Source organism: Streptomyces sp. NPDC030183, from assembly GCF_055573455.1.
This window is the reverse complement of sequence record NZ_JBVIBK010000001.1, coordinates 582,027-639,697: the sequence shown is the minus strand read 5'-3', so window position 1 is coordinate 639,697 and position 57,671 is coordinate 582,027. Positions and strand designations below refer to the sequence as shown.

At 72.1% G+C, this 57,671-nt stretch carries 30 protein-coding genes and 1 pseudogene (1 of these 31 only partly in view); 28 read left to right on the top strand and 3 right to left on the bottom strand.

Annotated elements, in window-relative coordinates; all coding sequences use genetic code 11:
• Positions 1 to 6: 6 nt before the first annotated feature.
• From ACZ4Z2_RS02700 to ACZ4Z2_RS02690, 3 genes are all read left to right on the top strand, one after another.
• Positions 7 to 684: a ScbR family autoregulator-binding transcription factor gene (locus ACZ4Z2_RS02700; protein WP_468071564.1), complete on the top strand. Its 678-nt coding sequence runs from the start codon at positions 7 to 9 to the stop codon at positions 682 to 684.
• Between the two features lie 96 nt (positions 685 to 780).
• A complete protein-coding gene (locus ACZ4Z2_RS02695; RefSeq protein ID WP_468071562.1) occupies positions 781 to 2,010 on the top strand; it encodes a cytochrome P450 family protein in 1,230 nt (409 codons plus the stop codon).
• Positions 2,011 to 2,417: 407 nt separating this feature from the next.
• Positions 2,418 to 3,023, top strand: coding sequence for a ScbR family autoregulator-binding transcription factor (locus tag ACZ4Z2_RS02690; RefSeq protein ID WP_468071560.1), 606 nt, complete (start codon positions 2,418 to 2,420; stop codon positions 3,021 to 3,023).
• Positions 3,024 to 3,121: 98 nt separating this feature from the next.
• Here the strand turns inward: ACZ4Z2_RS02690 and ACZ4Z2_RS02685 are convergent, their stop codons facing one another.
• Positions 3,122 to 3,640 carry a TetR family transcriptional regulator gene (locus ACZ4Z2_RS02685; protein ID WP_468071558.1) on the bottom strand — a complete coding sequence of 173 codons (519 nt, stop codon included), beginning with the start codon at positions 3,638 to 3,640 and terminating at the stop codon, positions 3,122 to 3,124.
• Between the two features lie 489 nt (positions 3,641 to 4,129).
• On the opposite strand from ACZ4Z2_RS02685, the gene ACZ4Z2_RS02680 reads away from it, so the two are divergent.
• The 16 genes and pseudogenes from ACZ4Z2_RS02680 to ACZ4Z2_RS02605 all read left to right on the top strand — a co-directional run bounded on the left by ACZ4Z2_RS02680 (position 4,130) and on the right by ACZ4Z2_RS02605 (position 41,920).
• A complete protein-coding gene (locus tag ACZ4Z2_RS02680; RefSeq protein WP_468071556.1) occupies positions 4,130 to 5,248 on the top strand; it encodes a ParB/RepB/Spo0J family partition protein in 1,119 nt (372 codons plus the stop codon).
• A 220-nt stretch (positions 5,249 to 5,468) separates the two neighbouring features.
• Positions 5,469 to 6,341, top strand: coding sequence for a thioesterase II family protein (locus tag ACZ4Z2_RS02675; protein WP_468071554.1), 873 nt, complete (start codon positions 5,469 to 5,471; stop codon positions 6,339 to 6,341).
• On the top strand, positions 6,338 to 10,357 hold the full coding sequence (locus ACZ4Z2_RS02670) for an SDR family NAD(P)-dependent oxidoreductase (protein WP_468071552.1): 4,020 nt from the start codon (positions 6,338 to 6,340) through the stop codon (positions 10,355 to 10,357). Before ACZ4Z2_RS02675 ends, ACZ4Z2_RS02670 begins: the two co-directional genes overlap by 4 nt.
• 122 nt (positions 10,358 to 10,479) lie before the next feature.
• The gene (locus ACZ4Z2_RS02665; protein ID WP_468071550.1) at positions 10,480 to 11,352 is read left to right on the top strand and encodes a condensation domain-containing protein; all 873 of its coding nucleotides are present in this window, start codon (positions 10,480 to 10,482) and stop codon (positions 11,350 to 11,352) included.
• Positions 11,353 to 11,558: 206 nt separating this feature from the next.
• Positions 11,559 to 15,197: pseudogene (locus tag ACZ4Z2_RS02660) on the top strand (amino acid adenylation domain-containing protein); the annotation flags it as partial.
• A 6-nt stretch (positions 15,198 to 15,203) separates the two neighbouring features.
• Positions 15,204 to 31,538, top strand: a complete 16,335-nt coding sequence (locus ACZ4Z2_RS02655; RefSeq protein WP_468071548.1) for an amino acid adenylation domain-containing protein — start codon at positions 15,204 to 15,206, stop codon at positions 31,536 to 31,538.
• Between the two features lie 123 nt (positions 31,539 to 31,661).
• Positions 31,662 to 32,357, top strand: coding sequence for an FMN-binding negative transcriptional regulator (locus ACZ4Z2_RS02650; protein WP_468071546.1), 696 nt, complete (start codon positions 31,662 to 31,664; stop codon positions 32,355 to 32,357).
• A gap of 83 nt (positions 32,358 to 32,440) precedes the next feature.
• Positions 32,441 to 33,754 (top strand): lysine N(6)-hydroxylase/L-ornithine N(5)-oxygenase family protein, encoded by a 1,314-nt coding sequence (locus ACZ4Z2_RS02645; RefSeq protein WP_468071544.1) that lies wholly within the window; start codon positions 32,441 to 32,443, stop codon positions 33,752 to 33,754.
• Between the two features lie 69 nt (positions 33,755 to 33,823).
• A complete protein-coding gene (locus ACZ4Z2_RS02640) occupies positions 33,824 to 34,039 on the top strand; it encodes an MbtH family protein (protein ID WP_468071542.1) in 216 nt (71 codons plus the stop codon).
• Positions 34,036 to 34,932: a dimethylarginine dimethylaminohydrolase family protein gene (locus ACZ4Z2_RS02635; RefSeq protein WP_468071540.1), complete on the top strand. Its 897-nt coding sequence runs from the start codon at positions 34,036 to 34,038 to the stop codon at positions 34,930 to 34,932. The genes ACZ4Z2_RS02640 and ACZ4Z2_RS02635 overlap by 4 nt, the downstream gene beginning before the upstream one ends.
• A gap of 419 nt (positions 34,933 to 35,351) precedes the next feature.
• Positions 35,352 to 36,581, top strand: coding sequence for a cytochrome P450 family protein (locus ACZ4Z2_RS02630; RefSeq protein ID WP_468071538.1), 1,230 nt, complete (start codon positions 35,352 to 35,354; stop codon positions 36,579 to 36,581).
• Between the two features lie 251 nt (positions 36,582 to 36,832).
• On the top strand, positions 36,833 to 37,330 hold the full coding sequence (locus ACZ4Z2_RS02625; protein WP_468071536.1) for an AAA family ATPase: 498 nt from the start codon (positions 36,833 to 36,835) through the stop codon (positions 37,328 to 37,330).
• Between the two features lie 195 nt (positions 37,331 to 37,525).
• Complete coding sequence (gene argC / locus ACZ4Z2_RS02620; RefSeq protein WP_468071534.1) at positions 37,526 to 38,554, top strand: N-acetyl-gamma-glutamyl-phosphate reductase; 1,029 nt, start codon at positions 37,526 to 37,528, stop codon at positions 38,552 to 38,554.
• The gene (gene argJ / locus ACZ4Z2_RS02615; RefSeq protein ID WP_468071532.1) at positions 38,551 to 39,702 is read left to right on the top strand and encodes a bifunctional glutamate N-acetyltransferase/amino-acid acetyltransferase ArgJ; all 1,152 of its coding nucleotides are present in this window, start codon (positions 38,551 to 38,553) and stop codon (positions 39,700 to 39,702) included. The genes argC and argJ overlap by 4 nt, the downstream gene beginning before the upstream one ends.
• A gap of 59 nt (positions 39,703 to 39,761) precedes the next feature.
• Complete coding sequence (gene argB, locus ACZ4Z2_RS02610; protein ID WP_468071692.1) at positions 39,762 to 40,709, top strand: acetylglutamate kinase; 948 nt, start codon at positions 39,762 to 39,764, stop codon at positions 40,707 to 40,709.
• Complete coding sequence (locus ACZ4Z2_RS02605; RefSeq protein WP_468071530.1) at positions 40,706 to 41,920, top strand: acetylornithine transaminase; 1,215 nt, start codon at positions 40,706 to 40,708, stop codon at positions 41,918 to 41,920. Before argB ends, ACZ4Z2_RS02605 begins: the two co-directional genes overlap by 4 nt.
• A 171-nt stretch (positions 41,921 to 42,091) precedes the next feature.
• Here ACZ4Z2_RS02605 and ACZ4Z2_RS02600 read toward each other — a convergent pair whose 3' ends face one another.
• The gene (locus tag ACZ4Z2_RS02600; protein ID WP_468071528.1) at positions 42,092 to 43,648 is read right to left on the bottom strand and encodes an MFS transporter; all 1,557 of its coding nucleotides are present in this window, start codon (positions 43,646 to 43,648) and stop codon (positions 42,092 to 42,094) included.
• A gap of 231 nt (positions 43,649 to 43,879) precedes the next feature.
• On the opposite strand from ACZ4Z2_RS02600, the gene ACZ4Z2_RS02595 reads away from it, so the two are divergent.
• Together ACZ4Z2_RS02595 and ACZ4Z2_RS02590 are read left to right on the top strand one after the other, a co-directional pair.
• Positions 43,880 to 44,632 carry a TetR/AcrR family transcriptional regulator gene (locus ACZ4Z2_RS02595; RefSeq protein WP_468071526.1) on the top strand — a complete coding sequence of 251 codons (753 nt, stop codon included), beginning with the start codon at positions 43,880 to 43,882 and terminating at the stop codon, positions 44,630 to 44,632.
• Positions 44,633 to 44,826: 194 nt separating this feature from the next.
• Entirely contained in the window at positions 44,827 to 46,485 is a 1,659-nt protein-coding gene (locus ACZ4Z2_RS02590; protein ID WP_468071524.1) for a serine hydrolase domain-containing protein, read from the top strand.
• A gap of 80 nt (positions 46,486 to 46,565) precedes the next feature.
• Here the strand turns inward: ACZ4Z2_RS02590 and ACZ4Z2_RS02585 are convergent, their stop codons facing one another.
• Positions 46,566 to 47,843: an acyltransferase family protein gene (locus tag ACZ4Z2_RS02585; protein ID WP_468071523.1), complete on the bottom strand. Its 1,278-nt coding sequence runs from the start codon at positions 47,841 to 47,843 to the stop codon at positions 46,566 to 46,568.
• Positions 47,844 to 48,158: 315 nt separating this feature from the next.
• On the opposite strand from ACZ4Z2_RS02585, the gene ACZ4Z2_RS02580 reads away from it, so the two are divergent.
• From ACZ4Z2_RS02580 to ACZ4Z2_RS02550, 7 genes are all read left to right on the top strand, one after another.
• On the top strand, positions 48,159 to 50,393 hold the full coding sequence (locus ACZ4Z2_RS02580) for an MMPL family transporter (RefSeq protein ID WP_468071521.1): 2,235 nt from the start codon (positions 48,159 to 48,161) through the stop codon (positions 50,391 to 50,393).
• 148 nt (positions 50,394 to 50,541) lie between these two features.
• Positions 50,542 to 52,290 carry a fatty acyl-AMP ligase gene (locus ACZ4Z2_RS02575; RefSeq protein WP_468071519.1) on the top strand — a complete coding sequence of 583 codons (1,749 nt, stop codon included), beginning with the start codon at positions 50,542 to 50,544 and terminating at the stop codon, positions 52,288 to 52,290.
• 185 nt (positions 52,291 to 52,475) lie between these two features.
• On the top strand, positions 52,476 to 53,858 hold the full coding sequence (locus tag ACZ4Z2_RS02570; protein WP_468071517.1) for a nitrate/nitrite transporter: 1,383 nt from the start codon (positions 52,476 to 52,478) through the stop codon (positions 53,856 to 53,858).
• A gap of 136 nt (positions 53,859 to 53,994) precedes the next feature.
• Positions 53,995 to 55,152, top strand: coding sequence for a uroporphyrinogen-III synthase (locus tag ACZ4Z2_RS02565; protein WP_468071515.1), 1,158 nt, complete (start codon positions 53,995 to 53,997; stop codon positions 55,150 to 55,152).
• A 302-nt stretch (positions 55,153 to 55,454) separates the two neighbouring features.
• The gene (locus tag ACZ4Z2_RS02560; protein WP_468071513.1) at positions 55,455 to 56,039 is read left to right on the top strand and encodes a CGNR zinc finger domain-containing protein; all 585 of its coding nucleotides are present in this window, start codon (positions 55,455 to 55,457) and stop codon (positions 56,037 to 56,039) included.
• Positions 56,040 to 56,360: 321 nt separating this feature from the next.
• Positions 56,361 to 56,936, top strand: coding sequence for a sigma-70 family RNA polymerase sigma factor (locus tag ACZ4Z2_RS02555; protein ID WP_079049401.1), 576 nt, complete (start codon positions 56,361 to 56,363; stop codon positions 56,934 to 56,936).
• Between the two features lie 29 nt (positions 56,937 to 56,965).
• A protein-coding gene (locus tag ACZ4Z2_RS02550) for a zf-HC2 domain-containing protein (RefSeq protein WP_468071511.1) crosses the window boundary here: on the top strand, positions 56,966 to 57,671 show its 5' portion. It continues 86 nt past the right edge of the window; the window shows 706 of its 792 coding nt (coding positions 1–706); it begins with the start codon at positions 56,966 to 56,968; its stop codon lies off the right edge, out of view.

The window sequence follows — 57,671 nt, the reverse complement described above, 5'->3', positions numbered from 1 at the left end:
TGTGTGGTGGCGCGGCAGGAACGAGCGATCCGGACGCGGGAGAAGATTGTCGTCGCGGCCGCCGCGGTGTTCGACGAAGTCGGATACGAGGCGGCGACCATCTCCCAGATCCTCAAGAAGGCAGAAGTCACGAAGGGCGCGCTGTACTTCCACTTCGCCTCGAAGGAGGAGCTCGCGCAGGAGGTCCTGGCCAAGCAGGTCAGTGCCGTGCCCGCCGTCCAGGAGCAGGACCTGCGACTCCAGTCGGCGATCGACGAGGCGCTGCTGCTGGCGTATCTGCTCAGCACCGGTGACCCGCTGGTGCGCGGCAGTGTCCGGCTCACGGTGGAGCAGGGGGCGCTGGACGGCCTCGACCGCCAGCTGCCCATGCGGGCCTGGGTGGAGCGCTCGGAAGCGGTGTTCGCCCGGGCCAAGGCCGACGGCGAACTGCTGCCCGACACGGACGTGGCCTCCCTCGCGAGGGTGTTCGTCGGCTGCTTCACCGGAGTCCAGGTGCTGTCGCACATCCTGACGCAGCACCAGGACATGGTGGAGCGGGTGTCCGACCTGTACCGGCACCTGATGGCCTCCATCGCGGTCCCCGGCGTCCTCGTACGCCTGGACTTCTCGCCCGCGAGGGCGGAACACGTGTGGAACACCGCGCGGGCCCGGGCCCGCGCGGGAGAGGAAGTCGCGCTCGGCTGAGCGCGCACGATTCACGGCGTGCCACGGGGCGCCGTTCAGCCGGACGCGGGAACTGCCCAGTGCGAAACCGACCGACCGAACGGAGAGCACCGTCTGATGGAAACGATCGCCTGCCCCTACGCCCTGGACCCCGCGGCGCGCGACCTGGCCGGTGAGACCGCCGCGCTGCGGGAACGGGGATCGGTCGCCCGGGTGAGCCTGCCGGGCGGAGTGCCGGCCTGGGCCGTCAACCGCCATCGGTACGTCAAGCAGCTGCTCGCCGATCCACGTGTCTCCCGGGACCCCCGGCAGCACTGGCCCGCCTTCCGCGACGGGCTGATCACCGAGGAATGGCCCCTCTACCCGTGGGTGTCCGCGACGACCATGCTCTTCTCCTACGGAGCCGAGCACACCCGGCTGCGCCGACTGATCGCCGGCGCGTTCACCGCCCGGCGGACCGAGCTGCTCAGACCGTGGGTCCGGGAGATCTCCGCCGGACTCACCGACGACCTGGCCGCCCTGCCCGCCGGGCAGGAGACCGATCTGCTCACCTCGTACGCGGCCCTGCTGCCCATGCGGGTGATCTGTGAACTCTTCGGCGTCCCCGACGAGTCCCGGCTGCCGCTGGCCACCGCCATCAGCACCTCGGTCAGCGCCTCGGCCACACCGCGGGAGATCAACGCCGCCCGCATACGCATCGGCGAGATGCTGGCCGAACTCGTCGCCGCCAAGCGGGCCCGGCCCGGCGACGACCTCACCTCCGCGCTGATCGCCGCACGGGACGACGACGACCAGCTCAGCGAGAAGGAACTGGTCGACAGCCTCTACCTCATGATCGCCGCCGGCCAGGAGACCACGACCGGCGTGATCTGCAACGCCGCTGCCGCGCTGCTCGACCACCCCGAGCAGCTCGCCCACGTCCGGTCCGGCCGCGCGAGCTGGACCGACGCCGTCGACGAGACCGTCCGCGCGCACAACCCCGCCGCCTACATCCCGTTGCGGTTCGCCGTCGACGACATCACGCTCGACGACGGCGTCACCATCGAGCGGGGCGACGCGATCATCGTCAACTTCGCCGCGCCCGGCCTCGACCCCGAGCGCTACGGGGACGACGCCGCGGCCTTCGACCTGCTGCGCGCCGACCGTGACTCCCTCGCCTTCGGGCACGGCGTCCACCGCTGCCTCGGCATGCCCCTCGGGCGGATGGAGGCGGCCATCGCCCTGGAGGCGCTCTTCGGCAGGTTCCCCGAGATGCGGCTCGCCCGGCCTGTGGCGGACCTCCGCCCCATGCCGACCTTCCTCTTCAACGGGTACGCCTCCCTGCCGGTGGTACTCCGTCCCGAGTGATCCGGTGCCCCGAGAGGGGCGTCGACGCGCGGAGCCGGCGATGCGCCCCGCGGCCGAATCCGGCCGCGGGGCGCTGCCGTGTGCGGTCGTCCGGCGTGCCGGCGTGTGCGGTCGTCCGGCGTGCCGGCGTGTGCGGTCGTCCGGTGTGCCGGCGTGTGGCTTTCCGGCGCTTCCTGGGGAGGGGTGACGAATCCGGTGCCGTTCCGGGTTCCGTATACATACCGTCATGGGTAGTGCACCTACAGTCGGCTTCTTTCAGGGGGCATATAGAAACCGCTGCGGCGGTTTGATAATCTCTTTACGCGCGGGAATGGGCGGCAGGCCCAGCGGGGGGCATCCCGGGCACAGGTCCGCACTGGTCCCCTGCCTAGTAACGGAGCGCCCCCATGGCCAAACAGGAGCGCGCGGTGCGCACACGTAACGCGCTCATCGAGTCCGCCGCCGAGCTGTTCGACCGGGAAGGCTTCGAAACGGCCTCCCTGTCCATGATCAGCGCCAGGGCCGGCGTCAGCAGCGGGGCGCTGCACTTCCACTTCGCCAGCAAAGCGGACCTCGCCGACGCGGTCGGTCAGGCGGCGGCCCTGCGGCTGAACCGGATCACCACCCAGGACGCCGGCGACACGTTGCAGTCCCTCATCGACGCCACCTACGCCCTCGTACGGGCGCTCGGCCATGACGCCGTCCTGCGCGCCGGGTTCGACCTCGGTGAAGGGTCCGGCCGGGTGCGGTCCGGCGCCGGGCTGCGCCGGGCCTGGCAGGAATGGGTGGAGGAAGTGCTGGCCAAGGCCGATATGGAGGGCGCCCTCGCCCGCGGGGTGTCCGCGGAGGACGCGGCCGCCGTGGTCGTCGCCGCGACCGCCGGGCTCGAATCCCTCGGCCGGCACGATCCCCGCTGGCTCACGCCCGAGGCGCTGTCCCGCTTCTGGCGGCTGCTGCTTCCTCGCGTGGCGTGCACGGCGACCCTGCGGAGGCTTCGGGCGACCGGAACGGGGGGAGGGGGGCGGGGCGCCTAGTGGGTCGGGGGTGCGGGTTCGTCGGCGGGTGCGGGTGGGTGGGGGCTGGTCGCGCCGTTCCCCGCGCCCCTGAAGGGAACGGGCCTGCGGCCCGCCCTTCATCGGAAAAGCGCGGGGCCGCAGGCCCCCGCTTTTCCAGGGGCGCGGGGAACTGCGCGAGAAACCACGACGAACCCACAGTCGCCGACGAACCCGCACCCCCGACCCACTAGGCACCCGGCCCGGTGGACGCAGGCCCGCCACTCCGCGCCCAGGTCCAGCTCCGTCCGGCACGCCTCGTCGCCGCTCAGCCGTGCGCCCGCCCGGGCCACCACGTCCTGGCGGAGCCGCTCCGCGAGGGCGGGCGAGGCGTCGGTGAGGCGTTGCAGGGGGTCGACGCCGGGCCGCCGGGTCGCGGTGCGGGCCGCCCGCCGCAGGTTCTCCGCGGCCACCGCCTGAACGGTCGCGGCCACGGCCGCCTTGTTCTCGAAGTGGAAGTGCAGCGCCCCGGGGCTCACGCCCGCGCCGGCGCTGATCTCCGCGAGCTTCGCCTGGACGTACCCGTACCGCTCGAAGACCTCCGCGGTCGAGCGTACGAGCGAGTGGCGGGTGTGCAGGGCGCGTTCCTGTTTCAGCACGGTGGGCTCCTCCCGGTGGCTCGCTGACTGGCCATCTGTAAAACCAACCGTGCGGTTCTTCTCCACTCCGTCCTATCGGTCCGATTCGGGCAACGTGGGCGCCGGGGGTGGGGCGTGGCCCGGCGGAAGCGTGCATTCAGTCATGGCGGGGGAGGTGTCGCGTTGAGGATGTTGCAAACCAGCGCGGCGGTATGTTTCTATCGATGGGAAGCGTGGGGCTCCGGGGTGAACGCCCTGGAGAAGTGCCCGTTTTCCCGCTGAAACAGACTCCCGCAGCCGTGCCCACATCCCCCGGGGTGCGGCTGCGGGCCTTTTTCATGCCTGTTTGTCAGCTTCTGGTCCGGCCGTGCGGTGCGAAGGTCGTGGCGAAACCGGCCAACGAGGGGGGCGAAAAAATCCGCGCGCCTGGTATGTTTCTGGGGACGGTTGAGAGGGCCACGGGGGAAAGCAGAGCTGTGGCCCGCCCGTACGGGGAGGAGCGAACACGTCATGAACGTCTCAGGCGCTCACGTCGAAACCACTGATCGCCGGGAAGGGTCCCGGCCGGGCCTGCGCCTGGCCGTCGCGGCGGGCGCCGAGGCGCCGCGGCCCGGTACCGCCACCGCCGGTGACCGCGGCGGACCGGCCGGGGACCGGGGCCGGGCGCGGCGGCGGGGCGTCGTGGACATCGACTCGCTCCGCGCGTCCGACTCCCCCCGGCTCGGCGGCGAGAACCGCGACCATGTGCGGAGCCTCGCCGAGCAGGAGGAACCGCTGCCGCCGATCCTGGTCCACCACCCGACGATGCGGGTCATCGACGGGATGCACCGGCTCGCGGCGGCCCGGCTGCGCGGTGCCACGACCATCGAGGTCGAGTACTTCGACGGCGGCGAGGACGAGGTCTTCGCGCTGTCCGTCGAGCTGAACATCACGCACGGCCTGCCCCTGTCCCAGGCCGACCGCGCGGCGGCAGCCGAGCGCATCCTCACGACCCACCCGTACTGGTCCGACCGCCGCATCGCCTCCAACGCGGGCCTCGCGCCGAGCACGGTCGCGGCGATCCGGCGCCGTTCAACGAGCCGAACCGACCAGTTGAACGCGCCCCGCGTCGGCCGGGACGGCCGGGTACGGCCCTTGCAGGCGACCGAGGGTCGGCTGCGGGCCAGCCAGGTCATCGCCGCGAACCCCACGGCGTCGCTCCGCGAGATCGCCGAGCGCGCCGGGATCGCCACGGCCACGGCGAAGGACGTACGGGACCGGATCCGCCGCGGGCAGGACCCGGTGCCGCAGGCGTCGCCCGCCAAGCGGGTCGTGCCGCGGGACGAGCCGGGGCGCGGGGCCGGCGGGGTCGGCGGGACCACCGGCGGCGGTCGCGGAACGGCGCATCTGTCGGCGGCGGCGATCGGGCTGATCCTGCCGAACATCTGCAAGGACCCGTCGCTGCGGACCGAGGCGGGGCGGATGCTGCTGCAGATGCTCAGCGTCCACTCGATCGGCGACGAGGCGAAGTGGCAGCGGCTGGCGCGGAGTGTGCCGGGGCATCGGGCGCCGGTGCTGGCGCAGGCGGCCCGGCGGTGTGCCGACCACTGGCTGCGGCTGGCCAATGAGTTGGAGATGCGGCGGGGTTGATTTTTCGCACGGCCGCAGCGGGGTGTTCTCGCGGTGGCGCGTGCGGGTTTTCCGCGGCTGGTCGCGCAGTTCCCCGCGCCCCTCAGGACCGGCTGCGGGTGGCGTGTCAGGACCGGCTGCGGGTGGCGTGTCAGGACCGTCTGCGGGCGGCGTGGAATTCCAGGCGCGCTCCTTTTCGGGCGAGCCCTTTTGAAGAGCACCTTCTTATGGAGGAAACCCCATGACTGATCATCCCGATCTTCTCGTCGAGACCCCTTGGATCTGGCGGGCCCGGCGGCCCCGGGCCCGGACGCGGCTCATCTGTTTTCCGCATGCCGGGGCCGGGGCCGGGGCGTACGGGGAGTGGGCGCGGTCGCTGCCGGCGGAGGTGGAGCTGGCGGCCGTGCAGCTGCCGGGGCGGCAGAACCGGATCGCCGAGGACCCGGTGACGGAGGTGGCGCCGCTGGTGAAGGTGCTCACGCAGGCGCTGCGGCCCTACCTCGACGGGGACTTCGCCTTCTTCGGGCACTCCGGCGGCGCGGCGCTCGCGTACGAGGTGGCCAAGGCGCTGCGGGAGAAGGGCGGGCCCCGGCCCAGCCGGCTGTTCCTGTCCGCGCAGCCCGCGCCCGGCACCGTCGGCCGCGTCCCCGTGATGCACACCCTCTCCGACGAGGAACTCGGCGCCGAGGTCGTCCGACTGGGCGGCATCGAGCCCGAGATCGCCGAGGACGAGGAGGTCATGGAGGGCCTGCTGCCCACGCTGCGCGCCGACTTCACCCTCTGGGAGCGGCACCGGGTCGAGCCGGGGGAGCCGCTGGACACCCCGATCACCGTGCTCAGCGGTGACGCCGACCCCCGGGCGCCCAAGGACACCCTCTACGGCTGGGCCGCCCACACCACCGGCGCCTTCCACACGCGGTTCTACCCGGGCGGTCACTTCTACTTCCTCCACGACCCGACCGAGCTGGTCGCCCACCTCGGCCAGGTCCTCACCGGCCGGACCCCCACCGGCCAGTCCCACGGCAGCCAGTCCCACGGCAGTCAGTCCCACGGCAGTCAGTCCCACGCCGGTTCCTCCCGGCCGGCACCCGAACTCGCGGGGAGCGCGCGATGACCCACACACCCGACCTCACCCCGGGCCTCGACTCCGCCGTCGCCGCCCGTCTCGCCGGCGCGACCCGGGCCGTACCGGGCGTGCGCGACGCCGCCGTGGTCGTACGGCAGGGGGCACGGACCGTCGACGGCGGAGGGGAGGCGGAGGGCACGTCTCAGACGGAGCTGACGCCGCCGACCTCACCGGCTCCGCCTACCTCACCGGCTCCGCAGGCGTCACCCGCATCACAGGCATCACCGGCACCGCAGGCGTCGCGGACTTCGCCCGCGTCGCTCCCCGACCGGCCCTCCTCCGAGACCTTCGGCGGTGAGCTGCGGGTTCCCGACGGGGCGCCCACCACCCTTCAGGAGGGGCTGCGTCAGGCCGCCGCACTCGCGCCCGAGCAGGGGACCCTGTATCTGCGCAAGGGCAGCGAGCCCGATCTCCAGACGTACGCCGACCTGCTGGCCGAGGCCGAGCGGGTGCTCGCCGGGCTGCGGGCGGCGGGGCTCGCCCCCGGCGACGCGGCGCTCTTCCAGTTCGGGGACCACCGGGCGTACATGACCGCCTTCTGGGCCTGTGTGCTCGGCGGGTTCGTACCGACGCCGGTGGCCGTGGCGACGACGTACGAGAGCCACAACGAGACCACCCGCAAGCTGCACAACGCCTGGCAGCTGCTCGACCGGCCCGTGATCCTCACGGACGAGGCCACCGCCCCGGCGCTCGGCGCGCTGCGCACCCTGTGGGGCGAGCCGGACCCGCGGATCCTCCGGGTCGGTGAACTGCTGGGCCACGAGCGGGACTTCGAGTGGTACGCGACCACCCCGGACTCCCCGGTGATCAACCTGCTCACCTCGGGCAGCACCGGCGTCCCCAAGTGCGTGCAGCACACGAACGCCTCCGTCGCCGCGCGGGAATGGGCGGTGATCCAGGCCCGCGGCTACACCAGTGAGGACGTCAGCCTCATCTGGATGCCGCTCGACCACGTGACGATGGTCTACTACAACGTCCGCGACATGTTCCTGCGGTGCCGGCACGTCAACGGGCGCATCGACGACGTTCTCGGCGACCCGCTGCTCTGGCTGGACTGGATCGACCGGTACGGCGTCACCAACACCTGGGCGCCGAACTTCGCGTACAACCTGGTCAACGAGTGCGCCGACGAGATCGCCCGGCGGAGCTGGGACCTGTCGCGGATGCGGGAGTTCGTCAACGCGGGCGAGCCCGTGGTCGCCGCCACCAGCCACCGCTTCCTCGAACTCCTCGCCCCGCACGGGCTGCGCGCGGACGCGATGGTGCCGTGCTGGGGGATGTCCGAGACGTGCTCCGGCGTCACCTACACCCGGCAGAGCCGCGACGACCGGGACCTGGGGACGGTCGTCGTCTCGCAGGCGTCCCTCGACGGGGACCTCGTCTACCAGTCGGTCGACGGCAAGGGTGCCGACGCGGTCGCCTTCACCGAGGTCGGCGGGCCCATCCCCGGCGTCACCGTCCGCGTCGTCGACGACCAGGGGCGGACGCTGCCGCAGGACCGGGTCGGCGAACTCCAGATCCGCGGCGTGACGATGCTGCGGCACTACCACGGCAACGCCGAGGCCAACCGGGACGCCTTCACCGACGACGGCTGGTTCAGGACCGGGGACCTCGCCTTCGTGCGGGACGGGTCGCTCGTCATCGCGGGGCGGAAGAAGGACCAGATCATCGTGCGGGGCGCCAACTTCGTCGCGCACGAACTGGAGAGCGTCGTCGAACAGGTCGAGGGCGTGCGCGTCACGTTCTCCGCGGCGGCCGGGGTCCGCGAGCCCGGCGAGGGCTCCGACCGGCTGGTGATCTTCTTCGTGCCGGTGCGCTGGGACGCCGAGTCCCTCGCCCGCACCTTCCAGGAGGTACGGGCCGCGCTGGTCCGGGAGGCGGGGATCGCCCCCGACGTGGTCGTGCCGGTCACGGACGCCGAGTTCCCGAAGACCGCGAGCGGCAAGATCCAGCGGGCCGCGCTCGTCGCCGACCTGCGTGCCGGACGGTTCGCCGACCGCATCGCCGACGAGGAGGAGGACACCGAGGACTCGGGGACGTGGTTCTTCCGCCGGCAGTGGTCCCGGCTGCCCGTTGCGCAGGCCCCCGCCGACAGCGGCTCCTCCCGGCTGGTGTTCTCCGCCGACTGCGGTACGCGCGTGGTGTTCGCCGAGGACGAGCAGCTCGCCGCGCTCGGCCTGGACGACGAACCCGCCGTGGTCGTCGGCCGGGGCCGCTCCTTCGCCGAGGTCGATCTGGACCGCTACCGGGTCGCGCCCGGCGACCCCGAGGACCTGCGCCGGGTGCTCACCGACGTCACCGCGCACTACGGGCCCATCGACTCGGTGGTGTTCGCCTGGCCGCTCGACGGCAAGGACGACGAGCCCGCCGCCCGGGTCACCGCCGTCAGCACCCAGCTCACCGCCCTCATGGGCGTGCTCGACGAGTTCGGCGCCCCGCTGCTGCTCGTCCTCACCGAGGGCGCCGCCCACGTACGGCCCGGCGACCGCGTCGACCTCGGCGTGTGCGCCCTGCCGGGGCTGATCCGCACGGCCGCCGCCGAGAACCCGCTGATCACCGTGCGGCAGCTCGACCTGCCCGCCGACCGCGCCGAGTGGGCCCGTGCCGTACGCACCGAACTCGCCGACCCCACCCACACCGGGGTGGTCGCCGTCCGCGAGGGCCTGCGCTGGCAGCCGCGGCTGCGCCCCGTCGACGACGAGACCGAGGCCGAGGTCGCGCCGCCGCTGGTGCCGGGCGGGCTGTACCTGGTCACCGGCGGGCTCGGCGGGATCGCGAGCGACCTCGCCGGATATCTGCTGGCCGCGTACGGTGCCCGGCTGCTGCTGGTGGGCCGGTCGCCCGCCGAGGGCGCGAAGGCGGCCCGGCTGCGGGACCTCACCGACCTCGGCGAGGTCACCTACCGCCAGGCCGACATCACCGACCCCGAGCAGCTCGACGCCGCGGTGACCGCCGCCGAGCAGCGCTGGGGGCGCCCGCTCGACGGCGTCCTGCACCTGGCCGCCGCCGATGTCTCCGACCAGTGGCAGCACCTCGAACGGCACACGCTGGCCCGGGAGACCGAGGACGGGTTCCGCGCCCAGTACGCGGCGAAGGTCGCCGGCACGCTCGCCCTCGCCGACGTGCTGGAGAGCCGCCCGGGTGCCTCCCTGGTCCTCTTCGGGTCGGTGAACGGCGAGTTCGGCGGCCACTCCTTCGGCGCGTACTCCGCCGCCAACGCCTTCCTCGTCGGCTTCGCCGACCACTGGCACCACGAGCGCGGCCGGGACGTGCGCTGCCTCGCCTGGAGCATGTGGGACGACGTCGGCATGAGCCGGGGGCAGTCCACGGCGCCCGCGCGCCGGCGCGGCTTCCGGGCGATCGACCCCGAGCGGGGCCTGCGCTGCTTCCTCACCGCGACGGCGCTGCCGTACCACTACCAGCTCATCGGGCTCGACGCGCGGAACCCCGTCGTCGTGGGCGAGCTGGCGCCCGACGAACTGAGCGTGCGCGAGGTGCTCGTGGCGTACACGACGGACACGGAGGACGGCGCCGACCCGGCCGCCGTGCACGCCGCGCTCGCGCCCGCGCTCGCCGAACTGCCCGTGCCGGTGCGTCTCCTGGAGGTCAGCCGCATCCCCAGGGACGGCAGCGGGGCCGTCGACACGACGCAGCTGCTGCTCGACATGGCGCCGCGCCGGGCGGCCCTCGGCCGGCGGACGCACACCCCGCCGGAGGGGGAGCTGGAGCAGCGGATCGCCGCGATCTGGTCCGATGTGCTCGGGCAGAAGACCGTCGGCCGCGACGACTCCTTCTTCGACCTCGGCGGAAACTCCCTGCGCGCGACCCGCCTGCTGGCCCGCGTCGACACCGAACTCGCCGTCCGCCTCAGCACCCACGAGCTGTACGAGAACCCGACGGTCGAGGGCATGGCGGCGAAGGTGGCGGCGACCACGGCGGCGACCGAAGCGGTCGCGGTGACGACCGCGGCGGTCACGCCCACAGCGTCGGGAGCCGCACGATGACCCCGCGCGGCCCGGCGCCCTTACGGGGGGCGGCCTCACCGGCCGCCCCGGCGCGGGCGGTTCCGCCGGCGCCCTCGCGTCGATCGGCGGCCCCGGCCCCGTCCCCGGTGGCGGCCTCCCCGGTGCCCCCGGCACCGGCGGGCGCCCCGCCCACCCTCCTCCCCGCCCCCGACACCGGTCCGTCGCAGCTCGTCGTGCATCTGGCCGGGTGGGTGGATCCCGTGCGGATGCGGGGTGCCGTCAAGGGGGTGCTCGACCGGGGCGGGCGCAAGCCGTTCTGGCGGGAGCTGGACCTCGGGGTACTGACCGTCGGGGAGCGGACCGACGCGCTCGACGGGCTGCTCGCCGCGGACCGGGGGAGCGTCGGTTGTCCCGGCCCGCCGGAGCGGGCCGCCCTCGTCCGGCTGGCGTGGGAGCGGCATCTGCTGGTGCTCACCGCCCGGCAGCCGCACCTCGACGAGGCCGGCCTGCGCGCGCTGCTGCGGGACCTGCTGCGGTCGTACGCCGCCCCCGGCGCCGCGCGGAACCGGGCGGGCGCCCGGGGCGGTGAGCCTCCGGTCGAGGAGACCGGGGTCCCGCTGACCGCCTCGGACGCCGGCCGGCTCACCCTGCGGGCCCTGGGGCTCGGCGTCGACCTGGAGACCGTCGTACGCGGCGCCTGGACGGTGGTCCTCGCGGGCGCCGCCGGACGCCAGGAGGTCGTGCTCGGCGGCGCCGACCTGTGCACCCCGGGCCCCGGCGCCGCCGGGCGGGTGACCGTCACCGGCGTCCGCGCCGTCCACCACGGGCCGCCGCCGCTGACCCTCGTCATGCGCGCCGACCCCGGCCCGCTGGAGCTGCGGCTGCGCGGCCGGCGCGGGCTCTTCGGGACCGAGGCCGCGCGGGACACCGCCGACCGGCTCGCGGGCGTCCTCCGGCGGCTCGCGAACGATTCCCGGGCGGGCGTCTCGCACGCCGGTGAATTCACCGTCCAAGCGGCTCAATTGGTCGGTTGAACAACCTTGTTGGCCAATTAAGCGGCCGATTAGGGTCGTCGCAATCCCCCTTTGTTCCGTCTTTCTTCCGCGCAATTCGCGGACGTGTGTTCCGTATTCGCGCAATTCCCGGGGTCCGGGAAAATCCAGTGAGAGAAGAGGTGTGGAAATTGACCGGCCAACAGCGCTCCGCGGAGGTGGAGTCGGCCCGTCAGGCAGTCGGTGCCGAACGCGCCCTGGTTCTGGAGGAGTTCAACGACACCGGCCGTGAGCTGCCGGTCACCACACTCGTCGCCCCCATCGAGGAGCAGGTCCGGCGCACCCCGGACGCGACGGCCCTGGTCTTCGGCTCCGAGTCCCTGACGTACGCCGAGTTCAACGCCCGCGCCAACCGGCTCGCCCACCATCTGGCCGCCCTGGGCGTCACCCCGGGCACCCCGGTCGCGGTGGCCGTGCCGCGCTCCCTGGAGCTGCTGGTCACCCTGGTCGCCGTGGTGAAGGCGGGCGGCGCTTATCTGCCGCTGGACCCCGACTACCCGGCCGACCGGCTCGCCTACATGCTGGAGCACACGGGCCCGGCCTGCGTCGTCGCGGACACCGCCGGGCGGGTGCCGGTGCCGGAGGGCATCACCGTCGTCGCCCTCGACGACACCGCCCTCGACGGCCGGCCGGACACCGATCCCACGCCGGCCGTCACGCCCGCCCACCCGGCGTACATCATCTTCACCTCGGGCTCCACCGGCCGCCCCAAGGGCGTCGTCGTCCCGCACGGCGCGATCGACAACCGGCTGCGGTGGATGCAGGCGGAGTACCCGCTCTCCGCCGCCGACCGGGTCCTGCAGAAGACACCGTCCGGATTCGACGTGTCCGTGTGGGAGTTCTTCTGGGCGCTGCGGGAGGGCGCGGCGATCGTCGTCGCGGAACCCGGCGGCCACAAGGACCCCGTCTATCTGGCCCGGACCATCCGCGAACAGTCCGTCACCACCTGCCACTTCGTGCCGTCGATGCTCCAGGTGTTCCTCGCCGGGCTCGCCGGGCCCGAGGCGTCCGGCTGTACGGGGCTGCGCCAGGTGTTCTGCTCCGGCGAGGCCCTGCCCCGCGAGGCGGTACGGGAGTTCGGCCGGCTGCTGCCGGGCGTGGAGCTGCACAACCTGTACGGGCCGACCGAGGCCGCCGTCGACGTCACGTACCACCCCTGCGACACCGCCGCCGACGGCCCCGTACCGATCGGGAAGCCGGTGTGGAACACCCGGCTGTACGTCCTCGACGCCGAGCTGCGGCCCGTCGCGGTCGGCGAGCCCGGCGAGCTGTACCTCGCGGGCGTCCAGCTGGCGAGCGCCTACCTGGGCCGCCCCGAGATCACCGCCGACCGCTTCCTCGCCGACCCGTACGGGCCCGCCGGGACGCGCATGTACCGCACGGGCGACCTCGCCCGGTGGACCGCGGACGGCGAGGTCGAGTACCTCGGACGCACCGACCACCAGGTCAAGCTGCGCGGACTGCGTATCGAACTCGGCGAGATCGAGTCCGTGCTGCTCGCCCACCCCGCCGTACGGCAGGCCGCGGTCGTCGCCCACGAGGGGCGCCAACTGGTCGCCTACCTGGTCGCGGACGGCGGAGCGCCGGGCACCGGCGGCGTCACCGCCGACGAGCTGAGGGCCCTGGCCGCCGAGCGGCTGCCCGAGTTCATGGTCCCGGCGTCCTTCATGTTCCTCGGCACGCTCCCGCTGTCGCCCAACGGCAAGCTCGACCGCAAGGCGCTGCCCGAGCCGGTGTTCACCAGCGGGGAGTACCGGGAGCCCGAGGGCGAGCGGGAGCGGATCCTCGCCGCGGTCTACGCCGAGGTGCTGGGCCTCGACCGGGTCGGCGCCGACGACGACTTCCTCGCGATCGGCGGTGACTCGCTGCGCTCGGTCAAGGTGGTCGCCGAGGCCCGCGCCCGGGGCCTGGAGATCACCCAGCGGCAACTGCTCACCCACCGCACGGTGGCGCGGCTCGCCCCGCACGCCGGCACCCCCACCGAGACGTACGACGACGTGGCGGGCCCCCTGGTCCAGCTGAGCGACGAGGACCTGGCCGCCTTCCGCGAGCGCCACCCGAACCTGTCCGACGTGTGGCCCCTGACGCCGATGCAGTCCGGGATGCTGTTCGAGTCGATGCTCAGCGACAGCGGCTACGACGCGTACCGCATGCAGACGGTGTTCACCTTCTCCGGCCGGGTCGACCCCGCGCGGATGCGGGCGGCCGGGCAGGGCCTGCTCGACCGGCACCCCGCGCTGCGCGCCGCCTTCGCCCCGGACACCGACGGCGATCTGGTGCAGCTGGTGGTGGACGGTGTTCGGCTGCCCTGGCAGGAGCTGGACCTGAGGACCCTGGTGCCCGAGGAGCGGGAGGCGGCCTTCGAGCGGTTCCTCGCCGAGGACCAGGCCGTGCCCTTCGACCTCGCCGCCCCGCCCCTGGTGCGGATGACCCTGGTCCGGCTGGGCGCCGAACAGGCCGCGCTCGTCCTCACCCTGCACCACGCCCTGCTGGACGGCTGGTCCGAGCCGGTCCTCGCCCGGGACCTGCTCCGCCTGTACGCCTCGCACGGCCACCGGGACCTCCCGCCGGTGCGCGGCTTCCGCGACCACCTCGCGTGGCTGACCCGGCAGGACGAGCGGGAGGCTGCGGCGGCCTGGGCCGCCGAACTCGACGGCGTGGACCGCCCGACCCTGCTCGCCGGCACCGCCGTCACCCGCGACGAGGCGTCCGGCTCCGAGGTCGGCACGGCGGCCGTCCCCCTCGCCGACGAGGAGGCCGCGCGGCTGGTCCGGCGCGCCGGTGAGCTGGGCGTCACCCTCAACACCCTCGTCCAGGGCGCCTGGGCCGTCGTCCTCGGCCGGCTCACCGGACGTGACGACGTGCTGTTCGGGGCGACCGTCTCCGGCCGGCCGCCGGGGCTGCCCGGCGTCGAGTCGATGGTCGGGCTGTTCATCAACACCCTGCCCGTACGGGTGCGGTACACCCCCGAGGACGGTCTCGGCGCCCTGCTGACCGGACTCCAGCAACGGCAGACCGAGCTGCTCGACCACCACCACCAGTCCCTGAGCGGTCTGTACGAGGCCACCGGTCTCGGCGCCCTCTTCGACACGCTGCTCGTCTACCAGGCTTTCCCTGCCGACGAGTCCGCGCTCGCCGAGGCCGTTGCCGCCGCCCGCCTCACCCTCGACGGGACCCGCTCGCTGGGCGGCTCCAACTACCCGCTCACCCTGATCGCCGACACCGAGCCCCGGCTGCGGCTCACCTTCCAGTACCAGCGGGGGGTGCTCGACCAGGCCACCGCCGACCGGATCGCCGACGGCCTCCACACCGTGCTCCGCACCCTGGCCGCCGACCCGGCCCATCCGGTGGGCGCCCTGGACCTGGGCGAGCCGATCATCGCGACGGACACCGCGACGGACACCGCGACGGACACCGCGACGGACACCGCCACGGGCACCGCGACGGACACCGCCACGGGCACCGCGACGGACACCGACCGCACGGTGGACAGCGCGACGGCGGCCCCCGCCGACGCCGGCCCCCTCCCCCCGGCCCAGCAGGCCCTGCGGGCCCTGTTCGCGGACGTCCTCGGCAGTGAGCCCGAACGGATCGGCGTCCACGACAACTTCTTCAACCTGGGCGTGACCTCGCTGCTGGCGACGCGGATCAAGAGCCGCATCCGCAAGCAGCTCGGTGCCGAGGTGTCCATCAAGACGATCTTCTCCAGCCCCACCCTCGCCCAGCTCGCCGACCACATCACGGCCGCCCCCGCGGCCGCCGGATCCGCCGGATCCCCCGCGTCCAGCCCGAGCAGGCCCCGTCTGCGCAGAATGAACAAGGAGTAGTCCGAAGTGATCCCGTTGTCGTTTGCCCAGCGTCGGCTCTGGTTCATCGACCGCTTCGAGGGCCCCTCTGCCACCTACAACGTGCCCCTCGCCCTCCACCTCACCGGAGAGCTCGACACCCGCGCCCTCGCCGCCTCGATCATCGATGTGATCGGCCGCCACGAGAGCCTGCGCACGATCCTCTACGACGAGGACGGCGTCCCCTACCAGCGAATACTTCCGCCGGAGGAGATCCGGCCCGACATCCCCGTCGTGGACGTCGAGCCCGAGCGGCTCCCCGAGGCCATCGCCGAGGCCGTCTCGTACACCTTCGACCTGTACGCCGAGATCCCGGTGCGCGCCCGCATCCTGCGGCAGGCCCCGGACCGGCACGTCCTGCTGCTGCTCTTCCACCACATCGCCGCCGACGGCGAATCCGGCGCCCCGCTGCTGCGGGACCTCAGCCTCGCCTACCGGGCCCGCCGCGAGGGCCGCGCCCCCGAGTTCCCCGAACTGCCCGTCCAGTACGCGGACTACGTGCTCTGGCAGCGTGAGCTGCTCGGCGACGAGAACGACCCTGACAGCATGGTCTCCCGCCAGCTCTCCCACTGGGAGGACGAGCTGGCCGGCCTGGCGCAGCCGCTCCAGCTGCCCCTGGACCGCACCCGCCCGTCGGTGGCCAGCCACCGCGGCGACACCGTCGAGTTCGAACTGGAGCCCGAACTCCTCGCCCAGGTCGAGGAACTGGCCACCGAGCGCGGGCTGAGCGTGTCGATGGTCCTCCAGTCCGTCCTCGCGGTGCTGCTCCAGCAGCTCGGCGGCGGCGACGACATCCCGATCGGCTCCCCGATCGCGGGCCGCGGCGACGAGGACCTCGCCGACCTGGTCGGCTTCTTCGTCAACACCTGGGTGCTGCGCGTCCGCCTGGACGGCAACCCCGCCTTCGAGGACGTCCTGGAGCAGGTCCGCGAGCGGGCCCTGAACGCCTACGACAACCAGGACGCCCCCTTCGAGATGCTGGTGGACCGGCTCAGCCCCGAGCGCTCCACCGCCTACAACCCGCTGTTCCAGGTGCTGTTCGCCTGGCAGAACATCACCCGCCCCGAGCTGGACCTGCCCGGCCTGGAAGCCCGCCTCGACTTCGAGCAGCTCGACACCAAGACCTCCAAGTTCGACCTGGAGTTCAACATCGCCCGGCACCCCGACGGGCAGGGCGCGCGCGGCACCATCGAGTACGCCCTCGACCTGTTCGACCGGTCCACGGCGGAGTCCGTCGGCGCCCGCTTCGTGCGCGTCCTGCGGCAGCTGATGGCCGACCCGGCCCTCCCGGTCGGCGCCGTCGACACCCTGGACCCGGCCGAGCGCCGGCGCTTCCTCGTCGAGATGAACGCCACCGCCGAGCAGACCCCGATGGTCACCCTAACCCGGCTGGTCGAGGAGCAGGTCGCCCTCAGCCCCGACGCCGAGGCCGTCGTCCACGAGGGCACGACGCTGACGTACGGCGAGCTGAACGCCCGCGCCAACCGGCTGGCCCACGTCCTCGTCGAGCACGGCGTCGGCCCCGAGTCGGTCGTCGCGCTGTCCCTGCCGCGCTCCCTCGACCTCGTGGTGGCGCTGCTCGCGGTGCTGAAGTCCGGCGGCGCCTATCTGCCGATCGACCCCAAGTACCCGAGCCACCGCCTGGAGTACATCCTCGGCGAGGCCCGCCCGCACCTGGTCCTCACCGACTCCGCGACGGTCTCCGTGCTGCCGGAGACGGACGCCCCGAAGCTGTACGTCGACGAGCTGGACCTGTCCGGTCGGCCGGACGGCAACCTCGTCGGCGGCGCCCACCCGCACAACCTGGCGTACGTCATGTACACCTCGGGCTCGACGGGCACCCCGAAGGGCGTCTCCCTCTCCCACCACAACATCGTCAACGGTGTCCTCCAGCTCGCCGAGCGCGTCGACATGGGCAAGGACTCGCGGACCCTCGCGGGCACCTCCATCAACTTCGACGTGTCGGTCTTCGAGATCTTCACGACGCTCACCCACGGCGGCGCCGTCGAACTCGTCCGCGACGTCCTCGTCCTCGGCGAGCGCGCGGCCCGGGGCGAGGGCTGGAACGGCAGCCTCGTCAGCACCGTCCCGTCCGTCTTCGCCGAGCTGGTCGACCACATCGCGGACACCACCAGCGTCGACACGCTCGTCTTCGCGGGCGAGGCGCTCTCCTCGACGCTCGCCGCCCGGGTCCGCGAGGCGTTCCCCGACGTACGGATCGTCAACGCCTACGGCCAGACCGAGAGCTTCTACGCCACCGCGTTCGCCATCGACGAGAGCCGCGGCTGGCACGGCGAGGGCAGCGCGCCCATCGGCACCCCGCTGGGCAACATGCGCGTCTACGTCCTCGGCCCCGGCCTCACCCCCGTACCGCAGGGCGTGGCGGGCGAGCTGTACGTCGCCGGCAACGTGGCGCGCGGCTACCACGGCCGCGCCGAGCTGACCGCCGACCGCTTCGTGGCCGACCCGTACGGGCCGCCCGGCTCCCGCATGTACCGCACGGGCGACCTCGCCCGCTGGAACGCCGAGGGCCAGTTGGAGTACCTCGGCCGCGGCGACACCCAGGTCAAGGTGCGGGGCTTCCGGATCGAGCCCGGCGAGGTCGAGGCCGCGCTGACCGCGCACCCCGGCATCGCCCAGGCCGCCGTCGTCGCCCGCGCCCACGGCACCACCAAGCAGCTCGTCGGCTATGTCGTGCCCGCCTACAGCAGCGACTCCACCAGCACCGACCTGCGTGCCGGCGTCGAGACCGCCGACCTGCGGGCCTTCGTGGGGCAGCGGCTCCCGGACTTCATGATCCCGTCCGCGTTCGTCGTCCTCGACCGCCTGCCGCTCGCCCCGAACGGCAAGCTCGACCGCAAGGCGCTGCCCGAGCCGGAGTTCACCGCGGGCGCCTACCGGGCCCCCGGCACCGAGCGCGAACGCATCCTCGCGGAGGTGTACGCCGAGGTCCTCGGCCTCGAACGCGTCGGCGTCGACGACGACTTCTTCGCCGTGGGCGGCGACTCCATCCGCTCCATCCAGGTCGTCTCCCGTGCCCGCGCCCAGGGCGTCGAGGTCACCCCCCGGCAGATCTTCGAGCGCCGGACGGCCGCGGAGCTGGCCGCCGTCGCCTCCGAGCAGTCGTCGGCCTCCGTGGTCCTGGAGGAGTACGAGGGCGGCGGCACCGGTGAGTTCCCGCTGCTGCCGATCGCCGAGTACATGCTCGAACTCGGCGGTTCCCACGACCGCTTCTCCATGGCCGTCCTCGCCGAACTCCCGCTCGGCATCGACCGCGCCGGCCTGGTCGCCACCCTCGACGCCGTCCTCGACCGCCACGACATCCTGCGCTCACGGCTCGACGCCGGGGCCCGCCGGATCATCGTCGGCGCGCCGGGCACCGTGGACGCGGGCACCCTGCTGCGCCGCGTCGCCTGCGACGGCTCTCGGGCCGAGGACGAGCTGGTGGCCGCCGAACTCGACGCGGCGACCGGCCGCCTGGACCCGGCCGCCGGGGTGATGGCCCAGTTCGTGTGGCTGGACCCGGCCGATCCGGAGGCCCCCGGCCGCCTGATCATCGCCCTGCACCACCTGGTCGTCGACGGCGTCTCCTGGCGCGTGCTCCTGCCCGACCTCGCCGCCGCCTGGCAGCAGGTCAAGGAGCGGGGCCGCGCGAAGCTGCCGGCCGGCGGCACGTCCGTACGCCGCTGGACGCACGCCCTGATCGAGGAGGCCCGCTCCCCTGAGCGCACGGCCGAGCTGGACCTGTGGAAGCGCGTCCTCGACGGGCCCGACCCGCTGCTCTCCCACCGACCGCTGGACCCGGCCGTCGACACCCGAGGCTCCCTCGACTTCGTCCGCGTGCAGCTCCCCGCCGACGTCACCGAGGCCCTGCTCACCACGGTCCCGGCCGCCTTCCACGGCGGCGTCAACGACGGCCTCCTCGCGGCCCTCGCCCTGGCCGTCGCCAGGTGGCGCCGCGCGCGGAGCGTCTACGAGTCCTCCACCCTGATCAAGCTGGAGGGCCACGGCCGTGAACAGGACGTGGTCCCCGGCGCCGACCTGTCCTCCACGATCGGCTGGTTCACCAGCCTCTACCCGGTTCGCCTGGATGTCGCGGGCATCGACCTGGACGAGGCGTTCAAGGGGGGCAAGGCGGCAGGGGCCGCCGTGAAGGCCGTCAAGGAACAGCTCCTGTCGATCCCGGACAAGGGCCTGGGCTACGGCTTGCTGCGCTACCTGAACGAGACGACCGCGGCCGACCTGAACGCGCTCGGCTCCACCGGCCAGATCGGGTTCAACTACCTCGGCCGTTTCTCCTCCGCCGACATGCCCGAGAACCTCCGCGGCCTCGGCTTCACCCAGCTCAGCGAGCTCTCCGCGCCCCTCGACGAGGACATGCCCGCCATGTCGTCCCTGGAGATCAACTCCCTGGTCGTCGACACGGAGGACGGCGCGCGGCTGGACGCGAGCATCGGCTTCCCGGCGACCCTCTTCGAGAAGGAGGACGTCGAGGAGCTGGTGGACCTGTGGTTCGCCGCGCTGACCGCCCTCGCCCGGCACGCCGGCCAGGAGGACGCCGGCGGTCTCACCCCCTCCGACCTGCCCCTCGTGGACGTCACCCAGCAGGACATCGAGCGGTGGGAGGAGACCTACCCCGGCCTCACCGACGTGTGGCCGCTCACCGCCCTCCAGTCGGGCCTGCTGTTCCACACGATGCTGAACGACGACTCGTGGGACGCCTACCAGATGCAGATGTCGTTCCACGTCACCGGCGAGGTCGACGCGGAGCGCATGCGCACCGCCGGCCAGGCGGTCCTGGACCGGCACCCGAACCTGCGGGCCGCGTTCGTCACCGACTCCGCCGGTCGCCAGGCCCAGGTCATCGTGGACGGCGTCGAACTCCCCTGGCGGGAGATCGACCTGACCCACCTCCCGGAGGAGGAACGCGAGGAGTCCTTCGAGCGGTTCCTCGCCGCGGACCACGCGCAGGCGTTCGACCCGGCGGTCCCGCCGATGCTCCGCATGACCCTCGTCCGGATGACGGGCGAGACCTCCGAGCTGGTCCTCACCGCCAACCACGTCCTCTTCGACGGCTGGTCCTTCCCGCACCTGATGAAGGACCTCCTCCACCTGTACGGCTCCGGCGGCGACCCCTCGGTCCTGCCCCGCGTCCGCGGGTTCAAGGACTTCCTCACCTGGCTCGACCGCCAGGACCACGAGGCGTCCCGGCAGGCCTGGGCCCGCGAACTGGAGGGCGTCGAGGAGCCCACCCTGCTCGTGCGGGGCAGCGCCCCCGCCACCGGCAGCCAGGGCATCGGCTCCGTCGACGTGCCGCTGCCCCTGGACGAGGTGCGCAGGCTCACCCGCCGCGCCTCGGAGCTGGGCGTCACCGTCAACACCCTGGTGCAGGGCGCCTGGGCGGTGCTGCTCGGCCGGCTCACCGGACGCCGGGACGTCGTGTTCGGCGCGACCGTCTCCGGGCGGCCCCCGGCGGTGCCGGACGTCGACTCGATGGTGGGCCTGTTCATCAACACGCTGCCCGTCCGCGTCGAGTACGCCCCCGGCGACTCCCTCGCCGACGTCCTCACCGCGCTCCAGCGGCGGCAGGCCGCGCTGCTCGACCACCACCACCAGGGTCTGAGCGAGATCCAGCAGAGCACCGGCCTCAGCACCCTCTTCGACACCCTGGTCGTCTTCGAGTCGTACCCGGTGGACCGGGCCGGCCTCGACGAGGCCAACGCGGCGGCCGGGATCGCCTTCACCACCATCCGCCCCTCCACGGGCACCCACTACCCGCTGACCGTGATGGCGGACGCCGACCCGCACCTGCGGCTCGCCCTCCAGTTCCAGGAGCACGTCCTGGACCGGGCCGCCGTCGAGTCGTACGCGGCCCGCCTCGCCCTCGTCCTGCGGCAGCTGGCGGACGACCCCAGCCTGCCGGTCGGCCTGGTCGACCTGCTGGAGCCGGCCGAGCACGACCGTCTGCTGGAGCTGAGCGGCACCACCGCGCCCCGCCCCGACACGACCGTCACCCGGCTCATCGAGAAGCAGGCCGCGGCGACCCCGGACTCGATCGCGCTCGTCCACGAGGGCGCCCGGACGACGTACGAGCAGCTCAACTCCCGCGCCAACCGGCTCGCCCGGCTCCTCGTCGACCGCGGGGTGGGCCCGGAGACCGTCGTCGCCGTGTCCCTGCCGCGCTCGACGGAGCTGGCTGTCGCCCTGCTGGCGGTGTTGAAGGCGGGCGGCGCCTATCTGCCGATCGACCCCAAGTACCCGAGCCACCGCCTGGAGTACATCCTCGGCGAGGCCCGCCCGACCCTGGTCCTCACGGACGCGGAGACGGTCGCCGTGCTGCCGGACACCGACACGCCGAAGCTGTACGTCGACGAGCTGGACCTGCCCGCCGACGACAGCGACCTCGGCCGCCCGGTCCGCCCGCAGAACCTCGCGTACGTGATGTACACCTCGGGCTCCTCCGGGACCCCCAAGGGCGTCGCCATCACCCATGCCAACATCGTCAACGGCGTGCTGGGGCTCGCCGCCCGCATGGGCGTCCAGGCCGGCTCCAAGGTCCTCGCCGGTACGTCGATCAACTTCGACGTCTCCGCGTTCGAGCTGTTCACCACGCTCGTCCACGGCGGCACCGCGGAGATCGTCCGGGACGTCCTGGTCCTCGGCGAGCGCGACCACTGGCGCGGGGCCGTCGTCAGCACGGTGCCGTCGGCGTTCGCGGAGCTCCTCGACCAGATCGCCGACCGCACCTCCATGGACACGGTCGTCTTCGCGGGCGAGGCCCTGTCGTCGACGCTCGTCTCCCGGGTCCGCGAGACGTTCCCCGGCGTCCGGATCGTCAACGCCTACGGGCAGACGGAGAGCTTCTACGCGACCACGTTCGACGCGGCCGGCTGGGACGGCACGGGCAGCGCGCCCGTCGGCACGCCGCTGCCCAACATGCGGGCGTACGTCCTCGGCGCGGGTCTCACCCCCGTGCCGCCGGGCGCCGTCGGCGAGCTGTACGTCGCCGGGAACCTGGGCCGCGGCTACCGCGGACGGCCCGACCTGACCGCCGACCGGTTCGTGGCCGACCCGTTCGGCGAGCCCGGCTCCCGCATGTACCGCACCGGCGACCTCGCCCGCTGGACCGAGGACGGGCAGATCGAGTACCTCGGCCGGGGTGACACCCAGGTCAAGGTGCGCGGCTTCCGCATCGAGCCCGGCGAGGTCGAGGCCGCCCTCGCCTCCCACCCGCGGGTGACGCAGGCCGCGGTGATCGCCCGCAACGGGCGCGGCACCAACGCCGGCAAGGTCCTCGTGGCGTACGTCGTGCCCTCCGCGCCCGACGCGGTGGACGCCGACGAACTGGGCGCCCACGCGGCCCGCAAGCTCCCCGAGTTCATGGTTCCGGCCGCCTACGTCGTCCTCGACCGGCTGCCGCTGATGCCGAACGGCAAGCTCGACCGGGCCGCGCTGCCCGCCCCCGAGTTCGCCGGGGTGCCCTACCGGGCGCCGCGCACCAAGCGGGAGGAGATCCTCGCCGGGCTGTACGCCGAGGTCCTCGGCGTCGACGAGGTCGGCATCGACGACAACTTCTTCAACCTGGGCGGCCACTCGCTCCTCGCGACCCGGCTGATCAGCCGTATCCGCACCGAACTGGGCGTGGAGATCCCGATCAAGGTGGTCTTCGGCTCGCCCACGGTCGCCGAGCTGACGGGCCGGCTGTCCTCCGGCGACACCGTCCGCACGCCGCTGCGGCGCCTGCGCGCCCGCCCCGAGAAGCTGCCGCTGTCGTTCGCCCAGCGCCGGCTGTGGTTCATCGACCGGTTCGAGGGCCCCTCGGCGACGTACAACATCCCGATGGCGCTGCGGCTGACCGGCGACCTGGACACCGAGGCGCTCGCCGAGGCCATCCGGGACGTCGTCGCCCGCCACGAGAGCCTGCGCACCGTGTACGCGGAGGACGTGGACGGCACCGCGTACCAGGTCGTCCTGGAGCCGGGGCAGTACAGCCTCCCCGTCCCGGTCGTCGAGGTGGCGGCGGACGGCGTGGCCGACGCGGTCGCCCGCGCGGCCCGGCACCACTTCGACCTGGCGAGCGACATCCCCGTCAAGGCCGGCATCCTGCGCGTCGGGGCGGGCGAGCACCTCCTGACCCTGCTCATCCACCACATCGCCAGCGACGGCGAGTCCATGGCCCCGCTGATCCGGGACGTCTCCACCGCCTACGCGGCCCGCCGCGAGGGCCTCGCGCCCGAGTTCGCCGAACTGCCCGTGCAGTACGCCGACTACACGCTCTGGCAGCGGGACCTGCTCGGCGACGCCACCGACCCGGACAGCGTGCTCGCCGCGCAGTCCTCGTACTGGCGGCGCGAACTGGCCGCCGTACCGCAGCCGCTGAGGCTGCCCGTGGACCGGCCGCGCCCGCCGAAGGCGAGCTACCGGGGCGAGATGCTCGACTTCCGCATCGACGACGACCTCCTCGTCGCCGTGGAGAAGCTGGCCCGCGAGCACGACGTGACCGTGTCGATGGTCATGCAGTCCGTCCTCGCGGTGCTGCTGCACCAGCTCGGCGGCGGCGACGACATCCCGATCGGCTCCCCGATCGCCGGCCGCACCGACGAGGCCCTCGCCGACCTGGTCGGGTTCTTCGTCAACACCTGGGTGCTGCGCGCCGAACTGTCCGCCAACCCCACCTTCGAGCAGCTGATCGCCCAGGTCCGCGACAAGGCCCTGGCCGCGTACGCCAACCAGGACGCCCCCTTCGAGCGCCTGGTGGAACTGCTCAACCCCGAGCGGTCCACGGCCTACCACCCGCTGTTCCAGGTCATGTTCGCCTGGCAGAACTTCGCGCAGGCCGACTTCGACCTGCCGGGCCTGGACGTCGCGTACGTGCCGACGCCCACCGGGACCGCCAAGTTCGACCTGTTCTTCAACCTCACCGAGGTGACGGGCCCGGACGGACGCGAGGTCGAGGGCCTGCTGGAGTACGCCACCGACCTGTTCGACCGGGAGACGGCCGAGCGTGTCGCCGACCGGTTCGTGCGGGTGCTGCGCCAGCTCGTCACCGACCCGGCGGCCCGTGTCGGCGCGGTCGACCTCCTCGACGACGCCGAGCGCGACCAGGTGCTGCACCGCTTCAACGACACCGCCGAACCGACCCCGCACCTCACGGTCGCCGAACTCGTCGAGAAGCAGGTCGCCGCCACCCCGGACGCCGTCGCGATCGTCTCCGGCGACACCACGCTCGCCTACTGGGAGCTGAATGCCCGCGCCAACCGGCTCGCCCGCGAACTCGTCGCCCACGGCGTCGGCCCCGAGACCCTGGTCGCGGTGTCCCTGCCGCGCACCGCCGACCTCGCGGTCGCCCTGCTCGCCGTCCTCAAGTCCGGCGGCGCCTACCTGCCGATCGACCCCAAGTACCCGAGCCACCGCCTGGACCACATCCTCTCCGAGGCGGCCCCGGCCCTCGTCCTCACGGACACCGGGACGGTCTCGGTGCTCCCGGAGACGGACCTGCCCAAGCTGTACCTGGACCGGCTCGACCTCACCGACCGCTCCCCGGACAACCTGCCGGTCACCGCCCACCCGCAGAACCTGGCGTACGTCATGTACACCTCGGGCTCGACGGGTGTGCCGAAGGGCGTGTCCCTCAGCCACCACAACATCGTCAACGGTGTGCTGCGGCTGATCCCGAGGGTCGGCGTGAAGAAGGGCTCGCGGATCCTCGCGGGCACGTCCATCAACTTCGACGTGTCGGTGTTCGAACTGTTCACCACGCTCAGCGTCGGCGGCAGCGCCGAGATCGTCCGGGACGTCCTCGTCCTCGGCGAACGCGACAGCTGGAACGGCACGATGATCTCCACCGTGCCGTCGGCCTTCACCGAGCTGCTCGACCAGCTCGCCGGCCGCCTCACCGTCGAGACGGTCGTCTTCGCCGGCGAGGCCCTGCCCACCGCCCTGGTGGAGCGGATGCGGGAGCAGATCCCCGGCGTCCGCGTCGTCAACGCCTACGGCCAGACCGAGTCGTTCTACGCCACCACCCACACCGCGAACGGCACGGTGGCGGCCGGCGGCACCGGCAGCGCCCCCATCGGCACCCCCCTCGGCAACATGCGGGCCTATGTCCTCGGCCCCGGCTTCACCCCGGCACCCGTGGGCGTGGTCGGCGAGCTGTACATCGCCGGTGACGTCAGCCGCGGCTACCGCGGCCGGCCCGACCTGACCGCCGAGCGGTTCGTCGCCGACCCGTTCGGCCCGCCCGGCTCCCGCATGTACCGCACGGGCGACCTCGCCCGCTGGAACGCCGACGGGCAGCTGGAGTACGCGGGACGCGCCGACTCCCAGGTCAAGGTGCGGGGCTTCCGCATCGAGCCCGGCGAGGTCGAGGCCGCGATCACCGCGCACCCCGGCGTCGCGCAGGCGGCGGTCGTGGTCCGCGAGCACGGCAGGACCAAGCAGCTCGTCGGCTACGTGGTCCCGGCCGACGCGGGGACGGGCGGGGACGGCGCCGGACAGCTCGGCGGCACCGACTTCGACCTCACCGCCGGACTCACCGCACGCGACCTGCGCTCCTTCGTCTCCGACCGGCTGCCGGAGTTCATGGTCCCGGCCGCCTTCGTCGTCATCGACCGGCTGCCGCTCGCCCCGAACGGCAAGCTCGACACCAAGGCGCTGCCCGAACCGGAGTTCAGCGGCGGCGAGTACCGGGCGCCCCGCACCCCGGAGGAGGAGATCCTCGCCGCCGTGTACGCCGACGTCCTCGGCCACGGCCGGGTCGGCATCGACGACGACTTCTTCGCCGTCGGCGGTGACTCCATCCGCTCCATCCAGGTCGTCACCCGGGCCCGCGCCCAGGGCGTCGAGGTCAGCCCGCGCGAGATCTTCGAGCACCGCACGGTCGCCGAACTCGCCCGAGTGGCCCGCACCACCGGCACCGCCGTGCTCCTGGAGGAGTTCGAGGGCGGCGGCACGGGCACCCTGCCGCTGCTGCCGATCGCCCAGTACATGCTGGAACTCGGCGGCGACTTCGACCGCTTCTCCATGTCCCTCCCGCTGGAACTGCCCCTCGGCATCGACCGGTCCGGCCTCGTCGCCACCCTCGACGCCGTGTTCGACCGCCACGACCTGCTCCGGTCCCGGCTGACCGGCGCGAGCCTGGAGGTCACCCCGGCGGGCTCCACCGCCACCGCCTCACTGATCCGGCGCGTCGCCTGCGACGGGACCTGGGACGAGACCTGGCTGCGCGACGCCGCCGCCGAGCTCGACGCGGCCACCGGCCGACTGGACCCGGCGGCCGGGGTGATGGCCCAGTTCGTGTGGTTCGACCCGGCCGACCCGGCGATCCCCGGCCGGCTCCTCATCGCCCTGCACCACCTGGTCGTCGACGGCGTCTCCTGGCGCATCCTGCTCCCCGACCTCGCCGAGGCGTGTAAGCAGCTGAAGGAGAACGGAACGGCGGAACTCCCGCCCGTCGGCACATCCGTACGCCGCTGGACGCACGCCCTGATCGAGGAGGCCGGCTCCCCGGAGCGCACGGCCGAACTGGAGCTGTGGCGGGGCGTCCTCGACGGCCCCGACCCGCTGCTGGGCTCCCGCCCGCTGGACCCGGCCGCCGACACCCGCTCCACCATGGACCACGTCTCGCTCCGCCTCCCCGTGGAGGTCACCGAGGCCCTCCTGACGAAGGTCCCGGCGGCCTTCCACGGCGGCGTCAACGACGCCCTCCTCACGGCCCTCGCCCTCGCGGTGACCAGGTGGCGCCGCGGCAGGGGGGTGGACGAGCCGTCGACGCTGGTCCGCCTCGAAGGCCACGGCCGCGAACAGGACGTCGTCCCCGGCGCCGACCTCTCCTCCACGATCGGCTGGTTCACCAGCATGTACCCGGTCCGCCTGGACACGACGGGCTTCGACGTGGACGAGGCGTTCGAGGGCGGCGCCACGACGGGCGCGGTGGTGAAATCCATCAAGGAGCAACTCCTCGCCATCCCGGACAAGGGCCTCGGCTACGGCCTGCTGCGCTACCTGAACGAGGGCACCGCGCCCGATCTCAAGGCTCTCGGCGCCGCCGGGCAGATCGGGTTCAACTACCTCGGCCGCTTCTCCGCCGCCGACATGCCGGAGGACCTCCGCAACCTCGGCTGGACCCAGCTCCCCGACGTGGCCCTCGCGCCGGACCTGGGCGGGATGCCCGCCATGACCACCGTCGAGATCAACTCGGCGGTCATCGACACCGACCTCGGCGCCCAGCTCGACGCCTCCGTCGGCTTCCCGGCCGGCGTCCTCACCCGCACCGAGGTCGAGGACCTGATGTCCCTCTGGGCGGACGCCCTGAAGGCGATCACCACCCATGTCACCGAGGACCCGACGGCCGGCGGGCTCACCCCCTCCGACCTGCCCCTCGTCGACGTGACCCAGCGGGACATCGAGCAGTGGGAGGAGACGTACCCCGGTCTCACCGACGTCTGGCCGCTCACCGCGCTCCAGTCGGGCCTGCTCTTCCAGTCCCTCCTGGACGACGACGCGGCACACGACGCGTACCAGATGCAGATCGCCTTCCACGTCTCCGGACGCGTCGACCCGGTGCGCATGCGGGCCGCGGGCCAGGCCGTACTCGACCGCTACCCGAACCTGCGGGTCGCGTTCGTGACGGACTCGGCCGGCCGGCAGGTCCAGGCGGTCGTGGACGGTGTCCGCCTGCCCTGGCGGGAGGTCGACCTGCGCGCACTCCCGGAGCGGGAGCGGGAGGAGGCGTTCGAGCGGTTCCTCGCCGAGGACCACACCGCCCACTTCGACCCGGCCGCCCCGCCGCTGCTGCGGCTGTCCCTGGTCCGGATGACCGACGACCGCTCCGAACTCGTCCTCACCGCCCACCACGTGCTGTTCGACGGCTGGTCCTTCCCGATCCTCATGCAGGACCTGCTCCACCTGTACGGCTCCGCCGGCGACCCGGCCGTCCTGCCCCGCACCCGCGGTTTCAAGGACTTCCTCACCTGGCTGTCCCGCCAGGACGAGGCGGAGACGGCCCGCGCCTGGGCGGCGGAACTGGCGGGCGTGGAGGAACCCACCCTCCTCGCACCGCCCACCCCGCCCGGCGACGCGGAGGCGGACCCGGCCACGGACGACGGTGACCCCGGTGTCGGCCAGCTCGACGTACGGCTGCCGCTCGACGAGGCCCGCGCCCTCAACCGCCGCGCCTCCGAACTCGGCATCACCGTCAACACGCTCGTGCAGGGCGCGTGGGCGGTCGTCCTCGGCCGGCTGACGAACCGCTCGGACGTCGTGTTCGGCGCGACCGTCTCCGGGCGGCCGCCGACGGTGACCGACGTGGACTCGATGGTCGGGCTCTTCATCAACACCCTGCCCGTCCGCGTCGAGTACGGCCCGGGCGACACCCTCGCCGACCTGCTCACCGGGCTCCAGCGGCGCCAGGCCGCGCTCCTGGACCACCATCACCACGGGCTGAGCGAGATCCACCGGACGACCGGGCTGAGCACCCTCTTCGACACCCTCGTGGTCTTCGAGTCGTTCCCGGTGGACAAGGAGGGCATCGACTCCGCCAACAGCGCCGCCGGGATCGCCTTCACCGGCATCCGCCCCTTCTCCGGCACGCACTACCCGCTGACGGTGATGGCGGCCGCCGACCCGCACCTCCAGCTGGTCCTCCAGTACCAGCGGGGCGTCTTCGACCGGGACACCGTCGAGGCGCTCGGCGGGCGGCTCGTGCGGGTCCTGCGGCAGATGGCGGCCGACCCGTCGGTCCCGGTGGGCCGCGTCGACCTCCTCGAACCGGCCGAGCACGAGCGGCTCGCCGAACTGAGCGGCACCCCGGCGGACACCCCGGCGCTGACCGTCGCCGGACTGGTCGAGCGGCAGGTCGCGGCCACCCCGGACGCGCCGGCCGTGGAGTACGGCGACACGACGCTGACGTACGCGGGGCTGAACGCGGCGGCCAACCGGCTCGCCCGGGAGCTCGTCGCCCACGGCGTCGGCCCCGAGAGCGTGGTCGCGGTGGCCATGCCCCGTACGGAGGGCCTGGCCGTGGCCCTGCTGGCGGTGCTGAAGGCAGGCGGCGCCTATCTGCCGATCGACCCGAGGTACCCGAGCCACCGCCTGGAGTACATCCTCGGCGAGGCCCGGCCCCAGCTGGTCCTCACCGACTCGGGGACGGTGTCCGTACTGCCCCCGACGACCGTGCCGAAGCTGTACGTCGACGAGCTGGTCCTCCCGGCCGACGACACCGACCTCGGCCGCCCGGTCCACCCGGAGAACCTCGCGTACGTGATGTACACCTCCGGTTCGACGGGCACCCCGAAGGGCGTCGCGATCACGCACTCCAACGTGGTCAACGGCGTGCTGCGGCTGGCCGGCCCGGTGGGCATGGCGCCCGGCCGCCGGATGCTCGCGGGCACCTCGGTCAACTTCGACGTGTCGGTGTTCGAGCTGTTCACGACCCTCGCCCACGGCGGCACCGTCGAGATCGTCCGCGACGTGCTCGCCCTGGGGGAGCGGGACCGCTGGCAGGGCTCCGTCATCAGCACCGTCCCGTCCGTCTTCGCCGAACTCGTCGACCAGCTCGCCGGCACCACCACCGTCGACACCCTGGTCTTCGCCGGCGAGGGCCTGCCCGCCGGACTCGTACGCCGGGTCCGGGAGGTCTTCCCCGACGTGCGCGTGATCAACGCGTACGGCCAGACGGAGAGCTTCTACGCCACCCTCGCCGAGGTGGGCGACGCCACGGGCAGCGCCCCGATCGGCACCCCCCTCGCCAACATGCGGGCCTACGTCCTCGGTCCGGGGCTCACCCCGGTACCGCCGGGCGCCGTGGGGGAGCTGTACGTCGCGGGGAACGTCGGACGCGGCTACCGGGGACGCCCCGAGCTGACCGCCGACCGCTTCGTGGCCGACCCGTTCGGCCCGCCCGGCTCCCGCATGTACCGCACGGGCGACCTCGCCCGCTGGAACACCGAGGGGCAGCTGGAGTACGCCGGCCGCGGTGACGTCCAGGTGAAGGTGCGCGGCTTCCGGGTCGAACCTGGCGAGGTGGAGGCGGCCCTGACGGCCCACCCGGGCGTCGAGCGGGCCGTGGTCGTCGCGAAGCCGCACGGGAACAGCCGGCGTCTCGTCGCCTACGTGGTGCCCGGCGCCGACCTCGACACCGACGACCTGCGGGCCCACACGGCCCGGCGGCTCCCGGAGTTCATGGTCCCCTCCGCGTTCGTCCACCTGGACCGGCTGCCGCTCGCCCCGAACGGCAAGCTCGACCACCGGGCGCTGCCCGAGCCCGAGTTCACCGGCGAGGCGTACCGGGCGCCGCGCACCGGCCGGGAGGAGGCCCTGGCGGCCCTCTTCGCGGAGGTCCTCGGCCTGGAGAAGGTCGGCATCGACGACGACTTCTTCTCCCTGGGCGGGCACTCCCTCCTCGCGGCCCGGCTCGTCAGCCGCGTCCGCCGGGAACTCGGCTGGCCGCTGCCCATGCGGGCGGTGTTCCAGGCGCCCACGGTGGCCGGGCTCGCCGCGCACGGCACGAAGGCGGCGGGGGAGAACACCGACCCGTTCGCCCGCGTCCTGACCATCAAGCCCGGCGGGGACCGTGAACCGCTGTGGTTCGTGCACCTCACCGGCGGTCTCGCCTGGCCCTATCTGTCCTTCGCCGGGCATCTGCCCGCCGACCGGCCCGCGTACGGCATCCAGTCGCCCGCGTGGTCCGCCGTGCGGGACCTGGCCGCCGGGCATTCCCCCGAGTCGGGTTCGCCGTCGCGTTCCCTGCCGAATTCGCTGGAATCCCTGGTGACGGATTACGTCACGGAGATACTCTCGATTCAGCCCGAGGGACCGTTCCACCTGATCGGCTGGTCCTTCGGCGGAGCGGTCGTCCACGCGATGGCCGCGGAACTCCAGCGCAGGGGCCACGAAGTCGCCCTCCTCGGTCTTCTCGACGCGGCACCGAGCGGCCACTTCGCGAACGACCCGGAACTCGAACTGGCCCAGGTGCGCACCCTCCTCGGCGCATTCGTCGGAGAGCTCGGCGGGAACGCCGGCGCGGCGGACCAGGAAAGCCTCCTGGAGACCTCGTCGGAGTTCGTGGTCCACCACGTCGAACTGCTGAAGGACTTCACACCGCCGGTCTTCACGGGCGACGTGCTCTTCTTCAACGCGACGCTGAACCCCGAGGCGCCCTACACGGACCAGTGGGCCCCGTACGTCGACGGCGAGCTGACGGCGTACGACGTCCACAGCACCCACCACGAGATGTGCCTTCCGGCGCACGCCGCCGGAATGGCGGAAGTCATCGGCCACAAGCTCGACGAGCTCGACAAGGCCCGGGACGGCAAACCGTCCTGACCCCCTCGCGGGACCCCCACCCCCCGGTCCCCGCGAATCCGTCCCCGGGGCGCACCCACAAGGAACGCCCCGGGGACGGAAAAACCCTCAGCAAGCGCCCGCGCCGAGAATTGGTAGGTCCGAATGTTCGTTCCCGATCCGTACCGGGAGCCGGACGGCTCGTGGATGACCGAGCTGATCCGCCTCAACCCCTTCGCCCTGCTGGTGTCCAACGGCCCCGCCGACGCCGACCCGTACGCCACCCACCTCCCCGTGATCCGCGACCCGGAGTGGACCGGCGCATGGACGGAGAACCTGGCCGGCGGCCGCCTCATCGGCCATATGAACCGGGAGAACCCGCACTGGACGGCCCTGGAGAACGGCACCCCCGTCCTCATCACCTTCACCGGACCGCACGCCTATGTGTCGCCGACGGTCTACGACATCACTCCGGCCGCCCCCACCTGGGACTTCACCTCCGTCCACGTCCACGGTGTCTTCGAGAAGATCGAGGCCGCCGCCCCCGGTGAGGACTCCCTGGAGGTCTGCAAGGACACCGTCAAGGCATACGAGCGCGACTTCGGCGCCGCCAAGGCCTGGGACATGTCCCGCTCCATCGACTACTTCGCGACGATCCTGCCCGCGGTGGGCGCCTTCCGGGTCGAGATCACCGGCGCCGAGGGCATGTTCAAGCTCAGCCAGGAACAGGACGAGGAGATCCGCGCGCGGGTCCGCGAGGACTTCGCCCTGCGCGACGCCGACCAGTACCGCGAGACCGCCGAACTCATGGACCGCATGGAGAAGACCGGCACCATCAAGGGCTGCCCGGTCCACCACTGAGTTCAACTGTCCACCCAGTACCGCCGTTGACGCTCCAAAAAGGCGCAACGTACCTTTCCAGCACACCACTTGCGGGAGAATTCATGGAAGCGAACACCGAAGCGTACGAGGTCGTGGGAATAGGTTTCGGACCGGCCAACCTCTCGCTCGCCATCGCACTGGAGGAGCAGCGCGGAAAGGACGAGATGCAGCTCACCGCGGCCTTCTTCGAGAAGCAGCCGTCCCTCGGCTGGCACCGCAACATGCTGCTTCCCGACACCAAGATGCAGATCTCCTTCCTCAAGGACCTGGCGACCTTCCGCAACCCCGCTTCCCAGTGGAGTTTCATCGCCTATCTGCACGCCGCGGGCCGTCTCGCGCAGTTCGTGAACAACCAGAACTTCTTCCCCACCCGGAACGAGTTCCACGACTATCTCGAATGGGCCGAGTCCAGTTTCTCGGACCGTGTCACCTACAACTCCGAGGTGCACGCGGTCCACCTGCCCGACGGACACGCCGGCGGCCCCGTCGACACCGTCCGCGTCGAGGTGAAGGACAACGGTCCCCGCGGCGGCACCCGCCTCGTCGAGGCCCGCAACCTCGTCATCTCCACCGGTCTCGTCCCGAAGATGCCCGACGGCGTCGACCGCAGCGAACGCGTCTGGCACAGCTCCGAGTTCCTGGGCCGCTTCCACACCCTCGACCAGGGCCGGGTCCGCCGGTTCGCCGTCGTCGGCGCGGGCCAGAGCGCCGCCGAGATCACCCGGTTCGTCTACGACACGATCCCGGACGCCGAGGTCTACGCGATCATGCCGTCGTACGGCTACTCGATCGCCGACGACACCCCCTACGCCAACCGCATCTTCGACGCCGACGCCGTCGACGACTACTACGGCGGCACCGACCGCACCCGCGAGTCGTTCTGGCGCTACCACCGCAACACCAACTACGGCGTCGCCGACGACGAGGTCATCCGCGACCTCTACCAGCGTGCGTACGACGACGAGGTGGCCCGGATCAAGCGCCTCCACCTGCTCAACCTGTCCCGCGTCCAGCGGGTCGACCAGAGGGCCGACGGGGCCCGGCTCACCATGCACTCCGTGCGAGACGACTCGGTGTACGACCTCGACGTCGACGCGATCGTCTTCGCCACCGGCTACGACTCCATGGACCCGACCGCCCTGCTGGGCGACCTGGCGCCGTACTGCCTGCGTGACGACGAGGGCCGCCTGCGGGTCGAGCGCGACTACCGCCTCGTCACGAAGCCCGAGCTGAACGTCGGCATCTACCTCCAGGGCGGCACCGAGCACACCCACGGCCTCGCCTCCTCGCTGCTGTCCAACATCGCCATCCGCAGCGGCGAGATCGCCGACGCCATCGCCATCGACCTGGCGTCGCGCCAGCACACGACCGTCTGAACACGACCGACTGGGCACGACCGTCCCACCACCACCGATCCACGTCCCACGAGAGGGAGTTGAACCGCGATGAGCACCAACCCGTTCGACGACGCCAACGGCACCTTCCACGTCCTCGTCAACGACGAGGAGCAGCACTCGCTGTGGCCGACCTTCACCCAGGTCCCGGCGGGCTGGCGGGTGGTGTTCGGCGAGGCGGGCCGCCAGGACTGCCTCGACTACATCCAGAACCACTGGACCGACCTGCGACCCAAGAGCCTCCGCGAGGCGATGGCCGGCGCGTGAGCGCCCGCCGCGAGGGTGTCCTCGCCCGCCCTCGCGCGGCGGTACGCCGCCGGACCCCCCTCCGGCCGGCGCACCGCCGCGGGGAGCGCACCGCCACCCGCCGCCGGTACCTGATGTGCCAGCCGTACCCGTTCGACGCGGTGGAGGCGGACCGCCCCTGGACCGACCGGTCCTCCGCACCCCTCACCTCCCGGCGGGCCCTGATGCAGTGGGGCCGCCTCTACAGCCTCTACCTCTCGCTCGGCCACGACGTCCGGCTGATCGGCCCGCTGCCCGGACTGCCCGACGCGGTCCGCGCGGCGGCGACCGCGGCGGTCGTGGACGGCCGGGTGCTGGGGGCACGCCGGGGTGGTCCGGCGGGTGAACCGGCGTACCTGGACTGGTTCCGCACGCACGGCTTCACGGACGTACGGGGTGCCGTCCACGCCAACGAGGGCGCGCGGGACCTCCTGGTCACCGACTGCTGGATCCTCGCCGGCCGCCAGGTGGGCAGCGCCCCCGAGGCCCACCGCGAGGCCCTCGACTTCTTCCGGCGCCCCTTGATCAGCCTGGAGCTGGCCGACCCCCGCTTCCAGCATCTCGACACCGCGCTGGCCGTCCTGGACGGTGACGAGGTGATGTACCACCCGGCGGCGTTCACCGAGGTCAGCCGCGATGTGCTGGCGGGCCTCTTCCCCGACGCGCTCCTGGTCGACGAGCCGGCCGCGGCGTCGCCGGCGCTCAACGCGGTCAGCGACGGCCTGCATGTGGTCCTGCCGGAGACGGCGGAAGCGGTGGCGCCGGCCCTGCGGGAGCGGGGCTTCCGCCCTCTCCTGCTGGACCTGTCGGAGCTGGTGAGGGGAGACGGAGGGGTCAAGTCCTGCACGCTGGAGTTGGGACCGGGCGCCTCATAGCTCGGGGGTGCGCGGTTCGTCGGCGGGTGCGGGTGCGTCGTGGTTTCTCGCGCAGTTCCCCGCGCCCCTGAAAAGCACGGGCTGCGCCCGCTGCTTTTCCTGTGAAGGGCGGGCCGCAGGCCCGTTCCCTTCAGGGGCGCGGGGAACTGCGCGACCAGCCCCCATCCACCCGCACCCGCCCACGAGCCCGACCCCCCGAGCTCTCCCGCGAACCACGAACTCACCCAAGAAGGGCCGCGCAGGCGAACCTCCGCCGCGCGGCCCTTTCCTCATGCCCCGACAACCCCGCACCCCCGAGCAGTTGAACGCCGTAGGAAACATACCGCTGTCCCGGTATGTTTCAAGCCAACGCCAACGCCAACGCCAACGCCAACGCCAACGCCACCGCCAGCCCGCCCGGAGCCACGGATGGAGACCCCATGTCCCAGGAAGTCCTCAGCCTGACCTCGAAGTTCGTCAGCACCCCCGGCGGCTTCACCAGCCTCCGAGAGCAGGCCCCCCTCGTCAGGGTGACCCTCCCGGACGTCGAGACCCCGGTCTGGCTGCTGACCCGCTACGAGGACGCCAAGGCCGCCCTCACGGACCCCCGCTTCGTGCGGGACAACCACAAACTCCCCGGCCAGGACGGCCCGAGCATCGCCGACCAGATGATCGAGGCGTACGGGCTGCCCGCGGAGTACCGCGACTACCTCGGCATCCTCGTCCTGGCCGACGGCGAGGACCACACCCGGATGCGCACCCTGATCACCCGCGCCTTCACGGCCCGCCGTATCAACGCCCTGCGCCCGAAGATCGAGAAGATCACCCACGACCTCTACGCGGCGATGGCCGCCAAGGGCGAGGCAGACCTCCTGGAGGATCTCAGCCACCCCCTCGCCGGCTTCGGCGTCTGCGAACTCATCGGCGTCGACGCGGCCGACCAGCCGCAGATCTGCGCGTGGATCCGCGACTACATCTCCGGTGACCCCGAGCGGTTCATCCCGGCCCTCCAGGGCATGGTCGAGCACTGCAAGAAGCTCATCGAGGAGCGCACGGCCGCCCTCTCGGACGACCTGATCTCCGAGCTGATCCGGGTGAGCCAGGAGGAGGGCGACTTCGGCGAGACCGAGATCGTCGCGATCTTCCTGCTGCTGATCAACACCGGCATCATGCCGCCCGCCCACTTCATCGCCGACGCGATCCTCGCCCTGCTCGACCACCCCGACCAGCTGGCCCGGCTGCGCGAGGAGCCCGAGCTGCTCGCCGGCCGCGCGGTTCCGGAGCTCCTCCGCTTCACCACGCCCGTCCCGATCGGCGCCCCGATGTACGCCACCGAGGACCTGGAGCTGGGCGGTATGCCGGTCAAGCAGGGCGAGGTGGTCACGGCCGCGCTGCTCGGCGTGAACCACGACCCGCGCGAGTTCCCCGGCGGCGCCGACAAGCTCGACATCGGCCGTGAACTCGGCCGCGGCGTCGGCCACATGGCCTTCGGCCACGGCCCGCACTTCTGCATCGGCGCCGCCCTCGCCCGCCTCCAGGCCGAGGTGGTGCTGGAGACCCTGTTCGTCCGCAACGACGGCCTGACCCTCGCCGTGGACCGCGAGGCGCTGGAGTACGTGGCCATGCCGGGCGACGGCATCCACCTGGTGTCGCTCCCGGTGCGCTTCTGACTTTGAAGGGTTCGTCCTCGCCCTCTTCTCCGGCAGCCATGGACTGAACACCCACCCCTGGTCGATCCTTGACGGACAGACGTGGGGGCCGGGTTCACATCCCTTGGACATCCCCGTACCCGATTCCCGTACCTCCCGTACTCCTTGACCAACCTGATCAACGGCCCGCCCGGAGCGGGCCGTTCGGTCGTGTACGGGCTCCTCGGCGGTACGCACCCGGCTCGTCCACCAGATCCGAGAGGAGACGAGCCATGGCCGACGCCGTTCTGCCCGACCCGGTTCTGATCATGCTGCTGGGCGCCGCGGGCAGCGGGAAGAGCGCGCTCGCCGGGGCCTGGCCGCCGAGCGCGGTGCTGGAACTGGACGAGTTCCGGGAGCGGATCTGCGACGACCCGATCGACGAGGACGCCACCGACGAGGCGGTGCACGTCCTCGGCGAGGTGCTGGAGGCGCGGCTGGCCCGCCGGCTGACGACGGTCGTCGACGCCGACGGCCCCGGCCGCGTGGTGCGGGCGAAACTGCTCGACATCGCCGGCCGGCACCGGGTCCCGGCGGCAGCGCTGATCATGACGACCCCGCTGGAGACCTGTCTGGAGCGCAACGCCCGGCGCCCGCCGGGGCGCCGCCTCCCCGATGACGTCGTACGCCTCCAGTACGCGGAGACGGTCGACGCGACGCCCGGTCTGCCGGGGGAGGGGTTCGGGCATGTGGAGGCGGTGTACGGAGGGCCGATGCGGCTGGTGAGCTGAGCCGGCGAACCTCCGTGGAGCCCTTGAACGCCTGGTCAGCGGGGCGGTGGTGCCGTGTCGGCGCCGCCGCCCCGTTCGCTGTGCGCGACCGGGGTGGAACGGGCCCCGTATTGTTGTCATGGACATGATTGAACGTCTTGTTGGGCCGCTCCTGCCCCGGTTACATCGGCCACCCATGCCAATCCGGGAGGGGTCATGACAGTGCGAGCAGCCGTAGCCGGAGCGAGCGGATATGCGGGAGGTGAACTTCTCCGCCTGCTGATCGGGCACCCGGAGGTGGAGATCGGCGCCCTGACGGGCAACGCGAACGCCGGGCAGCCGCTGGGCGGACTCCAGCCGCATCTGCCGCCCCTGGCCGGCCGGGTGCTGGAGCCGACCACCACCCAGGTGCTGAGGGGCCACGACGTCGTGTTCCTCGCCCTGCCGCACGGCCAGTCGGCGGCCGTCGCCCGGGAGCTGGGCCCGGACGTCCTGGTCGTGGACTGCGGCGCCGACTTCCGGCTGCGCGACGCCGCCGACTGGGAACGCTTCTACGGCTCCCCGCACGCCGGCACCTGGCCCTACGGCCTGCCCGAACTCCCCGGCGGGCGCGAGCCGCTGCGGAGCACGAACCGGATCGCGGTACCGGGCTGCTACCCGACCGCCGTCTCGCTCGCCCTCTTCCCCGCGTACGCCGCCGGTCTCGCCGAACCCGAGGCCGTGGTCGTCGCCGCGTCCGGGACCTCCGGCGCGGGCAAGGCGGCCAAGCCGCATCTCCTCGGCTCCGAGGTCATGGGCTCGATGAGCCCGTACGGCGTGGGTGGTGAACACCGGCACACGCCTGAAATGATGCAGAACCTGAGCGCCGCCGCGGGGGAGCCGGTCTCCGTCTCCTTCACCCCGACCCTGGCGCCCATGCCCCGCGGCATCCTCGCCACCTGCAGCGCGAAGGCGAAGCCCGGGACCACCGCCGACGACGTACGCGCCGCGTACGAGAAGGCACTGCACGACGAACCGTTCGTCCGGCTGCTGCCCGAGGGGCAGTGGCCCGCCACCGCCGCCGTGTACGGGTCGAACGCCGCACAGATCCAGGTCGCCCTCGACACCTCGGCCGGCCGGATCATCGCGATCAGCGCCATCGACAACCTCACCAAGGGCACCGCGGGGGGTGCCGTCCAGAGCATGAACATCGCCCTCGGGCTCCCCGAGGACCTGGGGCTTTCCACGATCGGAGTCGCACCATGAGCGTCACCGCAGCGAAAGGGTTCACGGCGGCGGGCGTCGCCGCCGGGATCAAACAGAACGGCAATCCGGACCTCGCCCTCGTGGTCAACAACGGGCCGCGGTCGGCCGCCGCCGGTGTCTTCACCTCCAACCGCGTCCAGGCCGCTCCCGTCCAGTGGTCCCGCGAGGCCCTCGCCGACGGCCATGTGTCCGCGGTCGTCCTCAACTCCGGCGGCGCCAACGCCTGCACGGGTCCCGAGGGCCACCAGGACACGATCGCCACCGCCGAGCGGGCGGCGGAGCTGCTCGGCCGCGGCGTCGAGGAGATCGCGGTCGCCTCGACCGGCCTCATCGGCGTACGGCTGCCGATGGACAAGCTGCTCACGGGCCTGGAGACGGCCGCCGGGCAATTGTCCGAGCACAGCGGCGAGAGGGCCGCCATCGCCATCAAGACCACCGACACCGTGCACAAGACCTCCGTGTACCAGGGCGACGGCTGGACCGTCGGCGGCATGGCCAAGGGCGCCGGCATGCTCGCCCCGGGCCTCGCCACCATGCTGGCCGTGATCACCACCGACGCCGACCTGCCAAGTGCCGTGCTGGGGAAGGCACTTCGCGACGCCACCCGGACCACCTTCGACCGCGTCGACTCCGACGGCTGCATGTCCACCAACGACACCGTCCTGCTCCTCGCCTCCGGCGCCGCCGAAGTCGCCCCCTCCCACGACGAGTTCGCCGAGGCCGTACGCGCCGTCTGCGCCGACCTCGCCCGGCAGCTCATCGGCGACGCCGAGGGCGCGAGCAAGGACATCCGCATCGAGGTGACGGGCGCCGACAGCGAGGCCGACGCCGTCGAGGTGGGCCGCACCATCGCCCGCAACAACCTCCTCAAGTGCGCCGTCCACGGCGAGGACCCCAACTGGGGCCGGGTACTGTCCGCGATCGGCACCACCTCCGCCGTCTTCGACCCCGACCGGCTGAACGTCGCCATCAACGACGTCTGGGTCTGCAAGGGCGGCTCGGTCGGCGAGGACCGCTCACTGGTCGACATGAGCGGCCGCGAGGTCCGTATCACCGCCGACCTCGCCGCCGGCACCGAGTCCGCCGTGATCTGGGCCAACGACCTGACCGCCCAGTACGTCCACGAGAACAGCGAGTACTCGTCGTGACCTCACCCATAGGAACCGGCGCCGACGCCGGACCCGACAGCCCTCTCACCCCCACCGGCATGGCCGCCGACCGCAGACAGAAGGCGCTGCCCAAGGCCCACGCCCTGGTCGAGGCGCTGCCCTGGATGGCCCGCCACCGGGGCAAGACCATCGTCATCAAGTTCGGCGGCAACGCCATGGTCGACCAGTCCCTCAAGGCGGCCTTCGCCCAGGACATCCTGTTCCTGCGGCACGCCGGCCTGAACCCCGTCGTCGTGCACGGCGGCGGCCCCCAGATCAGCGCCCAGCTCGAACGCCTCGGTCTGAAATCCCACTTCACCGGCGGCCTCAGGGTCACCACCGACGAGACCATGGACGTCGTCCGCATGGTCCTCGCCGGCCAGGTCCAGCGCGAACTCGTCGGCCTCCTCAACGAGCACGGACCGCACGCCGTCGGCATGACCGGCGAGGACGCCCGGCTGATGACCGCCGTGAAGTGCTACGCCGACGTCGACGGCAAACCCGTCGACATCGGCCGCGTGGGCGAGGTCGCCACCGTGGACGCCGGGGTCGTCCAGGCCCTGATCGACAACGGCCGCATCCCGGTCATCTCCTCCATCGCCCGCAGCTCCGACGCCAAGGACGCGGCCGAGGGCGGCGTCTTCAACGTCAACGCGGACACCGCGGCCGCCGCCCTCGCCGCCGCCCTCGGCGCCGAGATGCTGCTCATCCTCACCGACGTCGAGGGCCTGTACGCCGACTGGCCGCACAGCGAGGAGGTCATCCCCCGGCTCAGCGCGAGCGAACTGAGCGATCTGCTGCCGGGCCTGGCCAGCGGAATGATCCCCAAGATGGAGGGCTGCCTGCACGCCGTCAGCAACGGGGTGCGCACCGCCCGCGTCATCGACGGCCGGGTCAAGCACTCGATCCTGCTGGAGATCTTCACCAACGAGGGCATCGGCACGATGGTCGTGCCCGACGAGACCGAGTCCCCGGCAGCCACGGCCCGAATGGAGGCGGCCGCATGAGCGGCGACACGACCGGCACCGCACCCGGCACACCCGGCGACCTCACCCGCCGCTGGCAGGGCGCCATGATGGACAACTTCGGCACCCCGCGGCTGCCGCTGGTGCGCGGCGAGGGCACCCGTGTCTGGGACGCGGACGGCCGTGAGTACCTGGATCTGCTGGCCGGGATCGCGGTCAACTCCCTGGGCCACGCCCACCCGGCGATCCTGCGCGCCCTCACCGACCAGGCGGCCCGACTGGGCCACATCTCCAACTTCTTCGTGGCCGAGCCCACGGTCGCCCTCGCCGAGCGCCTCCTCGACGTCTCCGGCCGGGCGGGCCGCGTGTACTTCTCCAACTCCGGCGCCGAGGCCAACGAGGCCGCCTTCAAGATGGGCCGGCTGACGGGCCGCCCCCACATGGTCGCCGCCGCCGGCGGCTTCCACGGCCGCACCATGGGCGCCCTCGCCCTCACCGGCCAGCCGGCCAAACGCACCCCCTTCGCCCCGCTCCCCGGCCCGGTCGACCACGTCCCGTACGGCGACGCGGACGCCCTGCGCGCGGCGGTCACCCGGGACACGGCGGTGCTGATCCTGGAGCCGATCCAGGGCGAGAACGGTGTGATCGTCCCGCCTCCCGGCTATCTGACGGCGGCCCGCGAGATCACCGAGGCAACCGGCACCCTCCTGGTCCTCGACGAGGTGCAGACCGGCATCGGCCGCACCGGCCACTGGTTCGCCGCCCAGGCGGAGGGCGTCGAGGCGGACGTGGTCACCTTGGCCAAGGGCCTCGGCGGCGGCCTCCCGATCGGCGCGACCCTCGCGTTCGGCCCCGCGGCCGACCTCCTCGCCCCCGGCACCCACGGCTCCACGTTCAGCGGCAACCCGATCGTCTGCGCGGCGGCGCTCGCGGTCCTGGAGACCATCGAGACCGAGGGCCTGCTGGCCCATGTGAAGCGGGTCGGGGAGAGGCTGCGCACGGGCATCGAGGCCCTGGCGCACCCCTTGGTGTCCGAAGTCCGCGGCGCGGGCCTCCTACTGGGCATAGCCCTGCGGGAGTCGAGGGCCGCGCGCGTCCAACAGGAGGCCCAGCGGGCGGGATTCCTCGTCAACGCGGCAACCCCGGACGTGATCCGCCTGGCACCCCCGCTGATCCTGACGGAGGAGGACGCGGACCGGTTCGTACAACAACTCCCGTCCATCTTGGAGGCAACGCGGACCTCGCCCACCTAGGGGCGCGGGGCTGTGCCGATGTGCGGCTCCGCCGCGCGGGCGCGACAAGCCACGAACTACGCGCGGTCGCCGATGCTCAGAACCTCCCGAGCTCGAAGGCGCACAGCAAGACGACGGCGGGCTCCACGGGAATACCCCCGTGGAGCCCGCCGTCGTCACGATCGCACCGCCTCAGTGAACCCCCACCACCTCCGGCTTCGTCTGCTCACCCGAGTCACCCGAGTCACCCGAGTCACCCGCCGGGGGCGCCTCCCCCTTGCCCGCCCCCTTCATCAGGAACAGGGCCAGCACGGCCGCGCCCACGACCCCCGCGGCCCCCACCGTGAAGCTGCTGGACACCGCGTCGGTGAACGCCTCGTGCACCGTCGAGACGAGCCCCGCGTCGTGCGTCCGCGCGGCCACGGCGAGCCCTTCGCCGATCGTCTCCCGCGCGGCGGCCGGCGCGGAGTCCGGCATCTCGGAGGTGTACGTGCTGGACAGCACCGCACCGAGCACGGCCACACCGAACGCCGCCCCCGCCTGCTGGATCGTGTCGTTGAGGGCCGAGCCCACACCCGCGTGCTCCTGGGGAACCGCCCCCATGAGCGCCGCGATCGCCGCCGGCATGGCGAGACCCGCGCCCGCGCCCATCAGCACCATCGCCACCGACAGCGTCCCGAAGCCGTCCCCGGGGGACAGCGTCGACAGCGTGGCGAACCCGCCGGCGATGACCAGCAGACCGGAGACGGCGAGCGCCCGGTTGCCGATCTTCTTGGCGAGCGCGGCGCCGACCCCGTTGAACACGAGCGAGGCGACGGCCGCGGGCATGAAGGCGAGGCCGGTCTTCGTGGGGGAGTAGCCCATCACGAACTGGAGGTACTGCGTGAGCACCAGCATCAGCCCGCCGTTGGCGAACGTCAGCAGGACCAGCGAGAAGCTCGACCCGGTGAACACCCGGTTCCGGAACAGCGCCACGGGCATCATCGGCTCGGGGATCCGGGTCTCCCAGATCCCGAAGGAGACCAGCGCGACCACGGCCACCACGGCCGCCGTCAGCGTGGCGGGGTGGGTGATGCCGTCCTTCGGCCACTCGTTGATCGCCCAGACCAGCGCCGTCATACCGACGACGGACAGCACCGTGCCGACCGGGTCCGGCTTGCGCCAGGGCCCCTTGGACTCCGGCATCAGCACCAGCGCCGAGACGATGGCGAGCGCCGCGATCGGGATGTTGATGAGGAAGACGGCGCCCCACCAGAAGTGGGCGATGAGCACACCGCCGAACACGGGGCCGCCGACCAGCCCGATCATCGCCACCGCGCTCCACGCGCCGATCGCCTTGGGCCGCTCGTCCTCGTCGAAGACGGTGATGAGGATGGAGAGCGTGCTCGGCATCAGCAGAGCGCCGCCGATGCCCATCAGCACACGGGCGAAGATCAGCATCTCCGCGCTGCCGGCCCAGGTGGCCAGCACGGAGGCGGCCCCGAACACCGTCAGGCCGATGATCATGACCTTACGGCGGCCGTACCGGTCGGACAGGCTTCCCGCGGTCAGCAGCAGACCGGCGAAGACCAGCATGTACGACTCCAGGATCCACTGGATGTCCTGGGCGCTCGCCTTGAGGTCCTCGGCGATCGGCGGGACCGCCACCGTCAGCACCATGTTGTCGATGACCAGCACCAGCGTGCTGAGGCACAACACGATCAGGATCAGCCAGCGGCGTGGATGACGCTCCGTGACGTCGACTTCCATGACGAAACCTTTCGAACAGAGATGTGGGGCTGCTCCGGACCTCAATAAAACCAGCAACGCGGTTTGTTATCCAGTCGGTTTCACGCCGCGCGTACCGGAACGTCTTCGGGTCGCCGCTTCCGTACGGCGTGCGCTCGCCGAACACCGTACGACGAGCGTACAGTGTTCGCAAGGTCCGTACGGTGTTTCCAGATGCCGTTACCCTGAAGTCCGGGAAGACGAGGAGGCCGCATGTCCGAGAAGCAGGTGATCCAGTCGGTGTGGACCCGCCCGCGCCGTCAGAAGCGCGAGCAGCCCACGCTGAGCCGGGACGCCATCGTGGCCGAGGCCGTGCGGCTGCTGGACGAGGAAGGCGCCGCCGCCCTGAGCATGCGCCGCCTCGGCACCCGGCTGAACGCGGGCGCGACCTCGATGTACTCGCACGTGGCGAGCAAGGACGAGCTGATCGAGCTGGTCGTCGACCATGTCTACGGCGAGATGGAGGTGCCCGGTCCGGACGCGGCCGGGGACTGGCGGGCGGCGGCCTCGGCCTGTGCCCGCAGTGTTCGCTCGACGATCTTGCGCCACCCCTGGATCGCCCCGATGCTGGGCGAGGTGGGTGTCTCCCTGGGGCCGAACTCGATGCGGCTCACGGAGGGCATGCTCGCCATGCTGGAGGAGGCGGGCTTCGATCTGGAGCAGGCCGACCATGTGGTGCGGATCCTCTTCGCCTATGTGATCGGCATGACCACGAGCGAGGCCGCCTGGCTCACCATGCTGGCCCGCAGCGGGCAGAGCCAGGAGGACTGGACGCGCAAGGTGTGGCCGGCCGTCGAACAGGCCACCCGCGACTATCCGCACCTCCGCCGGCGCTACACCGCGCAGGAAGGCGGCCGTTCGTCCGAGGTCCTCGTGGACAACTTCGGCTACGGCCTCGACTGGGTTCTGGACGGCCTCCAGTCCCGCCTCGACCGGGCCTCCGGCAAGGGGTCCGGGACCGCCTGACCAGCCCCTGAACCGCGCGCTCCGCCAACCGTCCACGGCCTGCCGTCCCCGGCCGTGGGCGGTTTCTCATTGGCTGGTTATGAACGCCGTACGGCCTTGCGTACAGTGTGCGCACTCCGTACAGTGTTCATCACGCCGCACAACGTGTGGTCGGGGCACGGCCCTCGGTATCCCAACCCTCCAAAGGACACGCCATGGCGAAGAAGGCGCAGCAGACGCAGGGCTCGAACTGGAACGACCTCCGCACCTGGAGGTCGACCGGCAGCTGGGAGGCCAGCGACAGCTGGGGCCTGACCGGCACCTGGCGGATGGACGGCGCCTCCGGCTCCTGGGACGCCACGGACACCGCCGCGCAGGACGCCTTCGGCAGGCCGCACCCGGCCCCGGCCGCCCCGGAGCCCCAGCCCGCCGCGGCCCCCGCCGCCACCGCCGAGGCCTCCGCCGCCGTCGCCGACGTGATCGAGCTGGCCACCGGCCGCCGGGTCGACCTCGGCCACTGGCAGCGCCGCCTCGACGAACTGCGCGAGGAGCACGACGTGCCCGGCGCGACCCTCGCCTTCGTGGTCGACGACGAGATGCAGGAGCTGGCCAGCGGCGTCCTCAACCGGCAGACCGGCGTGGAGGCCACCACCGACTCCGTCTTCCAGCTCGGCTCGATCGCCAAGGTCTACACGGCCGCCCTGATCATGCAGCTCGTCGAGTCCGGCGACCTCGACCTGGACGCGCCCGTCGTCTCCGTGCTGCCGGAGTTCGCGACCATCGACCCCGAGGCCACCAAGGTCATCACCACCCGGATGCTGCTGTCCCACACCAGCGGACTGACCTGCGACTTCCACCTCGACACCGGGCGCGGCGACGACAGCCTCGCCAAGTACGTCGAGGCCGCCAAGGGCGTGGCGATGGACTGCCCGCCGGGCACGGCCGTGTCGTACAGCGGCATCGGGTACGTGGTGCTCGGCCGCATCGTCGAGGTGCTCACCGGCACCACCTGGGACCAGGCGCTCAAGGACCGGCTGCTCACCCCGCTCGGCCTCACCCGCACCATGACGCTCCCCGAGGAGGTCCTGCCGTTCCGCGCGGCGATGGGACATCTCGCCGGGCCGGACGGTGAGCAGACGCTCGCCCCGGCCTGGGACCTGATGCCGCGCGCCGCGGGCCCCGCCGCCCGGGTCTGCGCCACCGCCGGTGACCTCGTCCGCTTCGCCAAGCTGCACCTCGACGGCGGCAGGGCGGCCGACGGCACCCCGGTCCTCGGCCCCGACTCGGTCGCCGCGATGCAGCGCCGCGAGACGGACGTGCCCGACAAGTGGACGGTGAGCGCCGACGGCTGGGGCCTCGGCTGGACCCTCTACGACTGGGACGGCGTGCCCGGCTTCGGCCATGACGGCGCCTCCATCGGCCAGTACGCCTACCTGCGCGTGGTGCCGGGCGCCGGTGTCGCCGTCGCCCTCCTCACCAACGGCGGCGGCTCCCGCCTCCTCTACGCCGACCTGCTGCGCGAACTCCTCGCCGACCTCGCGGGCGTGACGATGCCGGCCCCGTTCGCCCCCGCCGAGCAGCCGCCCGCCGTCGACATCACCCCCTGGGCCGGCACCTACAAGCGCGAGGGCGTCCTCATCACCGTCTCCGAGCGGGACGGCAGCCCGCACCTGGTGTACGCCTTCGTCGACGGCATGGCGGGCTACTCCCCGGACCTGGAGATGGAGCTGGTCCCCCTCTCCGACACGGTCTTCGCCGGCGCGGGAGGTGGCGCCTCCTTCGCCGAGGACTGGATGCCGGTGGTCTTCTCCACCCTCGCCGACGGCACGAAGTGCGCGTACATCGGCATGCGGGCGGCCCCCAAGACGGCGTGACCGCCGGGGGGTGCCCCCGGGGTGTGACACGCGAGCGCCGGTCCCCCTGTGGGACCGGCGCCCGACGTCGTGGCGCACGCTCACACGCGGGCCGTTCGCTTCTCCGGTTCCGCGATCGGCCGGTGCGACCGGATGCGGAACCGCCTCAGCAGCGGCATCTCGACGAACGTGTACGACAGCCACCCGGCCAGCACCGACAGCGCCAGCACGAACGGCAGCAGGGCGAAGAACGCCCCCGTCCCCAGCTGCCCGAAGTCGCTGTCGAGCAGGTACCAGACGGTGACCTGCATGATGATCAGGTGCCACAGGAACATCCCGCAGGAGTTCCGCCCGAGCCACACGAGCGTCGGCCGGGAGAGCAACCGCTCGGGCCCGCTGCCCTGCGCCAGCAGCAGCGGCGCCGCCAGCCCCACCGCGACCACCATGTGGCAGACGTACTTGAGGGCGGCCTCCTCCTTCGTGAGCACGATCGACGCGATGCTGCCCGCCCAGTCCGTGTTGGACACGGCGAACGCCACGGCCGCCGCACCCCAGAAGGCCCACGGGTTGTTCCGCACGAACTCCACGAACGCCAGCCGCTGCCCGGTACGGGCCTTCGCGGCGACCAGCGCGAGCAGCATCCCCGCCGCCAGGAACCCGAGGTAGCCGCGCAGCCACCACAGTGACGGCGGGCCCAGCGGGCTCGACGGGCTGGTGGCGACCAGCCAGCTGAAGTCGGCGACGATCACCGCGGTGAGCAGCGCCCCCGCCAGCTTCAGGCTCTTGGTCGCCTTCAGGGCCCGGTGCAGCACGAACGCCGCCACGGGCAGGGCGATGTAGTAGTGCACCTCGGTGGCGAGGCTCCAGGTCTGCGCCCAGTTGGTCATGCCCGGATCGGTGCGCAGATCGGCCCAGTTCTGCACGTGCTGCACGGTCAGCAGCCGCACCGTGCGCCACACGTCGTCCAGTTGCTCCCGGTTGAACACCAGCAGCGCGGTGACCATGAACAGCCAGTACGCCGGGAAGATGCGCAGGACACGGTGCCAGTAGTAGTGCAGCGTGTTCGGCGCCTTGCGGCCGCCGAGCGCGGCGTCGGCCCACGGGCGGTAGAGCAGATAGCCGCTGATGATCAGGAAGATCGGGATCGCCACGAGGAAGCCCGTCATCACCGGGGCGAAGGGCCCCGGCTTGCCGGTCTTGTCGATGAGCGCCCCGGTCCACTGGGCGAGGTGCGCGACGAGCACCATCAGCGTGGCGACCGCGCGCAGGCCGTCCACGGCGGGCTCGAAGGTCCGCTCGGCCCGTACGGGGGACTCCTTGGCGCCGGGCACGGCGCTGACCGGCGGTGCCGGCCGAGGTCTGTCCAGGGAAGTGGTCACGGCGAAGGGCCTCTCGTTCGGTAGGGCGGTGCTGACGTTGGCCGGGACGCTAACAAACCGCTCAAGCGGTTTTCCAGATTGGCGAAAAGTGGTCGTTCGCCCTCCGCTCCCGCCGTCGGGTGTCGCCTGGCGCTCTGGCCTGGCCGTCTGCGGCAGAACTCAACTGGCCGAACCCGTGTGGGTGTTCAAGTGTCCGATCTGGGCACTTCCAGGAAATGACTAAACCGTCCATGCGGTTTGTTAAGGTGGTCGGGTTTTCGCGTCTCCGCGTTTCCGACCCCCCACCCAGCGAACCCGACGGGAGTCCCCTTCGCCGTGGCTACGTTCCTCTACAAACTGGGCCGACTCGCCTTCCGACGGCGAGGCCGGACCACACTGTTGTGGCTGCTGATCCTGGTCGGCGTGGGCTATGCCGCCTCCGCCGCGCCGGCGCCGCCCGCCGACACCTTCTCGATGCCGGGCACCGAGTCGCAGAAGGCGTTCGACCTGCTCAAGGAGCGCTTCCCGGACGCGAGCGCGGACGGCGCCACCGCCCGCGTGGTCGTCCGCGCCCCCGAGGGCAAGGTCTCCGACCCCGCTCAGAAGGCCAAGGTCGAGCAACTCCTCGCCGACCTCGCCAAGGCGCCCCTGGTCAAGGGCGTCGCCGACCCCTACCAGGCGGGAGCCGTCAGCAAGGACGGCACCACCGCCTACGCGACCGTCCTCTACGAGGTCGCCGCCACCGAACTGACCGACAAGGCGAAGGACGCCCTCACCGAGGCCACGGCCGACGCCCGCAAGAGCGGACTGACCGTCGAGGCGGGCGGTGACGCCGTCGCCGTGGAGGCCGCCAAGAACAACGCCGAGTCCCTCGGCATCCTGGTCTCCGCCGTCGTCCTGCTGCTGACCTTCGGCTCGATGGTCGCCGCCGGCATGTCCCTGCTGACCGCCGTCATCGGCGTCGGCGTCGGCATCTGCGGCATCACCGCGCTCGGCTCCACTCTCGGCCTGTCCAGCACGACCTCCACCCTGGCCCTGATGATCGGCCTGGCCGTCGGCATCGACTACGCCCTGTTCATCATCTCCCGCTACCGCTCCGAGATGGCCGAGGGCCGGGACCGCGAGGAGGCCGCCGGACGCGCCATCGGCACCGCGGGATCCGCCGTCGTCTTCGCGGGCCTGACCGTCATCGTCGCCCTCGCCGGCCTCGCCGTCGTCAACATCCCGATGCTCACCAAGATGGGCCTCGCCGCCGCCGGCACGGTCGCCGTCGCCGTGCTCATCGCCATCACCTTCGTCCCGGCGCTCCTCGGCTACGCCCCCTTCAAGTCGCTGCCCCGCCGCGAGCGCAAGAAGATCTCCGGCAAGCCGCTCAGCGCCCGCCAGCAGCGCAAGGCCGCCAAGCGCGCCGCCAAGGCCCGGCCCAACCTCGGCTCCCGCTGGGCCGGCTGGGTCCTGCGCCACCCCGTCGCCGTCCTGCTCCTCGGCGTCATCGGCCTCGGCACCCTCGCCGTCCCGGCGGCGAGCCTGGAGCTGGGGCTGCCCGGCGAGGGCACGATGGCCGAGGACACCACCCAGCGCAAGGCGTACGACATGCTGTCGGACTCCTTCGGCGCCGGCTTCAACGGCCCGCTGCTGCTGACCGTCGAGGCCAAGGACGCCAAGACCGCCGCCGACCGGGTCGGCAAGGACCTCGCCGACCGTCCCGGTGTCGCCTCCGTCAGCCCCGCCACCGTCAACAAGGCGGGCGACACGGCGATGGTCAACGTCATCCCGACGACCGGCCCGACCGACGCGAGGACCGAGAAGCTGGTCCACTCCCTGCGCGCCGCCGCCGGCGGATTCGACAAGGAGATCGGCGCGACCGTCCTGGTCACCGGTCAGACCGCCCTGTTCATCGACTTCTCCGAGACCCTCGACGACGCGATGGTCCCGTACCTGGGCCTCGTCGTCGGACTCGCCTTCGTCCTGCTCGTCCTCGTCTTCCGCTCGGTCCTGGTCCCGCTCAAGGCGGCCCTCGGGTTCCTGCTGTCGGTGACCGCGGCACTCGGTGCCGTCGTGGCCGTCTTCCAGTGGGGCTGGCTCAAGGACGTCTTCGGCATCGACCAGCCCGGACCGATCATGAGCACCATGCCGATCTTCATGATCGGCGTCGTCTTCGGTCTCGCCATGGACTACGAGGTCTTCCTCGTCACCCGGATGCGTGAGGCGTTCGTCCACGGCGAGCAGCCCGGCCAGGCGGTCGTCACCGGCTTCCGGCACGGCGGCCGGGTGGTCGCCGCCGCCGCGATCATCATGGCGAGCGTCTTCTCCGGCTTCATCCTCGACGCCAACGACTTCGTCAAGATGATCGGCTTCGGTCTCGCCGTCGCCGTCCTCTTCGACGCCTTCGTCGTCCGGATGGCCATCGTGCCCGCCGTCCTCGCCCTCCTCGGCCGCTCCGCCTGGTGGCTGCCCCGCTGGCTGGACGCCGTCCTGCCCGACATGGACGTCGAGGGCGCCAAGCTCGCCACCGGCCGGCGCGGGGCCGTCCCGCACCAGAGCCGGCGCGAACCGTCCCTCGTGGACTGACCCACCGACGGCCCCGCCCGGCGGCTCCCCAGGCCGCCGGGCAGGGCCCCCACCCGCGAACGCCTCGGTACCCCCCTCCCGACCCCCACCGTCGCGGTCCCTTCCTGAAGTCGCACCTCATCCACGACCGAAGAAAAGGACCACCACCATGGCTCTTGCCGGCACGCTCATCCCGCCCCGGGCCACCTTCGTCACCACCGTGACCGAGGCCCTGCACCTGCGCGGCGTCAGACAGCCCGACGAGATCGCGTACATCCACCTCCGCGAGGGCGAGACCCCCGACGGCTCCCTCACCTACCGGCAGCTGGAGACCGACGCCCACGCCCGGGCCGCGGCCCTCACCGACGCCGGACTCGAAGCGGGCGACAGCGTCCTGCTCCTGTATCCCTCGGGCCTGGAGTTCATCCGGTCGCTGCTGGGCTGCATGTACGCCCGGGTCGCCGCCGCCCCCGTCCAGGTCCCCACCCGCCGGAGCGGCGTCCAGCGGCTGCGCCGGATCGCTGACGACGCGGGCACGACCACCATCCTCACCACCGCGGCACTCAAGGCCGACCTGGAGCGGCAGTTCGCCGAACTCCCCGAACTGGCCGGCCTCACCCTCGTCGACACCGAGGCCCTGCCCGCCACCCCGGTCGACTGGCACGGCCCCGCCCCGCTGCCCGACGACATCGCCCTGCTCCAGTACACCTCCGGCTCCACCGGCGACCCCAAGGGCGTGATGGTCTCCCACGCCAACTTCCTCGCCAACGTCGCCGAGACCGAGGACATCTGGCCCACCGGCCACGACGGCGTCGTCGTCTCCTGGCTGCCCCTCTTCCACGACATGGGCATGCTCTTCGGCATCCTCCTGCCGCTCTGCTCCGGCATCCCCGCCTACCTCATGGAGCCGGCCGCCTTCATCCGCCGCCCGCTGCGCTGGCTGGAGGCCCTGTCCACCTACCGGGGCACGCACGCCGCCGCGCCGAGCTTCGCCTACGAGCTGTGCGTGAACGCGCTGCGCGGCGCCGGGGACGTCGACCTGGACCTGTCGTCGTGGCGGGTCGCGGCGAACGGGGCCGAACCGGTGCGCTGGCGCGCGGTGCGGGACTTCACCGAGACGTTCGCCCCGTACGGGTTCGCCGCCGAGGCCATGACCCCCGGCTACGGGCTGGCCGAGAACACCCTCAAGGCCACGGCGAGCCCCGCCGACCGGGCGCCCACCGTGCTCTGGGTGTCCTCGACGGCCCTGAAGGACGGCCGTCTGGAGATCGTGGGGGAGACGGCGCCCGACGCCCAGCCGCTGGTCGGCTCGGGCTGGCCGTCCTCGACCACCCGGGTGCGCGTGGTCGACCCGGTGACGCGCACCCCCCGCGAACCCGGCCGGCTCGGTGAGATCTGGATCGACGGCCCGTGCGTCGCCCTCGGCTACCGGGAACGCCCGCAGGAGACCGAGGAGGCGTTCGGGGGCCGGATCGCGGGGGAGAGCGGGGCGCGCCGCCACCTCCGTACGGGCGATCTGGGCTTCCTCCACGAAGGGGAGCTGTTCGTCGCGGGACGCCTGAAGGACGTCATCATCCGCAACGGGCGGAACTTCTACCCCCAGGACATCGAGCTGTCCGCCGAGTCGGCGGTGCCGGGGCTGCGGCCGAACTGCGCGGCGGCGTTCTCCGTGGACGACGGCGAGCGGGAACGGCTGGTGGTGGTCGTCGAGACGGACGGACGGGTCCTCCGCGAGGTCGGGGCGGGCGAGCTGCGTGAACGCGTCAGGGCGGCCGTGCACGACGGACAGCGGCTGCGGGTCGACGAGGTCGTGGTGATACGCAGGGGTGCCCTGCCCCGTACCACCAGCGGGAAGGTCCAGCGCAGGGGTTGCCGCACGCTCTATCTGGACGGGGCACTGGGGGTTGTGGCTGACTGAGCGGGTACGCCGCGGGGCCCGGCCGGGTGAGCGCTTTCCTCACCGGCGGGCCCACGGCGCGGTGAGAGCAAAGTTCCTTTCCGGTCACCCGGTGCCACAGCGCGGAAACGCGCCCTCCCTACCTTCGGGACTCATAAGCCATCACCCCCCAGCACCATCCGAGCCCGGAGAACCGTGGAGGCGTCATGACAGCCCCGAGCACAGCCCCCGCTGCCAGTAGGGGAGGCCGCTGGATCCAGCACTGGGATCCGGAGGACGAGACCTTCTGGAACGAGACCGGCGAGAAGGTCGCCCGCCGCAACCTGATCTTCTCGGTCCTCTCCGAGCACATCGGCTTCTCCATCTGGACCGTCTGGTCGGTGATGGTCCTCTTCATGGGCCCCGAGTACGGGCTCACCCCGGCCGACAAGTTCTTCATCGTGTCGATGGCCACCCTGGTCGGCGCCATCGTGCGCGTCCCGTACACCTTCGCGGTGGCGATCTTCGGCGGACGCAACTGGACGGTCGTCTCGGCGAGCCTGCTGCTCATCCCGACCGTCGCGGCCTTCGTGGTGATGGAGCCGGGGACCTCGTTCAACACGTTCCTCGTCTGCGCGATGCTCGCCGGCATCGGCGGCGGCAACTTCGCCTCCTCCATGACCAACATCAACGCCTTCTTCCCCCTGCGGAAGAAGGGCTGGGCGCTCGGCCTCAACGCGGGCGGCGGCAACATCGGCGTCCCGGTCGTGCAGCTCATCGGTCTCGCCGTCATCGGCGCCAGCGGCGGCCCGCGCGTCCTGCTCGGGATCTACATCCCGTTCATCGTCCTCGCCGCGGTCCTCGCCTGGCTCAGGATGGACAACATCGCCGAGCTGAAGAACGACACCGGCGCCGCCAAGGAAGCCGTCAAGGACGCCCACACCTGGATCATGTCCTTCCTCTACATCGGCACCTTCGGCTCCTTCATCGGCTACAGCTTCGCCTTCGGCCTCGTCCTGCAGACCCAGTTCGGCCGTACGCCGCTGCAGTCCGCGTACGTCACCTTCATCGGCCCCCTGCTCGGCTCGCTGATCCGGCCCGTGGGCGGCGCCCTCGCCGACAAGTACGGCGGCGCGAAGATCACGCTGTGGAACTACGTCGCCATGGCCGGCGCCACCGGTGTCATCGTCATCGCCTCCATGCAGAAGTCGCTGCCGCTGTTCACCACCGCGTTCATCGCGCTCTTCGTCCTCAGCGGCCTCGGCAACGGCTCCACCTTCAAGATGATCCCGGGCATCTTCCAGGCCAAGGCCCTCGCCAAGGGGCTGCGGGGCGAGGAGGCCGCGGCCTACGGACGCCGTCTCTCCGGCGCCACCATGGGCATCATCGGCGCGGTCGGCGCACTCGGCGGCCTCGGCATCAACCTGGCCTTCCGCCAGTCCTTCCTCACCGTCGGCTCCGGCACCGGCGCCTTCGTCAGCTTCCTCGCCTTCTACGGGCTCTGCTTCGCCGTGACCTGGGCCGTATACCTTCGCCGGCCGGCCGCCAAGACAGCCGCCGCGACGGCCGAGACGGAGGCGAAGCCGCAGCTCAGCTACGCCGAGGTGTGACATCACCCATGGCGTGACACGTGTGACGTAACACCAGCGACATCAACCCGAACCGAGCCTGTCACGCAGCGTTGACAGGCTCGTTCGGCATGTAGGTGCCAGAGCCAGGTACTACGACTCGGGCGGGACGAGAGCCATGTACGACGAACAGCAGCGACCAGACCACGGCCCATTGGCGGGGTTCACGGTGGGCGTGACAGCCGCGCGCCGCGCCGACGAACTGGGGGCCCTGCTCCAGCGTCGCGGAGCGTCCGTCCTCCACGCGCCGGCCCTCCGTATCGTGCCGCTCTCCGACGACAGCGAACTGCTGGCCGCCACCAAGGACCTCCTCGCCCAGGCGCCCGACATCGTGGTGGCCACCACCGCCATCGGTTTCCGCGGCTGGATCGAGGCGGCCGACGGCTGGGGCCTGGGCGAGGCGCTCCTGGACCGCCTCCGGGGCGTCGAAGTCCTCGCGCGCGGACCGAAGGTGAAGGGGGCGGTGCGCGCCGCGGGCCTCACCGAGGAGTGGTCCCCGTCCTCCGAATCGATGGCGGAGGTACTGGACCGGTTGCTGGACCAAGGGGTCGAGGGCCGCCGCATCGCCGTCCAGCTCCACGGCGAACCCCTCCCCGGCTTCGTGGAGTCGCTGCGGGCCGCCGGAGCGGAGGTCGTCGGCGTCCCCGTCTACCGCTGGCTGCCGCCGGAGGATCTCACCCCGGTCGACCGCCTGCTCGAAGCGACGGTCGGCCGCGGCGTCGACGCCCTCACCTTCACGAGCGCGCCCGCCGCGGCCTCGCTGCTGTCCCGCGCCGAGGACCGCGGGCTCCTCCCGGAACTGCTCAACGCCCTGAACCACGACGTACTCCCCGCCTGTGTCGGCCCGGTGACGGCCCTTCCGCTCCAGGCCCACGGCATCGACACCGTCCAGCCCGAACGGTTCCGCCTCGGCCCCCTCGTCCAGCTCCTCTGCCAGGAACTCCCCACCCGCGCCCGCACCCTGCCCATCGCCGGGCACCGCGTGGAGATCCGCGGCCACGCCGTCCTCGTCGACGGCGCCCTGCGCCCCGTCCCGCCCGCCGGTATGTCCCTGCTCCGCGCGCTCGGCCGCCGCCCCGGCTGGGTCGTCCCCCGCTCCGAACTCCTCAAGGCCCTGCCCGGCGCCGGCCGCGACGAACACGCCGTGGAGACGGCGATGGCCCGCCTCCGCACGGCGCTGGGTGCGCCGAAGCTCATCCAGACGGTGGTGAAGCGGGGTTACCGGCTGGCCCTGGACCCGGCGGCCGACACGAAGTACGGGGTACCGGGCGCCTAATGGCTCGGGGGTGCGCGGTTCGTTGGCGGGTGCGGGTCCGTTGTGGTTTCTCGCGCAGTTCCCCGCGCCCCTGAAAAGCGACCGGGGCTGCGCCCCGTGCTTTTCAGGGGAGGACGGGCCGCAGGCCCGTTCCTCCAGGGGCGCGGGGAACTGCGCGACAAGCCCCCACCCACCCGCACCGCCAAAACCACCTGCACCCCGGGGCTACCAGGCGCCGCGCCCGGCCAAGTGCGACCCGGCACCGGAGCGGGTACGAACACCTGAGCCCCCCGACGCGGTGACCCCTAGGCGGTGACAGGCCCATGTCCTACACCCCCCGCTTCGACTGCGGCCACCTCTGCCTGGACCTCCTCGCCACCACGCACCCCGAGGAACAGCTCACCTCGCCCGCCCGCCTGCGCCACTGGATCACCACCGCCGCCCTCGTCCCCGAGGACACCCCCCTCGACCACGTCACCCCCGCCTGGCTCCCCGCCTTCACAGAACTGCGCGTCCACATAGCCCGGTTGGTCCACCCGGCGGCGTCCCCCACCACCCGCTCCGACCCCGCCGCGTACGACGCCTCCCTCGCCCGGGTCAACGACCTGGCGAGACCCGCGCCCCCGGCCCCCCGAGCCGTCCGCACGGACACCGGCGCCCTCACCCGCGCCCTCGTGGACACCCCCGGCCGCGCCGCCCTGCTCGCCGTCATCGCCCGCGACACCGTCGAGTTGCTCACCGACCCCGTCGCCTGCGCGAGCCTGCGCCAGTGCGCCGGCGACAACTGCCCCCTCGTCTACGTCGACACCTCACGGGGCCGGCGCCGCCGCTGGTGCTCCAGCGAGATCTGCGGCAACCGAGAACGCGTGGCCCGCCATCGCCGCCGCACCGCCCTTTCACGCGCGTAGACCGCGCACCATCCGCCCCACTTCCCCCCGCTTGACGCCGTATTGCCCATCTCCCTTGCGGCGTCTAGCAGTTGGGTAACCACCCCGCTGTCGTAAAGAAGCAGCAGTGCTGTTTTTCACACCGCGAGATCCACATCTTCACAATTCCCGCCCTCCCGCGCAGGTTTTGAAGCCGGTTTGGGCGCGCTTGTCCCTCAGGGGCCCCACCAACCCCGCGTTTAATCGAGAAAGTTGTGGCTCAACTCTGAACACACACCTGGTTACCTACGTATCCCGATGTGAGCGACCGACTGGGGGAACCCCCGGACACCGGAGGTAGCCGTGCGCAAGGATTCCGCTGTGGCCGATGACCGCCCGCACAGGGCACGACATCGCGCGTCGCAGCCCTCAGAGCCGGACGAGGAGCTGATGCGCGCGCTGTACCGCGAGCACGCTGGACCCTTGCTCGCGTACGTGCTGCGTCTGGTCGCGGGCGACCGCCAACGCGCAGAGGACGTTGTGCAGGAAACTCTCATCAGGGCCTGGAAGAACGCCGGTCAGCTCAATCGAGCGACCGGATCGGTACGCCCCTGGCTGGTGACGGTCGCACGCCGCATCGTCATCGACGGCCACCGCAGCCGGCAGGCCCGGCCGCAGGAGGTCGACCCGTCGCCGCTGGAGGTCATCCCCGCGGAGGACGAGATCGACAAGGCGTTGTGGCTGATGACACTGTCGGACGCGCTGGACGACCTGACCCCTGCCCACAGGGAAGTCCTGGTCGAGACCTATTTCAAAGGGCGTACGGTCAATGAGGCGGCCGAGACGCTTGGCATCCCCAGTGGAACCGTCCGCTCACGGGTGTTCTACGCCCTGCGGTCGATGAAGCTGGCTCTGGAGGAGCGCGGGGTGACGGCATGAGCAACATGTACGGGGGGTATGGACCGGGAATGCCCGGGTCTGTGCAAGGAGCCCAAGGTTCCGGCGACAACATCCACGAAACCGTCGGCGCGTACGCCCTCGGAATACTGGACGACGCCGAGGCCACACAATTCGAGGCCCATCTCGCCACGTGCGAATGGTGCGGTCAGCAGCTCGACGAGCTGGCCGGCATGGAACCCATGCTGGCCGCCCTCGCCGACCTGCCCGCGGCCCAGGGGACACCGGCGATCGGTGAGTCCCTGGCGGCGAAACCGAGTCCGAAGCTCTCGGACCGGCTGGTCGGCGAGGTCGTCCAGCACCGCGCCAAGAAGAGCCGGCGCAACTTCTTCATGCTGGCGGCCGGTATCGCGGCGATCATCGCGGGTCCCACCGCGGTGTTCGCGACGGCCGGCGGGGGCGACGACGGCAAGGTGCAGGCGGGCCAGACGTTCGCCGACAACCCGGCCAAGGCCGCGTTCGGTGACATAAGTGACAAGGTGCAGCGTACGGACGCCGCCACCAAGGTCAGCGCCACGGTCGCCATGAAGGAGAAGGCGTGGGGCACCCACGCCGTCCTGGAGCTGAAGAACGTCAAGGGCCCGGAGAAGTGCTCGCTGATCGCCGTCGGCAAGAACGGCGAGCGTGAGACGGTCACCTCCTGGTCCGTCCCGACCTGGGGTTACGGGATCAAGGACGCCAAGACGGAGCAGGCGAAAAACCCGCTCTACGTCGAGG

Bases quoted from the DNA above. Each gene is read 5' to 3' on its own strand.
- ACZ4Z2_RS02565 (WP_468071515.1), top strand. From the start codon at position 53,995: ATGTACGACGAACAGCAGCGACCAGACCACGGCCCATTGGCGGGGTTC.
- ACZ4Z2_RS02600 (WP_468071528.1), bottom strand. From the start codon at position 43,648: ATGGAAGTCGACGTCACGGAGCGTCATCCACGCCGCTGGCTGATCCTG.
- ACZ4Z2_RS02640 (WP_468071542.1), top strand. From the start codon at position 33,824: ATGAGCACCAACCCGTTCGACGACGCCAACGGCACCTTCCACGTCCTC.
- ACZ4Z2_RS02630 (WP_468071538.1), top strand. From the start codon at position 35,352: ATGTCCCAGGAAGTCCTCAGCCTGACCTCGAAGTTCGTCAGCACCCCC.
- argC (WP_468071534.1), top strand. From the start codon at position 37,526: ATGACAGTGCGAGCAGCCGTAGCCGGAGCGAGCGGATATGCGGGAGGT.
- ACZ4Z2_RS02625 (WP_468071536.1), top strand. From the start codon at position 36,833: ATGGCCGACGCCGTTCTGCCCGACCCGGTTCTGATCATGCTGCTGGGC.
- ACZ4Z2_RS02675 (WP_468071554.1), top strand. From the start codon at position 5,469: ATGACTGATCATCCCGATCTTCTCGTCGAGACCCCTTGGATCTGGCGG.
- ACZ4Z2_RS02570 (WP_468071517.1), top strand. From the start codon at position 52,476: ATGACAGCCCCGAGCACAGCCCCCGCTGCCAGTAGGGGAGGCCGCTGG.
- ACZ4Z2_RS02605 (WP_468071530.1), top strand. From the start codon at position 40,706: ATGAGCGGCGACACGACCGGCACCGCACCCGGCACACCCGGCGACCTC.
- ACZ4Z2_RS02560 (WP_468071513.1), top strand. From the start codon at position 55,455: ATGTCCTACACCCCCCGCTTCGACTGCGGCCACCTCTGCCTGGACCTC.
- ACZ4Z2_RS02695 (WP_468071562.1), top strand. From the start codon at position 781: ATGGAAACGATCGCCTGCCCCTACGCCCTGGACCCCGCGGCGCGCGAC.
- argB (WP_468071692.1), top strand. From the start codon at position 39,762: ATGGCCGCCGACCGCAGACAGAAGGCGCTGCCCAAGGCCCACGCCCTG.
- ACZ4Z2_RS02595 (WP_468071526.1), top strand. From the start codon at position 43,880: ATGTCCGAGAAGCAGGTGATCCAGTCGGTGTGGACCCGCCCGCGCCGT.
- ACZ4Z2_RS02670 (WP_468071552.1), top strand. From the start codon at position 6,338: ATGACCCACACACCCGACCTCACCCCGGGCCTCGACTCCGCCGTCGCC.
- ACZ4Z2_RS02680 (WP_468071556.1), top strand. From the start codon at position 4,130: ATGAACGTCTCAGGCGCTCACGTCGAAACCACTGATCGCCGGGAAGGG.
- ACZ4Z2_RS02590 (WP_468071524.1), top strand. From the start codon at position 44,827: ATGGCGAAGAAGGCGCAGCAGACGCAGGGCTCGAACTGGAACGACCTC.
- ACZ4Z2_RS02650 (WP_468071546.1), top strand. From the start codon at position 31,662: ATGTTCGTTCCCGATCCGTACCGGGAGCCGGACGGCTCGTGGATGACC.
- ACZ4Z2_RS02575 (WP_468071519.1), top strand. From the start codon at position 50,542: ATGGCTCTTGCCGGCACGCTCATCCCGCCCCGGGCCACCTTCGTCACC.
- argJ (WP_468071532.1), top strand. From the start codon at position 38,551: ATGAGCGTCACCGCAGCGAAAGGGTTCACGGCGGCGGGCGTCGCCGCC.
- ACZ4Z2_RS02645 (WP_468071544.1), top strand. From the start codon at position 32,441: ATGGAAGCGAACACCGAAGCGTACGAGGTCGTGGGAATAGGTTTCGGA.